42 protein-coding genes (1 of these 42 only partly in view) are annotated in these 57671 nt (G+C 71.0%); 19 read left to right on the plus strand and 23 right to left on the minus strand.

The genetic code is table 11. The features are described from left to right. Positions 1-30 precede the first annotated feature (30 nt). Entirely contained in the window at positions 31-660 is a 630-nt protein-coding gene (locus tag SSPS47_RS23855) for a TetR/AcrR family transcriptional regulator (protein WP_164252808.1), read from the minus strand. Between the two features lie 377 nt (positions 661-1037). Between SSPS47_RS23855 and SSPS47_RS23860 the strand changes: the two genes are divergently transcribed. From SSPS47_RS23860 to SSPS47_RS23875, 4 genes are all read left to right on the plus strand, one after another. Continuing rightward, entirely contained in the window at positions 1038-2012 is a 975-nt protein-coding gene (locus tag SSPS47_RS23860; RefSeq protein ID WP_203557912.1) for a tetratricopeptide repeat protein, read from the plus strand. 608 nt (positions 2013-2620) lie between these two features. After that, the gene (locus tag SSPS47_RS23865) at positions 2621-3250 is read left to right on the plus strand and encodes a DUF6230 family protein (RefSeq protein WP_147873795.1); all 630 of its coding nucleotides are present in this window, start codon (positions 2621-2623) and stop codon (positions 3248-3250) included. A gap of 120 nt (positions 3251-3370) precedes the next feature. Further along, positions 3371-3985: a DUF6114 domain-containing protein gene (locus SSPS47_RS23870; protein WP_164252809.1), complete on the plus strand. Its 615-nt coding sequence runs from the start codon at positions 3371-3373 to the stop codon at positions 3983-3985. After that, complete coding sequence (locus SSPS47_RS23875; RefSeq protein WP_239065028.1) at positions 3954-5249, plus strand: hypothetical protein; 1296 nt, start codon at positions 3954-3956, stop codon at positions 5247-5249. The genes SSPS47_RS23870 and SSPS47_RS23875 overlap by 32 nt, the downstream gene beginning before the upstream one ends. A gap of 86 nt (positions 5250-5335) precedes the next feature. On the opposite strand, the gene pyk is transcribed toward SSPS47_RS23875, so the two are convergent. The 3 genes from pyk to pta all read right to left on the minus strand — a co-directional run bounded on the left by pyk (position 5336) and on the right by pta (position 10241). Further along, positions 5336-6772, minus strand: a complete 1437-nt coding sequence (pyk, locus tag SSPS47_RS23880) for a pyruvate kinase (protein ID WP_147873792.1) — start codon at positions 6770-6772, stop codon at positions 5336-5338. 74 nt (positions 6773-6846) lie between these two features. Continuing rightward, on the minus strand, positions 6847-8058 hold the full coding sequence (locus SSPS47_RS23885) for an acetate kinase (RefSeq protein ID WP_164252810.1): 1212 nt from the start codon (positions 8056-8058) through the stop codon (positions 6847-6849). Between the two features lie 50 nt (positions 8059-8108). Further along, on the minus strand, positions 8109-10241 hold the full coding sequence (gene pta / locus SSPS47_RS23890; RefSeq protein WP_164252811.1) for a phosphate acetyltransferase: 2133 nt from the start codon (positions 10239-10241) through the stop codon (positions 8109-8111). A 229-nt stretch (positions 10242-10470) separates the two neighbouring features. Here pta and SSPS47_RS23895 point away from each other — a divergent pair, with 229 nt between their 5' ends. Next, positions 10471-11496: an ATP-dependent 6-phosphofructokinase gene (locus SSPS47_RS23895; RefSeq protein ID WP_164252812.1), complete on the plus strand. Its 1026-nt coding sequence runs from the start codon at positions 10471-10473 to the stop codon at positions 11494-11496. A gap of 84 nt (positions 11497-11580) precedes the next feature. Here the strand turns inward: SSPS47_RS23895 and SSPS47_RS23900 are convergent, their stop codons facing one another. The 6 genes from SSPS47_RS23900 to SSPS47_RS23925 all read right to left on the minus strand — a co-directional run bounded on the left by SSPS47_RS23900 (position 11581) and on the right by SSPS47_RS23925 (position 18304). Beyond that, on the minus strand, positions 11581-12405 hold the full coding sequence (locus SSPS47_RS23900) for a carbohydrate ABC transporter permease (protein ID WP_164252813.1): 825 nt from the start codon (positions 12403-12405) through the stop codon (positions 11581-11583). Then, positions 12405-13304, minus strand: a complete 900-nt coding sequence (locus SSPS47_RS23905; RefSeq protein ID WP_147874085.1) for a sugar ABC transporter permease — start codon at positions 13302-13304, stop codon at positions 12405-12407. The genes SSPS47_RS23900 and SSPS47_RS23905 overlap by 1 nt, the downstream gene beginning before the upstream one ends. Positions 13305-13398: 94 nt before the next feature. Beyond that, complete coding sequence (locus SSPS47_RS23910; RefSeq protein ID WP_164252814.1) at positions 13399-14751, minus strand: extracellular solute-binding protein; 1353 nt, start codon at positions 14749-14751, stop codon at positions 13399-13401. A gap of 85 nt (positions 14752-14836) precedes the next feature. Next, positions 14837-15715: an LLM class flavin-dependent oxidoreductase gene (locus SSPS47_RS23915; RefSeq protein ID WP_164252815.1), complete on the minus strand. Its 879-nt coding sequence runs from the start codon at positions 15713-15715 to the stop codon at positions 14837-14839. A 172-nt stretch (positions 15716-15887) separates the two neighbouring features. Continuing rightward, positions 15888-16592 carry a response regulator gene (locus SSPS47_RS23920; protein ID WP_164252816.1) on the minus strand — a complete coding sequence of 235 codons (705 nt, stop codon included), beginning with the start codon at positions 16590-16592 and terminating at the stop codon, positions 15888-15890. Then, on the minus strand, positions 16589-18304 hold the full coding sequence (locus SSPS47_RS23925) for a sensor histidine kinase (protein ID WP_164252817.1): 1716 nt from the start codon (positions 18302-18304) through the stop codon (positions 16589-16591). The genes SSPS47_RS23920 and SSPS47_RS23925 overlap by 4 nt, the downstream gene beginning before the upstream one ends. Before the next feature lie 136 nt (positions 18305-18440). Between SSPS47_RS23925 and SSPS47_RS23930 the strand changes: the two genes are divergently transcribed. Next, entirely contained in the window at positions 18441-19829 is a 1389-nt protein-coding gene (locus SSPS47_RS23930; protein WP_164252818.1) for a cation:dicarboxylase symporter family transporter, read from the plus strand. Positions 19830-19997: 168 nt separating this feature from the next. Here SSPS47_RS23930 and SSPS47_RS23935 read toward each other — a convergent pair whose 3' ends face one another. The 5 genes from SSPS47_RS23935 to SSPS47_RS23955 all read right to left on the minus strand — a co-directional run bounded on the left by SSPS47_RS23935 (position 19998) and on the right by SSPS47_RS23955 (position 25359). Beyond that, complete coding sequence (locus SSPS47_RS23935) at positions 19998-21401, minus strand: glycoside hydrolase family 16 protein (RefSeq protein WP_164254926.1); 1404 nt, start codon at positions 21399-21401, stop codon at positions 19998-20000. A 346-nt stretch (positions 21402-21747) separates the two neighbouring features. Further along, the gene (locus tag SSPS47_RS23940; protein ID WP_164252819.1) at positions 21748-21960 is read right to left on the minus strand and encodes a hypothetical protein; all 213 of its coding nucleotides are present in this window, start codon (positions 21958-21960) and stop codon (positions 21748-21750) included. Positions 21961-22061: 101 nt separating this feature from the next. Beyond that, complete coding sequence (locus tag SSPS47_RS23945; protein WP_164252820.1) at positions 22062-24389, minus strand: tetratricopeptide repeat protein; 2328 nt, start codon at positions 24387-24389, stop codon at positions 22062-22064. Positions 24390-24467: 78 nt separating this feature from the next. Then, positions 24468-25097, minus strand: a complete 630-nt coding sequence (locus SSPS47_RS23950; protein WP_164252821.1) for a DUF6879 family protein — start codon at positions 25095-25097, stop codon at positions 24468-24470. Then, positions 25090-25359, minus strand: a complete 270-nt coding sequence (locus SSPS47_RS23955; protein WP_164252822.1) for a hypothetical protein — start codon at positions 25357-25359, stop codon at positions 25090-25092. Before SSPS47_RS23955 ends, SSPS47_RS23950 begins: the two co-directional genes overlap by 8 nt. 193 nt (positions 25360-25552) lie before the next feature. On the opposite strand from SSPS47_RS23955, the gene SSPS47_RS23960 reads away from it, so the two are divergent. The 5 genes from SSPS47_RS23960 to SSPS47_RS23980 all read left to right on the plus strand — a co-directional run bounded on the left by SSPS47_RS23960 (position 25553) and on the right by SSPS47_RS23980 (position 30006). Beyond that, positions 25553-26311, plus strand: a complete 759-nt coding sequence (locus SSPS47_RS23960; RefSeq protein WP_164252823.1) for a hypothetical protein — start codon at positions 25553-25555, stop codon at positions 26309-26311. Next, complete coding sequence (locus SSPS47_RS23965; protein ID WP_164252824.1) at positions 26308-26706, plus strand: GntR family transcriptional regulator; 399 nt, start codon at positions 26308-26310, stop codon at positions 26704-26706. The genes SSPS47_RS23960 and SSPS47_RS23965 overlap by 4 nt, the downstream gene beginning before the upstream one ends. 47 nt (positions 26707-26753) lie before the next feature. Beyond that, positions 26754-27194: a MerR family transcriptional regulator gene (locus SSPS47_RS23970; protein ID WP_164254928.1), complete on the plus strand. Its 441-nt coding sequence runs from the start codon at positions 26754-26756 to the stop codon at positions 27192-27194. Beyond that, on the plus strand, positions 27191-27523 hold the full coding sequence (trxA, locus tag SSPS47_RS23975) for a thioredoxin (protein ID WP_164252825.1): 333 nt from the start codon (positions 27191-27193) through the stop codon (positions 27521-27523). Before SSPS47_RS23970 ends, trxA begins: the two co-directional genes overlap by 4 nt. 176 nt (positions 27524-27699) lie before the next feature. After that, positions 27700-30006 (plus strand): UvrD-helicase domain-containing protein, encoded by a 2307-nt coding sequence (locus SSPS47_RS23980; RefSeq protein WP_239065029.1) that lies wholly within the window; start codon positions 27700-27702, stop codon positions 30004-30006. Positions 30007-30266: 260 nt separating this feature from the next. Here SSPS47_RS23980 and glgB read toward each other — a convergent pair whose 3' ends face one another. From glgB to SSPS47_RS24005, 5 genes are all read right to left on the minus strand, one after another. Beyond that, on the minus strand, positions 30267-32495 hold the full coding sequence (glgB, locus tag SSPS47_RS23985) for a 1,4-alpha-glucan branching enzyme (protein ID WP_343234929.1): 2229 nt from the start codon (positions 32493-32495) through the stop codon (positions 30267-30269). A gap of 401 nt (positions 32496-32896) precedes the next feature. Continuing rightward, entirely contained in the window at positions 32897-34381 is a 1485-nt protein-coding gene (locus tag SSPS47_RS23990; protein ID WP_164252826.1) for a maltokinase, read from the minus strand. A gap of 271 nt (positions 34382-34652) precedes the next feature. Next, positions 34653-36377: a maltose alpha-D-glucosyltransferase gene (gene treS, locus SSPS47_RS23995; protein ID WP_164252827.1), complete on the minus strand. Its 1725-nt coding sequence runs from the start codon at positions 36375-36377 to the stop codon at positions 34653-34655. Beyond that, a complete protein-coding gene (locus SSPS47_RS24000; RefSeq protein WP_164252828.1) occupies positions 36374-38368 on the minus strand; it encodes an alpha-1,4-glucan--maltose-1-phosphate maltosyltransferase in 1995 nt (664 codons plus the stop codon). The genes treS and SSPS47_RS24000 overlap by 4 nt, the downstream gene beginning before the upstream one ends. 415 nt (positions 38369-38783) lie before the next feature. Beyond that, positions 38784-39701 (minus strand): NmrA family NAD(P)-binding protein, encoded by a 918-nt coding sequence (locus SSPS47_RS24005; RefSeq protein ID WP_203557913.1) that lies wholly within the window; start codon positions 39699-39701, stop codon positions 38784-38786. A 119-nt stretch (positions 39702-39820) separates the two neighbouring features. On the opposite strand from SSPS47_RS24005, the gene SSPS47_RS24010 reads away from it, so the two are divergent. The 7 genes from SSPS47_RS24010 to SSPS47_RS24040 all read left to right on the plus strand — a co-directional run bounded on the left by SSPS47_RS24010 (position 39821) and on the right by SSPS47_RS24040 (position 51406). After that, a complete protein-coding gene (locus SSPS47_RS24010; RefSeq protein WP_239065031.1) occupies positions 39821-40786 on the plus strand; it encodes an AraC family transcriptional regulator in 966 nt (321 codons plus the stop codon). 178 nt (positions 40787-40964) lie between these two features. Beyond that, complete coding sequence (locus SSPS47_RS24015) at positions 40965-42440, plus strand: 4-hydroxyphenylacetate 3-hydroxylase N-terminal domain-containing protein (RefSeq protein ID WP_147873773.1); 1476 nt, start codon at positions 40965-40967, stop codon at positions 42438-42440. A 362-nt stretch (positions 42441-42802) separates the two neighbouring features. Further along, positions 42803-44233: an MFS transporter gene (locus SSPS47_RS24020; protein ID WP_275405172.1), complete on the plus strand. Its 1431-nt coding sequence runs from the start codon at positions 42803-42805 to the stop codon at positions 44231-44233. 208 nt (positions 44234-44441) lie between these two features. Continuing rightward, entirely contained in the window at positions 44442-45743 is a 1302-nt protein-coding gene (locus SSPS47_RS24025; protein ID WP_203557914.1) for a monodechloroaminopyrrolnitrin synthase PrnB family protein, read from the plus strand. After that, entirely contained in the window at positions 45740-47038 is a 1299-nt protein-coding gene (locus tag SSPS47_RS24030) for a flavin-dependent oxidoreductase (protein WP_164252830.1), read from the plus strand. Before SSPS47_RS24025 ends, SSPS47_RS24030 begins: the two co-directional genes overlap by 4 nt. A 208-nt stretch (positions 47039-47246) precedes the next feature. Continuing rightward, positions 47247-49877: an alpha-glucan family phosphorylase gene (glgP, locus tag SSPS47_RS24035; protein ID WP_164252831.1), complete on the plus strand. Its 2631-nt coding sequence runs from the start codon at positions 47247-47249 to the stop codon at positions 49875-49877. Positions 49878-50164: 287 nt separating this feature from the next. Then, positions 50165-51406: an alginate lyase family protein gene (locus SSPS47_RS24040; RefSeq protein WP_164252832.1), complete on the plus strand. Its 1242-nt coding sequence runs from the start codon at positions 50165-50167 to the stop codon at positions 51404-51406. Positions 51407-51439: 33 nt separating this feature from the next. Here SSPS47_RS24040 and SSPS47_RS35585 read toward each other — a convergent pair whose 3' ends face one another. The 3 genes from SSPS47_RS35585 to SSPS47_RS24055 form a co-directional block, all read right to left on the minus strand. Further along, the gene (locus tag SSPS47_RS35585; RefSeq protein ID WP_239065032.1) at positions 51440-53005 is read right to left on the minus strand and encodes a helix-turn-helix transcriptional regulator; all 1566 of its coding nucleotides are present in this window, start codon (positions 53003-53005) and stop codon (positions 51440-51442) included. Positions 53006-53609: 604 nt separating this feature from the next. Next, positions 53610-55631 carry a M4 family metallopeptidase gene (locus tag SSPS47_RS24050; RefSeq protein ID WP_164252833.1) on the minus strand — a complete coding sequence of 674 codons (2022 nt, stop codon included), beginning with the start codon at positions 55629-55631 and terminating at the stop codon, positions 53610-53612. 286 nt (positions 55632-55917) lie between these two features. After that, a complete protein-coding gene (locus SSPS47_RS24055; RefSeq protein ID WP_164252834.1) occupies positions 55918-56676 on the minus strand; it encodes a class I SAM-dependent methyltransferase in 759 nt (252 codons plus the stop codon). 162 nt (positions 56677-56838) lie between these two features. Here SSPS47_RS24055 and SSPS47_RS24060 point away from each other — a divergent pair, with 162 nt between their 5' ends. Further along, on the plus strand, positions 56839-57671 hold the 5' portion of the coding sequence (locus SSPS47_RS24060; protein WP_164252835.1) for a cytochrome P450. 514 nt of this gene lie beyond the right edge of the window; 833 of the gene's 1347 nt are visible here — the first part of the coding sequence; its start codon is at positions 56839-56841; its stop codon lies off the right edge, out of view.

Here is a 57671-nt window from a genome sequence, read left to right on the forward strand (position 1 = left end):
GGGAACGCAAGTGCGCCTGAGGTCAAGCCCTCAGGGCTCCTGGATCGCGCCCAGCCCCGCCACCAGCAGCAGCGTGAAACCGCGTGCCCAGTCCTCGTCCACCCGCTCCGCGCTCACCAGCGTCCGGTGCACCACGGCCCCCGCGATCACGTCGAAGATCAGGTCGGCGTTGCGGGCCGCCGCCTCGGGGTCGCTCTCGTACGGCAACTCGCCCCGCGCCTGCGCCCGTTCGCGGCCCTTGAGCACCAGGCCCTTCTGCCGGTCGACGATCGCCGTACGGATCCGGTCGCGCAGCGCGTCGTCCCGCGTCGACTCGGCGACCACGGCCATCAACGCCGTCTTTGTCTCCGGCCGCTCCAGCAGCGCGGCGAACTGGAGCACGACGCCCTCGATGTCGGCGCTGAGGCTGCCCCGGTCAGGGATCTCGATCTCGTCGAAGAGGACGGCGACCGCGTCGACCACCAACTCGTTCTTGCTTGCCCAGCGCCGGTAGAGCGTGGTCTTGGCGACGCCCGCGCGCGCGGCGACGTCGCCCATCGACAGCTTGGACCAGCCGAGTTCCACCAGCGCGGCTCTGGTCGCCAGCAGGATCGCCGTGTCCGCCGCGGCGCTGCGGGGACGGCCGGCACGGTTGGGGCTGCGGTGGCTGCGGCTCAGCATGCCCGCGACCATACCCGCCGGTAGGGAATCCGTTGTGAGTCAGTTCACCGGATGAATCTCACACGGACGGGGGAGCTTGTCGGTTACGCTACGACCCGTAGCGAAAGGCCGTTTCTCCTTGAGCGGTTCTTGAGCGGCGACCACAGGGCGCGGGGTGGGGACTCCGTGCCGAACCCCGGTCCCCCACGGGGGACTTGCCCCGATCGTGTTCAGGCGCGAGCGGGGTGCGAGGACCGTGTCCGACCGTGTGCTCCGCATCCTGCGGGGCCCCCGCGGCGGGCGCGGTCGTGTGCGGGCGGTCCGTTCTCCCCCAGGCGGACGGGGCGGGATGTCCGATTGCTTTTCACATGCGCGCGCGGAGAGGGGAGGATGTACTCATGCAGCCTAGGAACATGTCCATGAGCGGCGTCGTCGATCTCGCCGCGGTGAAGGCGGCCGGTGAGGCCAAGGCCAAGGCCGAGCAGGCCCGCGCCGAGGCGGCCCGTCGGGGCGACACCGGTGCCGTACCCCCCTCCAGTCTTGTGATCGACGTCGACGAGGCGGGCTTCGAGCGCGACGTCCTCCAGCGCTCCGCCGAGGTCCCGGTCGTCATCGACTTCTGGGCCGAGTGGTGCGAGCCGTGCAAGCAGCTCAGTCCCGTACTGGAGCGGCTGGCCCGTGAGTACAACGGCCGGTTCGTTCTCGCCAAGGTCGACGTCGACGCCAACCAGATGCTGATGCAGCAGTTCCAGATCCAGGGCATCCCCGCGGTCTTCGCCGTGGTGGCGGGCCAGGCGCTGCCCCTCTTCCAGGGCGCGGCTCCCGAGGCCCAGATCCGCGAGACGCTGGACCAGTTGATCCAGGTCGGCGAGCAGCGCTTCGGCCTGACCGGCATCACGGTAGACGCCGGGGCCGCGGAGACCGACGCGGACGCCGAGCCGGAGGAGCCGGTGGGGCCGTACGACGCGCTGCTCGAAGCCGCCGTACGCGCGCTGGACGCCGACGACTTCGGCGGCGCGGCGCAGGCGTACCGGAACGTGCTCGCCGACGACCCCGGCAACACCGAGGCGAAGCTCGGTCTCGCCCAGGCCGAACTGCTCTCCCGGGTGAAGGGGATGGACCCGCAGCAGGTGCGCAAGGAGGCGGCGGAGCGGGCGGACGACGTCCCCGCGCAGATCGCCGCCGCCGACCTCGATCTGGTCGGCGGTCATGTCGAGGACGCCTTCGGCCGGTTGGTCGAGGCCGTGCGGCGCACGGCGGGCGAGGACCGGGACGCGGCGCGGCTGCGACTGCTCGAACTCTTCGAGGTGATCGGCTCGGACGACCCCCGGGTGACCGCGGCGCGACAGGCACTTGCCAGGGTCCTTTTCTGAGATCGTCCCGCCTCCGGCACGTGCTGCCGGGCGCCACATAACGATTTGCCGACTCGACCACACCGACGACCCCGTTTTACCAAAACTTGGTAAAGCGGGGTCGCTGTTACTCCGAGTAAAGCAACCGCCTTGGTCTGTCCGGTTATTGGCGGTATTCGCGAGTTCTGTCGGGGTGATTTGAGGCACCCTGTGTGCCCGCGCGGCGCCGCCCCGTGGCTCCTGTGTGAACCACTCATTACTTGCCAGTAACGAACCCCCTTGTGTCCCGAGCGTGAATACACCACGATCGTCCACGCTCGGTCCGACAGCGCACCGGTACGGCGACCCAGTCGTGCCCACCGCGGTCGGGACCCCACCGGGCGGGCCGGCGGAGCGGTGGCGCCGACCCGGGGACAGGGGGGTTCCCGCCGACCGGCGGGGCCTGTCCGGCGGCCACGCGAGGCGCGTGGCCCAGTGGTTGTCGCTCGGGGGTGATCGTCGGTGATTCTGACGCGGCTCGTTCCGCTGATACTTAACGGCGCTCTCCTTCCCGAGGACGTAGCACTTCTCCCATCCCAGGACGGGCCGACGCCCGATCCGGAGATGTACGTCCGAGAAGGAGGAAAGTGATGGAGTCCCAAGCACGTGGCGGGACCAGATGGAAGCGGTTCGCCGTCGTCATGGTGCCGAGCGTGGCCGCGACGGCCGCGATAGGTGTCGCTCTCGCACAGGGCGCGCTCGCCGCGTCGTTCAGTGTGTCGGGGCAGAGTTTCAAGGTCTCGGCCGACCAGTTGGTGGGCCAGGACTTCGTTCAGTACGGAAGCCTCGCCGACGGCACCGATCTCAAGGGCAACAAGACCGCCCACCCGGTGGCCGTTTCCGGATTCAGCTCGGCCACGATCAGCAACATGTGCCAGTCGGTGGTCACCCCGGACGTCCCGATCTTCGGCAGCGTCAGCCTTGAGCTGCGGGCCGGCCAGGACAGCGCGAAGCCGGTCAAGGCGACCAACCTGTATCTGGACGTCGCCAAGCTCGAAGCCGACGCCAAGTTCAAGAACATCGACATCGGTGTGGCGGCCGGCGACACGAGGATCCAGCCGGGGACCGAGAAGAAGGTCAACCCCTTCGGCTTCGCACAGCGCGCCGAAGAGGCGACGCTGACCGATGTGAAGCAGACGGCGTGGGCGACCACGGCCGGCACCTTCGAGCTCAGCGGTCTGAGCCTGAAGCTGCACAAGGGCACCAAGGAGTGCTACTAGACCCCCATCGGGTCCTGAGCACTTCGCCCCCTGGGGCGGGCGCGCCCCGCACGAAGCGGTCGCGTCCGCCCGACTCCCCCAATCTCTCACAGCAACACTGGTTCCAGGGAGCTGTTTTCCATGAGCGCCGAGCCTTCGGATCCCCGCGGCCGATTCACTTACTGGCGGCTGCGCTTCCGCGCCTGGCGGGGTACTCGGCCGTTCTGGGCGGGGTTGTTGGCGATCCTCAGCGGGGTGCCGATCGTCTACTTCCCCTACGCCGAGCTCAAGTTGGGCCATCTCACGCTGACGATGGCCACCACGGCGGGTGCGGGCTCGCTGATCATCGGTGTCCTGCTGGCCACCCTGGGACTGACGATGTGGTTCCAGAGCATCGTGCGGGTGTTCGCCGGCGTCGCCACCATCCTGCTGGGACTCGTCTCCATACCCGTGGCCAACATCGGCGGATTCGGAATCGGGTTCCTGCTCGCGCTCATAGGCGGAGCCCTGTCCATCTCCTGGGCGCCGGGCCGGCCCGCGGGGGCCGACGAGGAGCACGACGACCGGGCCGACGACCGGTCGGGCAAGCACACCGCCGTACGACAGCAGACGTTCGGACCCGACGGCGGAGCCGTCGACCAGGGCACCCCGGACGGAGGCGGGGACGGCCCTTTTCTCCCCGGCCCGTCTGACGGGGACCCGAATCTGACGGAGACGAGTGCCCATGCCAACGGCGGGAGGAACAGTGCGGGGTGACGACACGCGGCCGGAGACGGCCGGAGGCGGGCAGGCCCGCGAGAGAAGCGGCCCGCGCCACGCCGCTCCCAGGAAGTCGCTGCTGACCAAGCTCCAGATCCCGGCCGGCAAGGCGTTCGCGCTGGCCGCGATGCCGACGGCGGTGTTCGTCGGGATGGGGCTCACGCCCCGGCTCGCGCTCGCCGAGGACGCCAAGGACATTCCGTTCGCGCCGGGGCCGTGCGTCACGCGCTCCGACGAGCCGCCGGAGGAGTCGGCCTCGCCGTCGCCGTCCGAGAAGCCGTCGGACGACGCGTCCGGGGATCCGTCAGGGGATGCCACGGACAAGCCGAAGCCGCCCACCGGCGGTGACGGGGACGACGGTGACGCTCCCGAGCCCAAGCCCGGCGAGACACCGCCCGCGTCCGACGCGCAGAAGCCGGCCGCGCCCAAGGAGCCCGCGCCCGGGCCGAGCGCGTCGAAGTCCAAGGACCCGCTGGACCCGCTGGGGTTGGGCGACGCGCTGGGCGACCTCCTCGGCGTACCGGACAAGGACGAGCCGGCGCCGGACGAGCCGGCCGACCCGGAGCCCGAGAAGCCCGGGGCGGACAAGCCCGCGGACCCGGAGCCGGACACGGAGCCGGGGGTGGAGAAGCCCGGTGGCGACGACAGCACCGAGGACGCGATCAGGGACGCCGCGGACAAGGTCGGCGCGGAGGTCGAGGAACTCGACGACGCCGCGGAGGGACTTGAGGCGCGCAAGGACGACGACATCCCCGAGGGCGCCGACGGCAAGCCGCGCTTCCCCTGCCCCGAGGCCGACCCGGAGGCGCTCGCCGCCGCCGAACTGGAGCCGGGCATCCCGCTGTTGCCGGACGACCCGTGGAGGCTGGAGAGCACCAAGCTCACGCTGCGGGGGCTCGACTACCACGGCATCGTCGAGGTGAAGACGGGCAGCGGGAAGATCAAGAAGGCGCTGAAGTTCACCGCCTCCGAGGTGGACATCAAGGACCTGCACCAGAAGGTCGTCTACCCCGAGGGCCGTACGGCGCACGTGGCGAGCAGGCAGGACTCCACGTCGACCATCCGCGACGGTCAAGTCACCATGTACACCGAGGAGTTGAAGGGCAATCTGTTCGGGCTGATCCCGATCACGTTCAGCCCGGAAACCCCGCCGCCGCTCAACGTCCCCTTCGCGTTCTTCACGGACGTGGAGGTGCTCCAGGCGGGCCAGTTCGGCGGCACGCTGACGGTCCCCGGCCTCCACAACTACATCACCGACTAGCTCCTGTCGCCGGACAGGGCTCAGGGCGCTGCTTCGTCGTCGATCGCCGGACGGGCTCATTTCGAGCCCGTCCGGCGATCGCGCGTTCAGCTCTGCGGTGCGACCGTGCCGCCCAGGTGATGGACGCGGACCATGTTCGTCGTGCCGGGGACGCCCGGAGGGGAGCCGGCCGTGATGATCATCGTGTCCGACTCGCTGTAGCGCTGGAGCTTCAGCAGCTCCGCGTCCACCAGGTCGACCATCGCGTCCGTGGTGTCCACGTGCGGTACGACGAAGGACTCGACGCCCCAGCTCAGCGAGAGCTGGTTGCGCGTCGCCTCGTCCGTCGTGAAGGCGAGGATGGGCTGACAGGTGCGGTAGCGCGACAGACGGCGGGCCGTATCGCCGGACTGGGTGAAGGCGATCAGCGCCTTGCCGCCCAGGAAGTCCGCGATCTCGCACGCCGCGCGGGCGACCGAACCACCCTGCGTACGGGGCTTCTTGCCCGGCACGAGCGGCTGGAGCCCCTTCGACAGCAGCTCCGTCTCGGCCGCGACGACGATCTTCGACATCGTCTTGACCGTCTCGATCGGATACGCGCCGACGGACGACTCCGCCGACAGCATCACCGCGTCCGCACCGTCCAGGATCGCGTTCGCCACGTCCGACGCCTCGGCGCGCGTCGGACGGGAGTTGGTGATCATCGACTCCATCATCTGGGTCGCCACGATCACCGGCTTGGCGTTGCGGCGGCACAGCTCGATGAGCCGCTTCTGCACCATCGGGACCTTTTCGAGCGGGTACTCGACCGCCAGGTCGCCACGGGCCACCATGATGCTGTCGAACGCCGCGACGACGGCCTCCATGTTGGCGACGGCCTGCGGCTTCTCGACCTTCGCGATGACGGGGACCCGGCGGCCCTCCTCGTCCATGATCTTGTGGACGTCGTTGATGTCGTCCGCGTCGCGCACGAAGGACAGCGCGATCATGTCGCAGCCCATCCGCAGGGCGAAGCGCAGGTCCTCGACGTCCTTCTCGGAGAGCGCCGGCACATTGACCGCCGTACCCGGCAGGTTGATGCCCTTGTGGTCGGAGATGACCCCGCCCTCGACGACCAGCGTCTTGACCCGCGGGCCCTCGACCTCGGTCACGCGCAGCTCGACGTTGCCGTCGTTGATCAGGACCTGGTCGCCCTTCGCGACGTCCCCGGGCAGGCCCTTGTAGGTGGTGCCGCAGATGCCCTTGTCACCGGGGACATCCTCGGTGGTGATGACGAACTCGTCACCGCGCACCAGCTCGACGGGGCCCTCGGCGAAGGTCTCCAGCCGGATCTTGGGGCCCTGGAGGTCGACGAGCACGCCCACGGCCCGGCCGGTGGCCTCGGCCGCCTTCCGGACGCGGTGGTACCGCTCCTCGTGCTCGGGGTGGGACCCGTGGCTCATATTCAGTCGGGCCACGTTCATACCGGCCTCGATGAGCGATTTCAGCTGCTCGTACGAGTCGACGGCGGGGCCTAGTGTGCAGACGATTTTGGAACGGCGCATAAGGCGGATCCTATCGGTTTGTTTCGGCTCGGAATATTCCGTCTGGCGGAAAGTACAAATGGGCGGGGTGGCGCTCAGGCGTCGACCAATGCGAAGGTCTGGCGGGCGATCTCCATTTCCTCATCGGTCGGCACCACGGCGACGGCGACGCGCGCGTGTTCCGGCGACACCAGGCGCGGCTCGCCGGACCGTGCGGCGTTGAGTTCCGCGTCGACGACCAGCCCCAACTCCCCGAGCCCGGCGATCGCGGCCTCCCGCACCGGCGCCGCGTTCTCGCCGACGCCCGCGGTGAACACCACCGCGTCCACCCGGCCGAGCACCGCGTAATAGGCGCCGATGTACTTCTTCAGACGGTGGATGTAAATGTCGAAGGCCAGCGTCGCCGCGGCGTCACCCGCGTCGACCCGGCGGCGGATCTCCCGCATGTCGTTGTCACCGCAGAGCCCCGTCAACCCGCTCTTCTTGTTGAGCAGTTCGTCGATCTCGTCGGTGTCCATTCCGGCGACCCGCTCCAGATGGAAGACCACCGCCGGATCGATGTCCCCGGAGCGCGTACCCATCACCAGCCCCTCCAAGGGGGTCAGCCCCATCGAGGTGTCCACACAGCGCCCGCCCGCGACGGCCGACGCCGACGCCCCGTTGCCCAGGTGCAGCACGATCAGGTTCAGCTCCTCGGGCGCGCGCCCCAGCAGCTCGGCGGCCCGCCGTGAGACATACGCGTGCGACGTGCCGTGGAAGCCGTAGCGCCGGATGCGGTGCGCGTCGGCCGTCGCGGCGTCGATCGCGTACCGCGCGGCGTACTCCGGCATCGTCGTGTGGAACGCGGTGTCGAAGACCGCGACCTGCGGCAGATCGGGGCGCAGCGCCCGCGCGGTCCTGATGCCGGTGATGTTCGCCGGGTTGTGCAGTGGCGCCACCGGCACCAGCCGCTCGATCTCGGCCAGCACGGCGTCGTCGATCACCGTCGGCGCGCTGAACTCCAGCCCGCCGTGCACCACCCGGTGGCCGATCGCCGCCAGCTCGGGGGAGTCGATGCCCGCCCCGTCCAGGGCCAGTTCCTCGGCGACGGCCCGCAACGCCCGCTCGTGGTCGGCGATCCGCCGCGTACGCTCGCGCCGGACCGCGCCGTCGCCCGAGGGCGTGTGCACCAGCCGCGACGTGCTCTCGCCGATGCGCTCGACGAGGCCGACGGCGAGACGGGTGCCGTCGCGCATGTCCAGCAGCTGGTACTTCACCGAGGAGGAACCGGAGTTGAGCACGAGGACTCGGGTGGGCTGCGAGGTCACGGGCGGGATGCCTTTCGTGGAGGGGACGGTGGGGCCGGGACCGGACGGTGTCACGCGCCGTCGCCCTGCGCCTGGACGGCGGTGATGGCGACGGTGTTCACGATGTCCTGGACCAGGGCGCCGCGCGAGAGGTCGTTGACCGGCTTGCGCAGTCCCTGCATCACGGGACCCACCGCCACCGCGCCCGCCGAACGCTGCACGGCCTTGTAGGTGTTGTTGCCGGTGTTCAGATCGGGGAAGATCAGCACCGTCGCGCGCCCGGCCACCTCCGAATCGGGCAGCTTCGTCGCGGCGACGGACGGCTCCACCGCCGCGTCGTACTGGATCGGCCCCTCGATCTTCAGCTCGGGCCGCGCGGCGCGCACCAGCTTCGTCGCCTCGCGGACCTTGTCGACGTCCGCCCCCGAGCCCGAGGTCCCCGTCGAGTACGAGAGCATCGCGATCCGCGGCTCGACGCCGAACCGGGCGGCGGTCGCGGCGGCCTGTACCGCGATGTCCGCGAGCTGCCCGGCGTCCGGGTCCGGGATCACCGCGCAGTCGCCGTACACCAGCACCTTGTCGGCCAGGCACATGAAGAAGACCGAGGAGACGCTCGACGAGGGCGTCACCGCCCGCCCGTCGTCCGCCGCCACCCCGCCTGACGCGCTCCGCGCGGCCCCCTTCGTCTTGATGATCTCGAACGCCGGGCGGATCGTGGCCGCCGTGGAGTGCACGGAGCCCGAGACCATGCCGTCCGCGAGCCCCGCGTCGACCATCAGTGTCCCGAAGTAGTTCACGTCGGCCACCACGTCGTACGCCAGCTCCACGGTCACGCCCCGGTGCGCGCGCAGCTCGGCGTAACGCTCGGCGAACCGCTGCCGGAGCTCGTCCGTCGCCGGGTCGACAATCTGCGTGCCCGCCAGATCGATACCGAGATCGGCGGCCTTCTTGACGATGACGTCGACGTCCCCGAGGAGCGTCAGGTCGCAGACGTCGCGGCGCAGCAGCACATCGGCCGCGCGCAGCACCCGTTCCTCCGTGCCCTCCGGCAGGACGACGCGGCGGCGTACGGCGCGGGCCTGCTCCAGCAGATCGTGCTCGAACATCATCGGCGTCACCCGGCCGCTGCGCGCCACCGACATCCGTGCCAGCAGATCACCGGTGTCCGCGTACCGCTCGAAGAGACCCAGCGCCGTCTCCGCCTTTCGCGGCGTCTCGGCGCTCAACTTCCCCTCCAGCGCGAACAGTTCGCCCGCCGTGGGGAAGGATCCCGCGACCACCGAGACGACCGGTGTGCCCGGCGCGAGCTTGGAGGCGAGGGTGAGGACCGAATCGGCCGGCCGCTCGTCCAGCGTCAGCAGCACGCCCGCGATGGGCGGTGTGCCCGCCGAGTGCGCGGCGAGCGCGCCCACCACCAGATCGGCCCGGTCGCCCGGCGTGACCAGCAGACAGCCGGGAGTCAGGGCGCCGAGCAGATTCGGCAGCATCGCGCCGCCGAAGACGAAGTCGAGCGCGTCGCGCGCCAGACCGGCCTCGTCCCCGAGCAGCACCGTGCCGCCGAGGGCCCGGGTGATCTGCGAGACGGTCGGAGCGGCCAGCGCCGCCTCGTCGGGCAGCGTGTAGCAGGGCACCGGCAACTGCTGCCGCAGCTGCGCGTCGATCGCGTCGCGGTCCTCGGGGGCCACCCGGTTCACGACCATCGCGAGGATGTCGCAGCCGAGCACGGCGTACGCCCGGTGGGCATTGCGTGCCTCGGCCTGTACGGAGTCGGCGTGCTGGCCCTTGGCGCCGACCACCGGTATCACCGAGGCGCCGAACTCGTTGGCCAGCCGCGCGTTGAGCGACAGCTCGTCGGGGAGCTGGGTGTCGGCGAAGTCGGTGCCGAGCACGAGCACGACCTCGTACTCCCGCGAAACCTCGTGGAAGCGCCGTACGAGCTGCGACACCAACTCGTCCGTACCACCGTCGGCCTGGATCCCGGCGGCCTCCGCGTAGCCGAGGCCGTAGCCGGACGCCGGGTCCTGCGAGAGCCGGTAACGGGCGCGCAGCAGGTCGAACAGGCGGTCGGGGCCGTTGGCGTGGACCAGTGGACGGAACACGCCCACGCGGTCCACCTGGCGGGTCAGAAGCTCCATGACTCCCAGCTCGACGACCTGCCGGCCGTCTCCGCGTTCGATCCCGGTCACGTACACGCTGCGAGTCACGCGTGCTCTCCTGTTCGACGAAGATGAGGGAAGAGGGGGGAGGCGACGCGTCCCCGCGGTGGTGGGGCGGGGAGCGAAATTCCTGTTTCTGCCGTTAGGCCCGTTAGGGTGGCAAAGCCCTCTTGACAATACCTGTGGGGGTGGGTACGGCGCCTCCGAGACGGGTAGGCGGTACGGCCCGTGGCAGGTCCGCACCAGACCACCCCGAGTGAGCAGGAGACACAGCGCGATGCGTATCGGAGTTCTCACCGCAGGCGGCGACTGTCCCGGCCTGAACGCCGTGATCCGCTCGGTCGTCCACCGCGCCGTGACCGGACACGGCGACGAGGTCATCGGCTTCGAGGACGGCTTCAAGGGCCTCCTCGACGGCCACTACCGTCCGCTCGACCTCGACTCGGTCAGCGGCATCCTGGCGCGCGGCGGCACGATTCTCGGTTCCGCCCGGCTGGAGCGCGGCCGGCTGCGGGAGGCGGCCGAGAGCGCCGACGAGCTGGGCCGCAAGTACGGCATCGACGCCCTCATCCCGATCGGCGGCGAGGGCACCCTCACGGCGGCCCGGATGCTCTCCGACGCGGGCATGCCCGTGGTGGGCGTTCCGAAGACCATCGACAACGACATCTCCTCCACCGACCGCACCTTCGGCTTCGACACGGCCGTGATGGTCGCCACCGAGGCCATCGACCGGCTCAAGACCACGGCCGAGTCGCACCAGCGCGTCATGGTCGTCGAGGTCATGGGCCGGCACGCCGGATGGATCGCGCTGGAGTCGGGCATGGCGGGCGGTGCGCACGGCATCTGCCTGCCGGAGCGGCCCTTCGAGGTCGACAGCATCGTGAAGATGGTCGAGGAGCGGTTCGCGCGCGGCAAGAAGTTCGCGGTCATCTGCGTCGCCGAGGGCGCGCACCCGGCCGAGGGCTCGATGCACTACGTACGGGGCGAGATCGACCAGTTCGGCCACGAACGCTTCGAGGGCATCGGCAACCACCTCGCGAGTGAGCTGGAGCGGCGGTTGGGCAAGGAGGCCAGGCCGGTCATCCTCGGCCACGTACAGCGCGGGGGAACGCCGACGGCGTACGACCGGGTGCTGGCGACGCGCTTCGGCTGGCACGCGGTGGAGGCGGTCCACAACGGCGACTTCGGCAGGATGACCTCGCTGAACGGCACATCGGTGTCGATGGTGCCGCTCGCGGAGGCCGTCACCCGCCTCAAGACGGTGCCGGAGAACCGGATGTTCGAGGCGGAGTCGGTCTTCTAGAACGCCTCGTCGGGCGGTCGGTCCTTCGGGGCGCGGGGCGTGATGGGGGCCCGCCCCGCGCCCCGAGGCGTGATGGGGGCGAACTCAGCCCTTCACCGCGCCGCCCAGCGCGAAACCCCCGCCCAGCCGGCGCGAGATCAGGATGTAGAGCAGCAGCACCGGCGTCGAGTACAGGATCGAGAACGCCGCCAACTGGCCGTAGATCACCGAGCCGTAGTTGCCGAAGAAGGTGAAGATCGATACGGACGCGGGCAGTTGGTCGGGGGACAGGAGCAGCATGAAGGGGACGAAGAAGTTCCCCCAGAGCTGGATGAACGTGTAGATCATCACGACCGTCATCCCGGGCCCCATCAGCGGCAGCACGATCCGGGTCAGCGTCTGGAGCATCGAGGCCCCGTCCGTCCACGCCGCCTCCTCCAGGACGGTCGGCACCCCGTCCATGAAGTTCTTCATCAGCCAGATGGAGAAGGGAAGTTGGGACGTCGCGAGGAACAGCGCCGTGCCGTACATCGTGTCGACCAGGTTGACCTGGACGAACAGCCCGTACACCGGGACCATGATCGCCGTGATCGGCAGACACGTCGTGAACAGGATCGTCAGCAGATACGGGCGGCTGAACCGCGAGCGGTAGCGGGACAGCGGATACGCCGCCAGCGCCGCGCACGCCACCGTCAGCAGCGTCGCGCTTCCGCACAGCAGCAGGCTGTTGAGCATCGGCGTGAACGTGATCTCGTCGGTGAGGACCGCGCTGAAATTCTCCGTGGTCGGCGACGACGGCAGCCGTACCCGCAGGTCCGCCTCGGCGTCGATGGAGGACAGCACCAGCCACAGAAGCGGCAGCAGGAAGGCCCCGGCCACCACGAACAGCGCGGCGTCCGAGGCGAGCCGGACGCGAGTGGCGCGCTTCATCACACCTCCACCTTGAGCAGACGCACATAGACGATCGAGAACAGCGCGCCCACGAGAAGCAGCAGCAGCGCGACCGCCGTGCCGTAACCGATCAGGCTCTTGAGGAACGCCTGGTCGTACATGAACACCGGCAGGGTCTGGCTGCGGTTGCCCGGCCCGCCGCGCGTCATCGCCCAGATCAGCCCGAAGACGGAGAGGGTGGAGAGCGTGTTGAGCATCAGATTGGTGCCGATCGAACGCCGGATCATCGGCAGCGTGATGTGCCACAGTCGCCGCACACCGCTCGCGCCGTCGACCTCCGCCGCCTCCGTGATGTCCTTCGGGATCTCGGACAGCGCGGCGGAGTAGATCAGCATCGAGAACGCCGTCCCGCGCCATACGTTGGCGAACGACACCGCCAGGATCGGCAGGGTGAACAGCCAGTTCTGGGACGGCAGATGGAGCCAGTCCAGGATGACGTTCAGTGTCCCCTCGCGGCGGAAGAACGCGTACAGCAGGAACGCGGCGACGATCTCCGGCAGCACCCACGCCGCGATCACGACGGCGCCCGTGACGGTCCGCACCGGCCGGGACGCGGCCCGCATCAGCCCGGCGAGCGCGAGCCCGATCGTGTTCTGCCCGACGATCGACGACACGAAGGTGAAGACGAGCGTCAGCCACACGGCGTTGCGGAAGTTGTCGTCCGCGAACGCCCGCCGGAAGTTGTCCAGGCCGACGAAGTCCGAGGTGGAAGAACCCGTCAACTGCGTGTTGGTGAAGGCGATCCAGACGCAGTAGCCGATCGGCCCGGCGAGGAACAGGAGCAGCAGCACGGTCGCCGGGGCCAGCGGCAGCCAGCGCAGCGGGCGCGCCCCGCGACCGCCACGGCCCTGGTCGCGCTCACGGCCGCCCGCCGGCACCGCGGGCCCGCCCTTGCTCACCGGGCCGCCCGCGGTGCTCACCGCGCTCACGGTGCCGCCGCCGTCACCGCCGGGGCCGCGTCCGGGCTGGTGCTCACTTCTCGACCACCGCGCCGTCGGCGATCGTCTTCAGCTGCTCGTCGTACGCCTTCGCGGCGTCCGCCGCCGACGAGTCACCCGTCGTCACCGACTCCATCGCCTCACCGATCGCGGACGACACCTGGGGGTAGACAGGCAGCGCGGGGCGGTAGTTGGTCACCTCGACGAGCTTGGTGAAGAAGTCGATACCGGGCATCGACTTCAGATACCTCGGATCGGCCGCCACATCCTCACGGACGGCGATCTGCGCGCCGACGACGTCCCACTCGACGGCGTTCTCCTTCGTCTGCTGCGTCTTGATGAACTCGAAGGCCAGGTCGGGGTTCTGGGCCTTCTGCGGGATCGACCACGCCCAGCCTCCGGACATCGACACGCTGCCGGGCGCCTGCCCGTTCTGCGTCGGCATCGGTGCCTGGGCAAGCTCGGTGGACCACTCGGGCCACTCCTTGGGGCCCTTGTTGATCCAGTTCTGCCCCATCCAGGAGCCGTCGAGGGAGATCGCCAGCTTGCCCTCGGGGAAGAACTCGGTCGCGACGCGGGTACCGATGTTGGGGTCGAGCGCGTCGGAGACGTCGGGCCCCAACTTCTCGGCGTACACGGTGCGTACGAACTCAAGGGCGTCCTCGAAGCCCTTGTTGCCCGCCACCCACTTCTTCGCCGACGGGTCGTAGAGCGGGTCGGCGCCCGTGCCGTACAGCAGCATCTCGAAGCCCTGCATCACCGCCGCCTCGCCGGGGCCCTTGCCGGTGTAGACGTTGAGCGGGATCGCGTCCGGGACCTTCTGCTTGACGGTGCGCGCCGCGTCCAGGACCTCGGCCCAGTTCGCCGGCTGCCAGTCGGCGGGCAGCCCGGCGTCGGCGAAGATCTTCTTGTTGAACCAGAGGCCGCGGGTGTCGGTGCCGTCCGGGACGCCGTACGTCCTGCCGTCCTCGGCCTTCGCGGCCGACTTCGCCGTGTCGACGAACTGGCCCCAGTCGGCCCACTTGTCCAGATACTCGTCCAGCGGGCGCAGATAGCCGGCCTTGATGTCGGAGTTGATGCGGAAGGTGTCCTCGTAGACCAGATCGGGCGCGGTCTTCGGGGAGCGCATCATCTGCTGCGCCTTGGTGGCGTAGTCGTTGTCCGGGGCCTGGATCGGGATCAGTTCGACTTTCTTGCCCGGATTGTTCTTCTCGAAGTCCTTCTTCACGGACTCCAGATAGTTGTCCTTGAAACGGATCTTGTTGTCCGTCGATCTGTTGTAGGCGACCTTGATGGTGTCCGGATCACTGCCGGACCCGCCGCCGCACGCCGTGAGCGCACCGGCGGCGAGGACCGTGACGAGGAACAGTGGGGCGGTGGGGCGCACGGGCACGACCTCCTCATTTGGCCACGAAGGGCTGCCCGGCGACCGTAGGACCGCGTCAATCTCAAGGTCAATCCCCGTGCAGCGCTCACTCCGTCCGGGGCACGAGCGGGCTGACCTCGGCGGCCGTGAAACGGATGAAGCCCTCCGGGTCCGGTTCGTCGGGCGTCGGCTGGAGGACCACGGTGTCGGCTCCGGCCTCCACGAGCGCCCGCACGGCCTCGGCGACGGCGGCGGCCGGGCCCGCGACACCGTGCGGCAGACCGGTGACTTCCAGCTCGGCCCGCAGCCGCTCGGCGCCGCCCGGACCGGTCGCCGTGTGGAGGTAGACGACCACCGGATGATGGCCGCCGCGGCCGGCCGACTCCCGCCCCTCCGCGATGAGTCGGCGGGAGCGGCGAACCTCGTCGGGCGTCGTGCCGCCGGTCAGGATGGTGCCGTCGGCGGCCTCGCCCGTCAGCCGCATCGTGCGCGGTCCGGTGGCCCCGGCGAACACGGCGGGCGGCGCGGGCACGGTGGGCGGCGGCCAGTCGAGGGCGACGGCGTCCAGCTTCACGTACCGCCCGTCCGTGGTCACCCGCTCGCCCGCCAGCAGCGCGCGCAGCGCCACCAGATGCTCGCGGAGCAGCGTCACGGGGGACTCGACGCGCGAACCGGTCTGCGCCATCCAGTCCTGGACGCCGTGGCCGACCCCGAGGATCGCCCGCCCCGGGAACAGCCGGTGCAAGGTGGCGGCCTCCATGGCCGTCAGCGCGACATTGCGCAGCGGTACGGGGAGCAGACCGACCCCGACGCGCAGCCGATCGGTCCAGGCCAGGGCGGCGGAGGCGCTGGCGATACCGCTCTCCAGGAAGCAGTCCTCCCAGAGCCACAGCTCGTCCAGGCCCGCCTCGTCCGCGGTGCGGGCGATATCGCGGAGTCGCTCGGGGGGAAGTTGGGGGCGGAAGACCGCGCCGAGAACAGTCATGGAGGCATTGTTCACGGCGTGAGGGTGCCCTCACCAGTGGGTTGACCGGCGGCGGCGAGTGGCTCGGCGGCCGGGACTCCGCGCAGCGATCGGTGTCGCGAGTGGTCTCGCGATCGGTGTCGCGATCGGCGCGGTCGGTGTCGCGGCCGGTCGTGCCGCCGGTGCCGTGCCGCTACCGGGTGGAGACGATCCACCGGTACTGGAGCTCGGGGCGCCCGATCTGGCCGTACTGCGGGCTGCGGTCCGCCTGCCCGGCGCCCACCAGATGCTCCAGATAGCGGCGCGCGGTGATCCGCGAGATACCGAGGCGCGCCGCGGCCTCCGTGGCCGTCAGCCCCGCCCGCTCGTCCCGGAGCGCCCGCGTCACCGACTCCAGCGTCGGCCCGCTGAGCCCCTTCGGCAGCGACGCGGGCTGTGGCGCCCGCAGCGCCCCGAGGGCCCGGTCCACCTCGTCCTGGCCGCTGGCCTCACCGGCGGCGGCCCGGAACTCGGCGTAACGGCTGAGCCTGTCGCGGAGCGTGGCGAAGGCGAAGGGCTTGAGCACGTACTGCACGACGCCCAGCGACACCCCTTCGCGTACGACGGTGAGATCGCGCGCCGACGTGACGGCGATGACGTCCGCGTGGTGGCCGGCGGCCCGCAGGCTGCGCAGCAGCTGCAGCCCGTGCCCGTCCGGCAGATACAGGTCGAGGAGGATCAGATCGATCTCGGTGCGGTCCAGCAGCCGGCCCGCCTCGGCGCGGGAGTGCGCGACGCCGGCCACCGTGAAGCCCGGGACACGGCCCACATACAGCTGATGGGCGTCGGCGGCGACGGGGTCGTCCTCGACGACGAGTACGCGAATGGGGCGGGAGCCGCCGTCTGCCTTCCCGGTCATGATCCGCCGCGCTCCCCACCGTCGGTCGTGGCACCGGCCATCGACTCTGCCGCATCCGGGGCCGCGCCGACACCTGAGGCCGCGCCGACAGCCGGGTGCGCGGGTGTACGCGCGCCCGCGCCCGGCTCGGCGCGCGTGCCGAGCGGCAGCCGTACGGTGAACTCCGCCCCGCCGTCCCGCCCCGGTGTCAGCTCCACCGTGCCGCGCGCCCGGTGCACCGCCTGCCGTACGAGGGCCAGCCCGAGCCCGCGCTCCGCGCCCCTCGTCGACCAGCCGCGCCGGAACACCTCCTCGATGTCGCCGGGGGCGACGCCCGGCCCCGTGTCGCGCACCCGCAGCAGCAGCAGCTCGCCGTCCTCGACCAGTGCCGTGACGGTGACCCGCGCGTCGTCCGTGCCCTGGGCGGCGTCCATCGCGTTGTCGATCAGATTGCCCAGCACCGTCACCAGATCGCGGGCGGCCAGCGACGGTGGCAGCACCCCGTCGTCGATACGGCTGTCCTCCGCGAGCACCAGCTCCACCCCGCGCTCGTTCGCCTGCGCCGCCTTCCCCAGCAGCAGCGCCGCCAGCACCGGTTCGCCCACCGCGCCGACGACCCGGTCCGTGAGCACCTGTGCCAGCTCCAGCTCCGCCGTGGCGAACTCCACCGCCTCGTCCACCCGCCCCATCTCGATCAGCGACACGACCGTGTGCAGCCGGTTCGCCGCCTCGTGCGCCTGGGAGCGAAGCGCATGGGTGAATCCGCGCTCCGAGTCCAACTCGCCCGACAGTGCTTGCAGTTCGGTGTGGTCCCGGAGCGTCGCGACCGTACCGCGCCGCTCGCCGCCGATCACCGGACGGGTGCTGACGACCACGATCCGGTCGGCCGTCATATGCACCTCGTCCACGCGCGGCTCCGACGCCAGGAGCGCGCCGACGAGCGGGGCGGGCAGCCCCAGCTCGTCGATGTTCCGGCCCACGGCGCTGTCGTCGAGACCGAGGAGCTCCTGGCCGCCGTCGTTGATCAGCGCGATCCTGCGCCGTCCGTCCAGCATGAGCAGTCCTTCACGCACCGCGTGCAGCGCCGCCTCGTGGTAGTCGTGCATCCGGCTCAGCTCGCCGGCGTTCATCCCGTGCGTGTGCCGGCGCAGCCGCGCGTTGATGACGTAGGTGCCCACCCCGCCCAGCACGAGGGCGCCGCCGGCCGCCAGCGCGAGGATCTTGACCTGCCCCTCCAGCTGGCTGGATATCCGGTCGACGGTGATGCCGACGCTGATCAGCCCGGTGATCCGCCCGTCGTCCTTGATCGGGGTCACGGCGCGGGTGGAGGGGCCGAGCGTCCCCGTGTAGGTCTCGGTGAAGGTCTTGCCGAGCAGCGCGGGCTCGGTGGTGCCGATGAAGGGCAGCCCGATCAGCTCGGGATTGGGGTGCGTCCAGCGCGTCCCGTCCGGCTTCATGATCGTGACGAAGTCCACGCCGGTGTCGACCCGTACGTGCTCCGCGTAGGGCTGGAGCGCGGCGGACGGGTCGTCCGACCTGATGGCCTCCCGTACGGACGGGGAGTCGGCCATCGCGCGCGCCGTGGCCGTCACCTGCCGCTCGGCGGTCTCCTCGGCCTGGGCCCGGTCCGTGAAGTACGCGAACAGCGCGCATCCAGCCACGACGGCAGCGACCAGCACGACCTGCATCGCGAAGAGCTGGCCTGCGAGGCTGCGAGGGCGGGGTAGCTGCATGGCACAAGTCTGCCTGGCCGAAATCGTATGAACGAAATGCACGTAAGGGTGACCGGTGTCACAGGCTGATGGATAGTCGCCGGGACCCCCTCGGGACGGGAGGGTCACGTAGGGACAAACGAGTCAAGGAGGACCCGTGGCCGCTACTCGGGACCGTACCCATTATCTGTATCTGGCCGTGATCGCCGCTGTGATTCTCGGAATCACGGTCGGATTCGCTGCCCCGGGGGTGGCCGTCGAGCTGAAGCCCATCGGGACCGGCTTCGTCAACCTCATCAAGATGATGATTTCCCCGATCATCTTCTGCACCATCGTTCTCGGTGTCGGATCCGTCCGCAAGGCCGCCAAGGTCGGCGCGGTCGGCGGTCTGGCCCTCGGCTACTTCATGGTCATGTCGACCGTCGCCCTGGCCATCGGCCTCGTCGTCGGCAACATCCTGGAGCCCGGCGCCGGCCTGCAGATCACGGACGCGACGGCCGACGTCGGCGCGGCACAGGTGTCCGGCGACGCCGAGAGCACCGCCGAATTCCTGGTCGGCATCATCCCCACGACGCTGGTCTCCGCCTTCACCGAGGGTGAGGTGCTCCAGACGCTGCTCGTGGCGCTGCTGGCGGGCTTCGCCCTCCAGGCCATGGGCCGCACCGGCGAGCCGATCCTGCGCGGCATCGGGCACATCCAGCGCCTCGTCTTCCGCATCCTCGCGATGATCATGTGGGCGGCGCCCGTCGGTGCCTTCGGCGCGATCGCGGCGGTGGTCGGCGAGACCGGCATGGACGCGCTGAAGTCGCTCGCGGTCATCATGATCGGCTTCTACGTGACCTGCGGGCTGTTCGTCTTCGTCGTACTCGGCGTGCTGCTCAAGCTCATCACCGGCATCAACATCTTCTCGCTGCTGAAGTACCTGGCGCGTGAGTTCCTGCTGATCGTGTCCACCTCCTCGTCCGAGTCGGCGCTGCCGCGGCTCATCGCGAAGATGGAGCACCTGGGTGTGAGCAAGCCCGTCGTCGGTATCACCGTGCCGACCGGCTATTCCTTCAACCTCGACGGGACGGCCATCTACCTCACGATGGCGTCGCTGTTCATCGCCGAGGCGATGGGGGACCCGCTGGCCATCGGTGAGCAGATCGGTCTCCTCCTCTTCATGATCATCGCGTCGAAGGGTGCGGCGGGTGTCACCGGCGCCGGCCTCGCGACCCTGGCGGGCGGCCTTCAGTCGCACCGGCCCGAACTGGTCGACGGTGTCGGCCTGATCGTCGGCATCGACCGCTTCATGAGCGAGGCGCGCGCCCTGACGAACTTCGCGGGCAACGCGGTCGCCACGGTCCTCGTCGGCACGTGGACCAAGGAGATCGACCGGGCCAGGGTGGACGAGGTGCTGGCGGGCCGGCTGCCGTTCGACGAGAAGACGCTGGTCGACGACCACGCGCCGGCCGGTGACGACGGTCCGAGCCTCACGAAGGACTCCGACGGTCCCTCGGACCTGCCGGAGCAGCGCGACACGGACGGGACGCCGGCGAAGGTCTGACCGGGGTTCCGCGGCCGGTCGACCGCGTGACCGATTGGCCGCATCACCGCATCACCGCATGACCGTTTGGCCCGGGCCGGGGGTTGATCCCCCAACTCTCCGGCCCTTCGAATGACCGGCCCGTACGGAGACGTCCGTACGGGCCGGTCATTTCCCTGTCCCGCGGGCTCAGCCGTACGGGATCCGGACGACCGACTGATTGCCGACGCCGAGTGTGCTGGCGCCGTTGCCGATGGCGTTCCAGACCTCGATCCGCACCTTGCCGTTGACGAGGTCGCCGTGCGAACCGGTCGACGACTTCAGCCCTCTGGCCTGCGTGTAGTGCTCGAAACCGGGTGCCGGATCCGTGGCGAAGTAGTTGTACGTCTCCGTACGGTCCCAGGTGCCGTCGCCCGTACGGTCGTAACTCACCCTCACCTGCTGGCCGTTGGCCACCGTCGTACCCGCGTCGACGAAGAGGTCGAACTGTGTCGACCCGCCGTTGTGGGCGCGGGTGATCCCGCCCGAGGTGAAGACCTGCGGGTTGTACGGCGTCCCGTCGCGGTTGCCGCCGCCCGCCGACACGAGTGTGGCGTTCGCGCCCGAGGTGGCGGCGTCACCGAGGCCGCCGCCGGTGCGGGCGTACAACTGCGAGGACCCCGACGGCGGTGGATCGGTCGGCGGGTCGGTCGGGCCGGAGCCGCCACGGGTCCAGACGCCGACGTAGTCGACGAGCATCGGCCGCCCCGGCACGGTGGCCGGTGTCGGTGTGGGCCCGCCGAGCGCGTCCGGGAAAGCGCCGCCGATCGCGACGTTGAGCAGGATGAAGTATCCCGCGTGCTCCGTCATATTGGCCCACGTCGTCGCGTCCAACTGGCTCTGGGTGACGGTGTGGTAGAGCTGGTCGTCCACGTACCAGCGCAGCGCGTTGGGTGAGCTGGAGCGGTCCCACTCGAAGCGGTAGGTGTGGAACGCCGACTGGCAACTCGCCCCGGGGCAGGGGCGGCTGGCGCCGAGACCGGTGGTCTCGTTGCAGGGGCCGCCGGGGTTCACACCGCAGTGCAGCACCGCCCAGACGGAGTTGATCCCGTTGACGTTCTCCATGATGTCGAACTCGCCGATGGCGGGCCAGTTCCAGTAGTTGCCCCGGTAGGGCGCGCCGAGTGCCCAGAAGGCGGGCCAGTAGCCGGCCGCGGCGGCGCCGGTCACGTTCGGCATCTGAATCCGGCCCTCGATGCGCAGGGTGCCGCCGGCCGGTGCCTTGAAGTCGGCGCGTTTCGTCTCGACGCGCGCCGAGGTCCAGTTGCCCGCGCCGTCCCGGAGCGGGGTGATCTTCAGGTTCCCGTTGCCGTCGAGGCTCAGGTTCTGGGCGTTCGCGGTGTAGTTCTGGATCTCGCCGGTGCCCCAGTTGCCCGGACCGCCGGGGTAGCCGTGCCCCGTGTCGATCTGCCAGTTGGCGGCGGACGGCGGGGCGCCGTTCCCGCCGTTGAAGTCGTCGCTCCACTGGAGGTTCCAGCCGGGCGTGGGCGGTACGTCGCCACGGGCGGTGCCGGCGCTTGTCAGACCGACGAATCCGGCGACGGCGACGGACATCGCGAGGAAGACGGCGAGGAGGGGGGTGCGGACTGTGGGTCTCTTTCCGGTGCGGCTCGTTCTCAAGGAACACCTCCGGTGTGGATGGTGCCGAGATGGGTCGTACGGGGAGCTGAGAGCGCTCTCAACTCTGTTGTTTAGATGAACCCCGAGTGCCCGTCAATGACCTGAGCGCGTCGACTTCCCGAAGCCCCGGCCCACTGCCGCGCGGCTACCTCTCGCCGTCGAGTCCGCGCGCGTAGAGCGCGGCGACGGACCGCGTGACGGCGGCGAGCGTCCGCATGTACTCGTACGCGTGCAGGGGCTAAGTACCGGCGTCCGGCCGCTCGCGCCGGTCGAGCAGCCGTTAGGCGATCCGGTGGAGCTCCCGTACGGGCGCGATGTCCGTGTCGCCGAGATCCTCCAGCAGCAACAGACCGAGATGCCCTTGCAGTTGGCGCGTGGTCGTGTCCGTCCAGGACCGCTCGGGAAGGGCGATCCTGCGGGCGAGCGCCTGCTCGACGGTCCGGGAGATGGTCAACAGGTCGACGGGCGGCGCGACGTCTCCGGTCTCACTCATCGCGCCTCCCGCCCACACGGAGTTGTACGGCTCCGGGGCCGGTCCCACTCAACCCCCCGAAAGAATTCTTCCCGGCCGCGCGGTGCGGCGGCCGGTGTCGCTCAGCCGAGCGCGGCCTGGAGGCGCTCGCGCGTGGCGACCGCGCGCGGGTCGTCGTAACCGCGGAGCAACTCCAGGGCCGCGGCCAGGTGCCCGGCCGCAGCCCGCGGATCGGATTCCGCGACCGCCCCGGCGAGCCCATCGAGCGCGACGGCCTCGTGCCACCCGTCGCCCAGCTCCCGGTGCGCCTGGGCTGCCCGGCGATGGAACTGCGCGGCCTCCACGAGCCGTTCCAGCGCGTGATAGGTCTGCCCGGCCCCGTACCAGGCGAGAGCTTCGCGGCTGCGGTTGCCGAGGCGGCGGTGGAGTGTGGCCGAGCGCTGGTAGGAGGTGAGGGCGTCGTCGTACTTGCCGAGAGAGCGCTGGGCGTCGCCGAGGGTGATGAGCCAGTAGCCCTCCAGACGGTCGTCGCGCAGGGGCAGCGCGATGTCCAGCGCCTGCTGGGCGGAGAGCAGGGCCTCTTCCGGCCTGCCCTCCTCCAGCTGGAGACAGCTCACGACCCGCAGGATGTTGCCCTCACCCCGCGGATTGTCCAGGCCGCGGTGCGCCGCCAGCGCCTCTTGGGCGACGGCCGACGCCTCGGCCGGCCGGCCCGCGTTGTAGTGGGCGGATGCCAGGTTGGACAGGGCGATCGCCGCCCATGGCGCCGAGTCCGCCTCTTGGAAGAGCGGAATGGCCTGCGCGAAGTGTTCGGCGGCGTCGGTGAATTGACGCCTGCGAAGATGCACGAGGCCGATCAGATTCAGTGAGGTCGCCTCGCCGACGGGATCGCCGGTCTCACGGCGGATCTCCAGTGCGCGCCGGTGGCACTTCAGCGCCTCGAAGAGCAGGTCCACGCGGACGTTGTCCCTGCCGAGGTCTGTGAGGAGCCGGGCCTCGGCCGCAAGGTCGCCCGATCGCCGGGCCGCCTCCAGCGCGATGTCGCCGATCGCCAGCCAGTCGCCGACCGGCGCCGAGGAGGGACGGGCGGTCCAGGCGGCGACCGCCAACTGCCAGGCCCGCCGGTCGTGTGACCCGGCCGCGACGCGGATCGCCCGGAGGAGGTTGGTGTGCTCGCGTTCAGCCCAGTCCAGGGCGGAGTCGTAGTCGGCGAACGCCGAGGGAGGCACGTCGTCACCGGGAGGCGCGAGCGTCACCTGCCGCTCGTCGGGGCTGATCCAGCTCCGGGCCGCGTCCGCACCGTGCAGATACCAGTCCAGTACGCGGTGGAGTGCGGCTTCCCGCTCCCCGGAAGGCTCCTCGTGGTGGGCCTGATCGGTGGCGTAGGCACGAAGCAGGTCGTGGAACTGGTAGCGGTCGGGGCCCATCTGTTCCAGCAGATGGGCGTTGACCAGGGAGTCGAGCAGTTGCCGGGTCCTGCTGACGGGCGCCCCCGCGAGCGCGGCGGCGGCCTGCAGCCCGAATTCGGGACCCGGATGCATACCGAGCAGCCGGAACAGCCGCGCCGCCTGCTCCGACAGGGCGCGATAGGACCAGGCGAACACGGTGCGGACCGCCTCCGCCTCCTCGTCGTCCCCCGTGCTCAGCGCGTCCCACAGAGCCGACTCGTCCCGCAGATCGGCGATCAGGTCATCGAGCCGCAGATGGGGACGGCTCGCCGCGCGCTCGGCGGCGATACGCAGCGCGAGCGGCAACCGCGCGCAGAGTTCGGCGAGTTCGGTCAGTTTCTCCAGGTCGTCCGCCGGGCGGTAGCCGGCGGTGACGGTCCGGAGCAGAGACACCGCCTCGGCCTGCGGCAGTGTGCCGAGCGTGAGCCGGCGGGCGCCGTCGCGGACGGCCAGCCCGGAGAGCCGGCTCCTGCTGGTGACGAGGACCAGGCACCCCGGTCCGCCAGGCAGCAGCGGCCGGACCTGTCCGGCGGTGGAGGCGTTGTCCAGCAGGACGAGCATCCGGCGATTCGCCAGGAGCGAGCGGTACAGGGCCGCCGCGGCGTCGATGTTCTGGGGCACGGACTGTGCCGGGACGCCGAGGGCGGAGAGGAACCGGTGCAGGGCCTCCTGCGCGGTGACCGGTTCTCCCGGGTCGTACCCGCGCAGATTGACGTAGAGCTGTCCGTCGGGGAATCTGGCGCGCGCGTGGTGCGCCCAGCGCAGCGCGAGCGAGGTCTTGCCCGCGCCGGCCGTGCCGGCGATGACACAGACGGAGATGACCAGCGGGTCGCCGTTCTCCCCGGCCACGATGGCGTTCAACTCGTCCAGTTCATGGACGCGGTTGACGAAGCCTTTCACATCGGCGGGGAGTTGGCGAGGCTGCTGGCCTTCCGGTGGCCCGCCCTCCCTGCTGTCCCTGCCGTGGAAGTGAATGCCGCCGCTGACACTTCCGGCCTGCACGACATCGTGCGACGACCCCGACAGGTCGTTCGCGGACCTGCCGGGGCGCTGCTCGTCGTTACCGTTCTCGCTGATCGTCTACTCCGGCAGGCTCGTCGGTGCGGGAAGGTGGGCCACGGCCCGTTCGAAGTACGACGCGATGTCTTCGCCCGACTCGTAGAGCGACTTGATGTAGTGCTCCCATTCGGCCACCACGCCGGGCTCCGTGAAGCGGACCGCTCCCTGTGGCTCGCCCGCGTCGGAGTAAAGGATGCTGAAGAGTGTCCGGCCGCCGAGCACCACGAGTTCCGGCAGTGGCCTCGATCTCTCGACAGCAAAGACTGATTCGGCGCTCACGACGCGCACACGCGCGCCGAATTGCGCCTGCTGCCGCAGTGAGTGCAATTCCCACTGGAGATAAGGGGTCAGTGGCTCCTCGACCACGCGAACGCGGTGAAATACATGACCCTGGCGTTCGTCCTTCCGCGCTGCCGCCGCCAGGTCGTCGCGGCGTTCCGCCATGAGCCGCAGCGATTCCTCCCATTGGCCACGGCGAAGGGCGTCACGGCTCGGGCTGCCCTGCTCCTCGAAATGCTGCCGCCTCTCCAGCTTCCAGGAGTCCGCGTCGCGGAGTGCGGCGCTGCGCTCGCGGAAGTCCTTGCGGTACGCCTCGCGGACGAGCCGCTCGCCCCGCTCCTCCAGGAGTGCGGGCGCGTACGTCTCAGACATCGGGGATGTCCGCCTTCGCCGCACTCAAGGTGCTTCCGGGAATGACCACCAGGCGCTCGTCGGGAGCGAGTGTCACTCCTCGTGGGAGACGCGGAGCGTAATGGTTTGTCAGATCCCGGCCGATGACCGCGATGTCGCCGTTGTCGAGCTGCCAGATGTCGGGGCACTCGTCGTTTCCGTCCGAATTCCCCAGCGCTACCGGCGACTTGCCGAGGCGCCGCTCGAATAAGGCGGACGGATCTGCTTCCCAGGCACGGGCCATGCCTACCTCCACGCGATGTGGTCGAGAATGCTGACGCACCACATTTTATGGTCAATCGATTACGGAGAGCAATCAATGGCGTCGGTTTTGCGCCAGCCCTCAGGCGTATCAGTCGCTTGACACAGTTACGTCGAGTCGGCAGATTGTATCAGAGGGCTGACACGCTTTACGCTGTTTCGGGGAGGGAGCCCGTATGTCCGATTCCGGTGTTCCGGTGCGGAGTTGGCGGGACTGGGCCGACGCTCCCCTCCGCTGGGCCGGCCCCCTGGCCGGTCTCGGGATCAATCAGGCCGTCGCCTTCAGTTCCGAGCCCGACGTCAACCTCCTCTACGCCATCCCTGTCTTCGGGCTCTGCTCCGTCGCCGGAGTGCTGCTCGCCGATCTCGTCGTGCGGCCCCGGCAGCGCGGTGTGCGGGAGGCGGGGGTGGTGCGGCGGCGGGTGCGGGACCAGATACCGCGGGCGCTCGCCGCGTCCCTCGGCGCGCAGGCCGTGTTCCTGGTGGTCCCGCTGGCCGTCTCCGTCGCCACCGCGTCCGCCGACGAGGCGGGGCGGGTAGGGAGGGCGCTGGCCGGGAGCTGTCAGGGGGACGCGTACGTGGTCGGTCCCTGGCCGGGGCCGTACTACGCATGGCCCGTCCTCGGCGGCCTCGGCGCCGGAAGCGTCGTCTGCGCGCTGACCCTGCGGCGCGTCACCGCGCGGGCGGGCGACGACGGGCGGCGGCGGGTCAGGGCGTGGGCGACCATCGGGGCGTGGGGCGTGTTGGTGGCCGCACCGCTGTTCGCCGTATCGTCGACCATGGCCGTGGCCCTGTACACCCTCCCCTGCGGCGGGTGGGCCATCGGCCTCGGCGCGGTGAGCCTGACGATCGTCGCGTTCGTCTCCGCCGTCACGGCCGGCTGGTGCCTCGTCGCCATGCTCGTACCGCGCGCCCACATCGAGGAGAGGCCATGACCGCCGGCGGGCTCAGCATCCGGGTGGATTCAGGCGCCCCCGTCCCGCCGTTCGAGCAGATCAGGAGACAGCTCGCGGATCTGATCTCGGTGGGGCGCCTGCGCGAGGGCGACCGGCTGCCCCCCGTACGGCAACTCGCCTCCGACCTCGGACTCGCCAACAACACCGTCGTCCGGGCCTACCGCGAGCTGGAGTCGGCGGGGCTCGTGCACAGCAGACGCGGTTCCGGTACGCGCGTGGCCGCCGCCGCTGCGGGCGCGGTCGACGACCACGCCAGGGCCAAGCTCGCCGAGCGCGCCCGCGACTTCGTGACCGCCGCGCGGCTGCTCGGCACCAGCGACGAGGACGCGCTGGCCGCGGTCCGGCACGCGCTCGCGTCCGGCGAGGGAACGTAGGATCCGTCGTTGCCTTGACGTCGGCGTCAAGGATTACCGTCGTGGACATGCGTATCGGTGAGCTGGCGGAGCGGGCGGGGACCAGTACCCGCACTCTGCGTTACTACGAGTCCCGCGGGCTGCTGCCCGCCCGGCGTGCGGGCAACGGCTATCGCACGTACGACGAGGACGATCTGCGGCTGATCCAGCAGATCCGGACCCTGCAGGATTTCGGGTTCGACCTGGAGGAGACGCGGCCGTTCGTCGAGTGCCTGCGGGCCGGGTATCCGGCCGGGGACTCCTGTCCTGCCTCGCTCGACGTGTACCGCGGCAAGCTCGCCGAACTGGACGAGCTGATCGGCCGGCTCGGGTCGATACGGGCCCAGGTCGGCGAGCAGCTCGCGCAGGCGCAAGCGGCCCAGGCCGAGGCCGAGGCCGCTCGGGGCATCGGGCCGGCGCCGTTGTGCGAGCTCACCATCCACCAGCTCCGCGAGGGAGAAGACACATGATCCAGGCAGAGGGCGTCGCCGCGGTGACGGACGCGACCTTCGACGACGAGGTACTGAAGGCCGGGCTCCCGGTGCTGGTGGAGTTCACCGCCGACTGGTGCCCGCCGTGCCGCCAGCTCGCGCCGGTGCTCAGCGCCGTGGCCGAGGAGGAGGCGGCGCGGCTCAAGGTCGTCCAGCTCGACGTGGACACGAACCCGGAGACCATGAACCGCTACGGCGTCCTCGCGATGCCGACGCTGCTGGTCTTCCGCGCGGGCGAACCGGTGAAGTCGATGGTCGGCGCCCGCCCCAAGCGCCGGCTGCTCCAGGAGCTGGAGGACGTCCTCTAGACATCCGGCCCGGCCCACGCGCCCCGCGACCCGGCGACCCACACCCCGCGCACAAAAATACCCCGCACCGAATTGACGGTCGGGGTATTGCTCTGCGTATATTTGGTGTTTCGGCTTTCTCGTTCTTGGCAGCCGAAATCAACTCACAAGGCAAAGAGTATCGGACAGGGGCTGAATTGTCAACCGAGGAATTGCGGAGCGAACAGCAATTCGTCTCGCTCCTCCATGAGCGTCTCGACGCGCTCCGGGAGCAGGCCGAAGACGCCGTGCGGACGTCGATCGGGCAGGTCAGCACGGGCCGACAGGCCATGGTGGAGCGGGACATCAGGGTCGCCGAGCACTCCGGCACCGTCACCACGCTGAATGCCGTGGAATCCGGGCTCTGTTTCGGCCGTATCGATCTCGACGACGGCGTCACCCATCGCATCGGCCGCATCGGAATGCGCCAGGACGACGCGGAACACACTCCGCTGCTCATCGACTGGCGCGCTCCCGTCGCCCGCCCTTTCTATCTCGCCACCGGCTATTCGACGATGGGTCTGCGCCGCCGCCGGCACATCACCACCGAGGGGCGGCGGGTCACCGCGCTCCACGACGAGATCATGGATCTCAGCGACACCACCCGCACCGGCCACGAGGACCCGGACGGCGACGCCGTGCTGCTCGCCGCGCTCGACTCGGCCCGCACCGGGCGGATGAGCGACATCGTGCGGACCATCCAGGCCGAGCAGGACCGCATCATCCGCGCGCCCTACCGCGGGGTCCTCGTCGTGGAGGGCGGGCCCGGGACCGGCAAGACCGCCGTCGCGCTGCACCGGGCCGCGTATCTGCTGTACGCGCACCGCGAAAGGCTGGCGCGCCGTGCCGTGCTGATCGTCGGGCCCAACCCCGCTTTCCTCGGGTACATCGGCGAGGTGCTGCCCTCCCTCGGCGAGACCGGCGTGCTGCTGGCGACGACCGGCGAACTCTTCCCCGGCGTACGGGCCACCGCCACCGACACGCCGGCCGCCGCGGCCGTCAAGGGCCGCGCGGAGATGGCGGACGTGCTGGCCGCCGCGCTGCGCGACCGGCAGTCGGTGCCCGATCCGCACATCGAGATCGAGCACGACGACGGAACGCTGTATCTGGACCGCGCGATGGCCGAGGACGCGCGAGCCCGCGCCCGTGACACCGGCCTCCCGCACAATCTCGCCCGGCCGCACTTCGCCTTCTCCGTCATCGACTCCCTCACCGAGCAGCTGGCCGAGCGGCTCGGGGCCGACCCGTACGGCGGCCCGAACCTCCTCGACCCCACGGACGTCGCACAACTCGGCAAGGCGATCGCCACCAGCCCGGCCGTGCAGTCGGCGATCGACGAGCTGTGGCCCACCCTCACCCCGCAGGACCTCGTCGCGGACTATCTGACCGAGCCGACCCATCTCCCCGACGGGGACGGCGAGTTGATCAGGCGGCCGGTGAGCGGTGAAGGACACTGGACGGACTCGGACGTCCCTCTCCTCGACGAGGCGGCCGAGCTGCTCGGCGAGGACGACGCCGCCGCGCGCGCCGCGGCCGAGGCCGAACGGCGCGAGCGGATCGAGTACGCCCAGGGCGTGCTGGAGCTGAGCTACGGCTCCCGTACCTATGAGTTCGAGGACAAGGACGAGGAGGACGCGGAGGTCCTGCTCGCACACGACCTCATCGACGCCGAACGCCTCGCCGACCGCCAGGAGGAGACCGACACCCGCAGCGCCGCCGAACGCGCCGCCGCCGACCGCACCTGGGCCTTCGGCCACATCGTGGTGGACGAGGCGCAGGAACTGTCCGCGATGGCCTGGCGGTTGCTGATGCGCCGCTGCCCGGCCCGTTCCATGACGCTCGTCGGCGACCCGGCGCAGACCGGGGACGTGGCCGGCTGCGACTCCTGGCAGCAGATCCTGCGGCCGTACGTGGGTGAGCGCTGGGAGCACGTACGGCTCGGCGTCAACTACCGTACGCCCGCCGAGATCATGGCCGTCGCCGCCGAGGTGCGGCGACTTGTGGACCCGGAGTTCGAGCCCCCGAGTTCGGTCCGCTCGACGGGGGCCGGACCGTGGGTACGGGAGGTGAAGCCGGCCGACCTCGTCCGTACGGCCGCCGCGAGCGCCCTCGAACACGCCGCCTCGCACGCGGCGCGGCACGGCGCGGACGGACGGCTCGCGGTGATCGCCCCCGCCGCGCTGCTGCCCGCGCTCGCCGCCGAACTGCCCGAGGCCTCCTGGGGAGTCGCCCCCGATCTCACCCGGCCGGTCGTCCTGCTCGATCCCCGGCAGGCCAAGGGTCTGGAGTTCGACACGGTGGTCGTCGTGGACCCGGAGGCCGTTCTGGACGGCTCACCGCGCGGCACCAACGACCTGTACGTCGCGCTGACCCGGGCGACCCAGCGACTCGGCATCGTACGGAATGTCACTGTCCCGCCCCGACTCGCCTACGAGAGCGCCACCACCGGGTCCACGGGGTCGTGAACCCCGCCCCCGGACGGGCACGGTCGTCATGTCCACAACGGGGGAGACCTGGGCCGCAGGCAAAGCCGCGGGAAGCGCGGACGCGCCGGCGCCGGCACGGTGGCGGGAGCGCTCGCCGTGGCGGCGACGGTCGTCGCGCTCCTGCTGTCCGTGCGGAACGTCCCGGCGTGCGTCCCGGCGCCCGCCGGGACGCACGCCGGGAAGCGGCACACCGGCTCATCCTGCTGAGCGCCGCCGGGCCGGGACGCGCGGGCGCCGGGTCACACCGGCTTCAGCCACAGCGTCGCCAGCGGCGGCAGCGTCAGCTGGATGCTCGCCGGACGTCCGTGCGTGGGGACCGCCTCCGGCTTGAGGGTGTCCATGTTGAACACGTCCCCGCCGCCGTAGCGCCCCGCGTCGGTGTTGATGACCTCCGTCCAGCCCGAGACGCCCTCCGGGACACCGATGCGGTACTGGTGCCGCACCACCGGCGCGAAGTGGGAGACGGCGAGCAGCGGCGCGCCCTGCGCGTCGAAGCGCAGGAACGCGAACACGTTGTCCTCCCCGGCGTCCCCCTCCACCCAGGCGAAGCCCTCGGGGACGGTGTCGCGCTGCCAGAGCGCCGGCGTCCGGCCGTAGACCGTGTTCAGATCGCGCACCAGATCCCGTACACCGCGGTGGTCGGCCTCCGCCGCGTACGACGGGTCCAGCAGCCACCAGTCCGGGCCATGGCTCTCCGACCACTCCGCGCCCTGCGCGAACTCCTGCCCCATGAAGAGGAGTTGCTTGCCCGGATGCGCCCACATGTAGCCGAGGTACGCCCGGTGGTTGGCCCGCTGCTGCCACCAGTCGCCGGGCATCTTGGAGACCAGCGACCGTTTGCCGTGGACGACTTCGTCGTGCGAGATCGGCAGCACGTAGTTCTCGCTGTACGCGTACACCATCGAGAAGGTCATCTCGCCGTGGTGGTACTTGCGGTGCACCGGCTCCTTGGAGACGTAGTCCAGGGAGTCGTGCATCCAGCCCATGTTCCACTTCAGGCCGAAGCCGAGACCGCCGAAGCCGCCGGCGCCGGTGAGGTGCGTGGGGCGGGTGACGCCGTCCCAGGCCGTGGACTCCTCGGCGATCGTGACGACACCGGGGCAGCGGCGGTAGACGGTCGCGTTCATCTCCTGGAGGAAGGCGACGGCGTCCAGGTTCTCCCGTCCGCCGCGCTCGTTCGGTGTCCATTCCCCGGCCTCGCGGGAGTAGTCGAGATAGAGCATCGAGGCGACGGCGTCCACCCGCAGGCCGTCGATGTGGAACTCCTCGCACCAGTACACCGCGTTGGCGACGAGGAAGTTGCGCACCTCGGTGCGGCCGAAGTCGAACTCCAGCGTGCCCCAGTCGGGATGCTCGGCGCGGGAGGGGTCCGCGTGCTCGTACAGCGGCCTGCCGTCGAACTGCGCCAGTGCCCACTCGTCCTTCGGGAAGTGCGCGGGCACCCAGTCCACGATGACGCCGATGCCCGCGCGGTGCAGCGCGTCCACCAGGAAACGGAAGTCGTCCGGCGTGCCCATCCGGGAGGTGGGGGCGTAGAAGCCGGTGACCTGGTAGCCCCAGGAACCGCCGAAGGGATGCTCCGCGACCGGCATCAGCTCGACATGGGTGAAGCCCAGGTCCTTGATGTACGAGGGGAGTTGGAGGGCGAGCTGACGATACGTCAGCCCCGGTCGCCAGGAGTTGAGATGGAGCTCGTACACGGAGAACGGCGCCTCGTGCACCGGCAGGTCGCCGCGGTGCGCCAGCCACTCCTCGTCGTGCCACACATGGTGCGACTCGGTGACGATCGACGCCGTCGACGGCGGCACCTCGGTGCGGCGGGCCATCGGGTCGGCGCGCAGCGTGTGCGTGCCGTCGGGGCGGGCGATGTCGAACTTGTAGAGCGCGCCCTCGCCGACACCGGGTACGAACAGCTCCCACACGCCGGTCGAGCCGAGCGAGCGCATCGGGTAGGCCGTGCCGTCCCAGTAGTTGAAGTCACCGGAGATCCGCACGCCCTGCGCGTTCGGCGCCCAGACGGTGAAGCGGGTGCCCGTGACGCCCTGGTGGACCATCGGGCGGGCGCCGAGCGCGTTCCACAGCTCCTCGTGCCTGCCCTCGCCGATGAGGTGCAGATCGAGGTCGCCGAGGGTGGGCAGGAAGCGGTACGGGTCCTGCACCTCCAGCTCGTCGACCTCGTCGGCGGTGCCCGCGCCCTCCTCGGCCGTGAGCCCGTAGCGCACCAGGAGGGAGTACTCGGGGACCTTGCGCCACGGCAGGACGCCGGAGAAGAACCCGTCGCCGTCGTCGTGCAGTTGGGCCCGCAGGTCCTTCGCGACGACGGTCACGCCCTTCGCGTACGGGCGCAGCGTCCGCAGGACGACGCCGCCCTTGCCGGTGTGGGCGCCGAGCACGGAGTGCGGGTCGTGGTGCGCGCCGCTCAGCAGCCGGTGCCGGTCGGAGTCCGCCAGCGGCGGGGCGGGGTGCACGATATGGCCGCCGGCCTCCTTGCGCGGCTTCGGTGCCTTGGACGGCTTCGACGCGTTCGCGGACCTGTCGCCGGACCTGTCGTCGGACTTGCCGGTGGATTTACCGGCGGCCCTGCCCGCCTTCTCGGCCCGCGCGGCCTTCTCCGGCTTCGCGGCCTTCGCCTCCTTGGCTTCCTTCCCCTCCCTCGCCGGGGGCTCGTCGCGCTTGCCGCGCGCACCGGCGGGGGCCGGGACGCCGTTCGCGGGGCGCTGGGGCTGCGGCTCTGACGGATTCTCGGACGGCGGGCGGGCGGTCACGGGGGCTGCCTCCTCGGCGGGGACGACGGGGGTCTCGGGGCCGATGGGCCGACGGGTCGGCCCTCCGGTCTTCGGTGTCGGCGTTCGGTGTCGCACGATGGATGTCAGGGGCGGTGGCCGGCCAGCCGGTGGATCGCCGCCATCGGGACGGGCAGCCAGTCGGGGCGGTTCCGGGCCTCGTACAGCACCTCGTACACCGCCTTGTCCGTCTCGTATGCCCGCAGCAGCGCGGCGTCCTCACGCGGGTCGGTGCCCGTCGCGTCCGCGTAGCCGTCGCAGAAAGCGGACCGGGCGCGCTCCGCCCAACCGGGGTCCCAGGGCTGGTGGGTGCGGGCGGCGTAGTCGAACGAGCGGAGCATGCCCGCCACATCGCGCACCGCGGGCTGCGGACGGCGGCGTTCGGTGAGGGGCCGGGCCGGCTCGCCCTCGAAGTCGATCAGCGACCACTCGCCGTCCGGTGTCCGCAGCGTCTGACCGAGATGCAGATCGCCGTGCACACGCTGCGCCCGCGTCACGGGACCGCCCCCGGCCTCCGCCCCTTCGTTCGAAGGGCTCCCGGACCGGGCCAGCGCGTCGAATGCGGTACGCAGCCCGCCGACGTGCGGCAGCAGCGCGGGCACGGCCTGCGCGGTCGTGTCCAGCCGCCCGGACATGGCCTCGGCCAGGTTCGCCGTCTGCTGCGGCCCGAGGGAGACGGTCGGCAGCGCGGCGGCCAGCGCCAGGTGCACCTCGCCGGTGGCCCGCCCCAGCGCCCGCGCCTCGTCGGTGAATTCACGCCCGTCGGCCAGCGCGCGCAGCGCGAGCTGCCAGCCGTCCTCGGAGTCGCGGAGGAACGGCTGGAGCACCCCGAGCGTCAGCGACTGCGGCCCCGCCCCGCCGCCCACGTCCGCGCCCACGGCCTCGAACCAGGCGACCGGCGACGGCACCCGCCGGCTGCCCTGACGGGCGAGGGCGAGCGGCAGTTCCAGATCGGGGTGTGCGCCCGGGAAGACCCTGCGGAGGATCTTGAGGATGTACTTCTCGCCGTAGACGAGCGACGAGTTCGACTGCTCCGCGCCGAGCAGTCGCGGCACGAGTCCGGCCGGGATCCCGACGGCGCGGTCGAAGCGCAGCGGGCCCAGGGAGCCGGGGGAGCGCAGCTGCTCCAGCAGCAGATCGGCGAGGCTTGGATCGTGCAGCGCCTCGTAGACGACCCGGCCGGCCAGCGGCCCCTCGTCGACGCGGCCGATACGGGCGGCGGCGAGCTCCGGCGGCAGGGCGGACCGTACGCCGATCAGCAACTGGTAGCAGTCGTCGGTGGGGGCGACCGGGACCGGCGGCGCGTCCGGGGCGGGGGTGGAGCGCTGCTCGACACGGACCAGCAGATGGAGGAGGCCGGGCCCCGCGCCCGAGGTGTCGGGAGGCATCAGTTCGGTGGCGGCCACCGTCGAGAAGCCGGTGATCGGCCGGCCCTTGCCCGCGAACCAGCGCTGCCGCGGCAGCCACTCGTGCAGCAGGGGAGCGAGCGAATCGACCAGTCTCGCGGCTCCGGCGGGTGGTAGCGCCGCGCCGGGGCGTGGTGAGCTCCGGGTGGATGCAGCCTTGGACATGGCATCGCGTCCTTTCCCCGGGCACACCACAGGATGCGCAGAGTGTCCCGGATTGCGGCAACGGAGTCCGGCCTGTGCGGGACGTGTCGGGTGAGGATGGCCCGTACGGACCGAAAGCCCGCCCGGCGCGGGAAGTCCGTCCGGACCGTGAGTCGGTTCGTACCTACGGACTCGATGTCGGTGATGGTGCCCCGTGCGGGGCGGACGTAACCGACCGCCCCGCACCCACGTTCGGGCCGGTCGGCTCCCGCCGGCCCGAAGTGCTCCGCCGTCAGCCCTGCGCGGGGTCCTGCCTGAGCCGGAACCAGTAGAAACCGTGGCCCGCCAGCGTCAGCAGATAGGGCCAGTCGCCGATCGCCGGGAAGCGCACCCCGCCGATAAGTTCGACCGGATGGCGTCCGCTGAACGCGCGCAGGTCCAGCTCGGTGGGCTGTGCGAACCGCGAGAAGTTGTGCACGCAGAGCACCAGGTCGTCGCCGTTGCCGTCCTGCGACGGCGCCTCGCGCAGGAACGCGAGCACCGCCGGGTTCGTCGACGGCAGTTCGGTGTACGAGCCGAGCCCGAAGGCCGGGTTCTGCTTCCGGATCTCGATCATGCGGCGTGTCCAGTGCAGCAGCGACGACGGCGACGCCATCGCCGCCTCGACGTTCGTCACCTGGTAGCCGTAGACCGGGTCCATGATCGTCGGGAGGAAGAGCCGGCCGGGATCGCAGGACGAGAAGCCCGCGTTCCGGTCCGGGGTCCACTGCATCGGGGTCCGTACGGCGTCGCGGTCACCGAGCCAGATGTTGTCGCCCATCCCGATCTCGTCCCCGTAGTACAGGATCGGGGAGCCGGGCAGCGACAGCAGCAGAGCGGTGAACAGCTCGATCTGGTTGCGATCGTTGTCCAGTAGCGAGGCCAGCCGGCGCCGGATGCCGATGTTGGCGCGCATCCGCGGGTCCTTGGCGTACTCCGCGTACATGTAGTCGCGTTCTTCGTCCGTGACCATTTCGAGCGTCAGCTCGTCGTGGTTGCGCAGGAAGATGCCCCACTGGCAACCGGTGGGGATCGCCGGGGTCTTGGACAGGATCTCCGAGACCGGATAGCGGGACTCGCGCCGCACGGCCATGAAGATCCGCGGCATCACGGGGAAGTGGAACGCCATGTGGCACTCGTCGCCGCCCTTGGCGTAGTCGCCGAAGTAGTCGACGACGTCCTCCGGCCACTGGTTGGCCTCGGCGAGCAGCACCGTGTCCGGGTAGTGCGTGTCGCAGATCTCGCGGACCTCGCGCAGCAGCGCGTGGGTGGCGGGGAGGTTCTCGCAGTCGGTGCCCTCCTCCTGGTAGAGGTAGGGCACGGCGTCGAGGCGGAAACCGTCGATGCCCAGGTCCAGCCAGAAGCGCAGCGCCGAGATGATCTCCTCGCGCACGGCCGGGTTCTCGTAGTTGAGGTCCGGCTGGTGCGAGAAGAAGCGGTGCCAGTAGTACTGCTTGCGGACCGGGTCGAACGTCCAGTTGGACGTCTCGGTGTCGACGAAGATGATCCGCGCGTCCGGGAACTGCTTGTCGTCGTCGGCCCAGACGTAGTAGTCGCCGTAAGGCCCGTCGGGGTCCTTCCGCGATTCCTGGAACCAGTTGTGCTGGTCGCTGGTGTGATTCATGACGAAGTCGATGATCACGCGCATGCCGCGCTGGTGGGCGGCGTCGACGAATTCCACGAAGTCGGCGAGGTCGCCGAACTCGGGGAGTACGGCGGTGTAGTCGGAGACGTCGTAACCGCCGTCGCGCAGCGGGGACTTGAAGAACGGCGGCAGCCAGAGACAGTCGACACCGAGCCATTGGAGATAGTCCAGTTTGGCGGTGATGCCCTTGAGGTCGCCGACACCGTCGCCGTTGCTGTCCTGGAACGAGCGCACCAGGACTTCGTAGAAGACGGCTCGTTTGAACCAGTCGGGGTCACGGTCCTTCGCGGGAGTGTCCTCGAACAGGTCGTGGACGGGCTCATTGATGATCATGTTGTGGGTGACCCTCCGATCGGCGGGGACGGTCGCAGAACGACGATGTGCGCGGGTGTCACACCCGGCTCCAGGCGCACGTAGTTGGCCCTGCCCCAGTGGTAGATCTCTCCGGTGAGCTCGTCGCGCACCGGGGCGGTCTCGTGCCAGTCGAGGCCGAGCCGCGGCATGTCCAACGAGACCGTCGCCTCCTGGGTGTGGTGAGGATCGAGGTTCACGACGACCACCACGACATCCGAGCCCGAGCCCGACCGCTTGCTGTACGCGATGACCGTGTCGTTGTCGACGTGGTGGAAGTGGATGTCGCGCAACTGGCGCAGCGCGGGGTGCCGGCGTCTGATCCGGTTGAGCGCGGTGATGAGCGGGGCGATGGTGCGTCCCTCCCGCTCCGCCGATTCCCAGTTGCGGGGGCGCAGCTCGTACTTCTCCGAATGCAGGTACTCCTCGCTCCCGGGTTTCGCCGGGGCGTTCTCCATGAGTTCATACCCCGCGTAGACGCCCCAGGACGGCACCATCGTCGCGGCGAGTACCGCGCGTACCTCGAATGCCGGACGGCCACCCTCCTGAAGATAGGCGTGCAGGATGTCGGGCGTGTTGACGAAGAAGTTCGGGCGCATGTACGACGCGGCCTCGCCCGAGAGCTCGGTGAGGTAGTCGGTCAGCTCCTGCTTGGTGTTGCGCCAGGTGAAGTAGGTGTACGACTGCTGGAAGCCGATCGCGCCCAGGGTGTGCATCATGGCCGGCCGGGTGAACGCCTCGGCCAGGAAGATCACATCGGGGTCGGACTCGTTGATGTCCGCGATCACCCGCTCCCAGAAGACCACCGGCTTGGTGTGCGGATTGTCGACACGGAAGATCCGGACACCGTGGTCCATCCAGTACCGCAGCACCCGGAGGGTCTCCGCGACCAGACCGTCCATGTCGCGGTCGAAGGCGATCGGATAGATGTCCTGGTACTTCTTGGGCGGATTCTCGGCGTACGCGATCGTGCCGTCCGGGCGGTGGTGGAACCACTCGGGGTGCTCCTTCACCCAGGGGTGGTCGGGGGAGCACTGGAGGGCGAAGTCCAGCGCGATCTCCATGCGCAGCGAGGCGGCCTTCGCCACGAAGGCGTCGAAGTCCTCGATCGTGCCGAGGTCGGGGTGGATCGCGTCGTGGCCGCCGTCCGCGGAGCCGATGGCCCACGGGACGCCGACATCGTGCGGACCGGCGGAGAGCGTGTTGTTCGGGCCCTTGCGGTGCGCGGTGCCGATGGGGTGGATCGGCGGCAGATAGACGACGTCGAAGCCCATCGCGGCGACGGCGGGCAGTCGCTCGGCGGCGGTCCTGAACGTGCCGCTGACCGGCGGCTCGCCCGGGGTGACGACCGCGCCCTCGGAGCGCGGGAACAGCTCGTACCAGGCGCCGTACAGTGCCCTTTCGCGTTCCACCAGCAGTTTCACCGGCTTCGAGGACGAGACCAGCTCGCGCAGCGGGTGGCGTGAGAGGGCGTCGTCGGCCTCCGGGGTGAGGGCCGCCGCGAGCCGGGCCGGGCCGGGGCGGCGCTCGTCGCGCAGGGCGTCCACGGCGGCGAGGACGGCCTCGCGGCCGTCCCGCTTGGGGACGCCTGCCGCCGCCCGTTCGTAGAGCGCGGCGCCCTCGGCCAGGACCAGTTCCGTGTCGATACCGGCCGGGATCTTGATCTGGGCCGCGTGGCGCCAGGTGGCGAGCGGATCGCTCCACGCCTCCACCTTGTACGTCCACCGGCCTTCGGATGTCGGCGTGACGTCGGCGCACCAGCGGTCGGTGCCGGGGGCCAGCTCGCGCATCGGGGTCCAGGGGCCGGCCCGGCCGTCCGGGCCCCGCAGGACGACATTGGCGCCGACGGCGTCGTGGCCCTCGCGGAAGACGGTCGCGGTGACCTGGAACGTCTCTCCGCTCACCGCCTTGGCTGGGCGTTTGCCGCAGTTGACGAGAGGGCGTACGTCCAGGACGGGAATGCGACCGATCATGAAATCACCTGAGGGCTGAGCGGGCGTGGCAGGCATGGCGGGTGGAGCTGAATAGGGGCTTTCGCCAGCGTTTGGTGTTATTTGTAGCTGCTCTGTTGGTGACTGGCGGGCTGCGGGCATGGCCGCTCCTGTCCGCGTTCACTCCAATAGCGGTGGTAATCGGGTGAAACGAGCGTGCTTGCCGTGTCTACCGCATGAGCCTTCCCCCGATGCTCCGGTCCACAATCCGCCGCTCCGTTAAGACCTGGGCAACTCTGGGGGCGTTGCCGGAATCGGACAGAAAAAGAGAACGCCCCGTCCCCGCGGGCCGCACGGGAGGCTCCGCGAGAACGGGACGGGATCGGGGGGAGGGGAAGCGGGTGAACCAGGAACAGGGGGCAGGGGCAGGGGGCGAGTGGGGGGTGCCCGGTGGGCGTCAGCTCGCCTCCGTCGACCAGACCTGCCAGGGCTGGCGCGTCACCCACTCGTCCACCGGCGCCGGCTTCAGGGCGAGCGCGTCCGCCGCCCGGCCGCCGTCGCCCGCCATCAGCAGCGGATCGGTGCCCGTCGCCATGTAGTGGTAGATGCCGGCGACCCCGGCCGCCGCCTCGACCCCGGCGACCTGGGACAGCGCCTGCTCGAACACCGTCGGGGGCAGCGGCAGGTACCGCACCTCGCGGCCGAGTCCGGTCGCGAACGCCGAAGCCAGCTCGTCACCGGTCAGCGACTCGCTCCCGCCGATGTCGAAGGTCTCGCCCTCCACGCCGTCCACGGTGAGCGCCGCGAAGACCGCCTCCGCGAGGTCCCGGTGCGAGATCCAGGCCGCGGTGGTGCCGGCGGGCAGCGGATACGCCAGTACGCCTTCGGTGACCAGCGCCGGACCGTTCCACGGGCTGAACAGGTTGTCCAGATAGACCGGCGGCCTCAGCACCACCAACGGCACACCGCTCGCCCGCAGTTCCTCCTCGGCGATCCGGCGCGTCTCGAAGGCGGCCACGTTCGTCGACTGCGCGGGGATACGCGTGTTGGCGTTGTAGACGATGCGCTGGATCCCGGTCTCGCGCGCGGCGGTGGCGATGTTACGGGCGTACCGCCGCACCTGCTCCGTCCCGTACACCAGCGGCATCGTCACGGAGGCGTGCGTCGCGCCCTGCATCAGCCGCCCCACATCGGCGGGATCGGCCAGGTCACCGCCGACGAACGAGGCGCCGCGCAGCGGCGGGCGGTCCGCCTCGGCGGCGCGGGTGAGCGTACGGACCCGCTGTCCGCGTTCGGCCAGCAGACGGGCCACGGCACCGCCCTGGAACCCGGTCGCCCCCACGACGGCGACGCGCATCGGAATCTGATCGGACATGTGTCTGAAGGCCCTTCGGTAGGGTGTGTCTGCTGTCGATGACGGCTCTCTCACAAGGCTGGCGGCGGCAGCTTCGGCCGATCAATTAACAAACCGGGGCGGGGGTTGAAGGATCGTCCATGGAACCGATGGAGCCCATCCAGACCGAAAGTGACGATCTCCTGAGCGAGCTGCTGAAGCCGCTCCGGCTCACGGGGGTCTTCGACAGCCGTTGGCACGTCAGCGCGCCGTGGGCCATCGAGGGCGATGCCGAGCAGAGCTGCGCGATCCTCCACTACATCGTCCAGGGTGGCTGCTGGGTCAGCGGCGAGGGCCAGAAACCGCTGGAACTTCGCGAAGGCGATCTCGCTGTCTTCCCCACCGGCACCGCGCACCGCATCGCCGACCGGGCGGACCGGGGCGGCGGACTGCGCCTCGGCGCCGTACTGCCCGAGCGGCTGCCCGGAACCTCCGGCGAGCTGAAGATCGAGGGCGGCGGGCCGGAGAGCCGGCTGCTCTGCGCCGGACTCCACTACGACGCGAGCGCCGCCACCGGCCTCTACTCGGCGCTGCCGTGGGCGCTGGTCCTGGACCGCACCCAGGTGGACAACGAGCCGCTGCTGCGCGACACGCTGCGGCTGCTGGCCTCGACGCAGCGCCCCGTCGGCCCCGGCGACCGCCTCATCACGCTGCGCGCCTTCGAGATGGCGCTGGTCCTGGCGCTGCGGCCGCTGCTGCGCGAGATCGCGGACAATCCGGCGTCGCTGCCCGTCCTGAACCATCCGGGGATCAGCAGGGCGATGGTGATCATCGCGACGCGGTTCGCCGAGCCGTGGACGATCGAGTCGCTGGCGCGCGAGGTCGGCATGTCCAGGTCGGCCTTCACCGCGGCTTTCCGCGAACTGGTGGGGGAGGCCCCGGCCCGGCACCTGACGGGCCGTCGGATGCAGGAGGCGGCGCGGCTGCTGGGGGAGACGTCGCTGCCGCAGTCGGCGGTGCCGCAGCGGGTGGGCTACCGGAGCGCGGTCGGTTTTCATCTTGCGTTTCGCAAGTGGTTCGACAGGACGCCCGGCGAGTACAGGAGCGGTGCGGTGCCCGCCGCGTAGGGCGCGCCGAGGTCGCGGTCTGGCCGGTTATTAATCACCGCTGGACGGTCGTTCATTGCTGACCTTGCTTGCGCCAGGAAAGGCTCTCAACGTTGGGGGTGCCGTTCCGTTTGTGCCCGGTGTGCCTCGTGTGTCTCGTCCGTCGCACGATTCGTTTTGATCCGTATGAGGAGAAGTGTTGACCAGGTCGGGTCAGGAGTATCTGGAGTCGTTGCGCGACGGCCGTTCGATATGGCTGGACGGCGAGCGGGTCGATGACATCACGCGGCATCCGGCGTTCCGCAACACCGCGGGATCCATCGCCCGGCTCTACGACCTCTCGCACGACTCCGCGCACACGCCGGTGCTCACACGCGACGGCGCGCACCGCGCGTTCGCCGTGCCGCGCGGTTACGAGGACCTGGTCGCGCGGCGGCAGGCGTACAAGGTGTGGGCCGAGGCCGGTTTCGGCTTCCTGGGGCGTACGCCGGACTACATGGCGGGCGGCGCGGCCGGATTCGCCGCGGCGCCGGAAGTCTTCACCACCGACGGCTTCGACGGCGCGGCGAACGCGCTCGCGTACCACCGGCGGCTCGCCGACGGCGACCTGTACCCGACCTTCACGATCACCAACCCGCAGGGGGCGCGGACCCCGTTCGACGCGGCGGGCGGCACGGCGGAGGACGACCCGGTGGTGCGGGTGGTCGCCGAGAAGGACGGCGGGATCGTCGTACGCGGCGCGAAGATGATCGGCACGGCGGCGGTCTTCGGCAACGAGGTGATCGTCGGGACGATCGAGCCGCTCGCGCCGCGGGACGTGGACCGGGCGGTCTGCTTCTCGATTCCCGTCGACACGCCGGGGCTCAGCTTCATCTCGCGCGTCTCGTACGAGGGCCGGGCGCGGAGCGTCTTCGACAACCCGCTGTCGTCGCGGTTCGACGAGAACGACGCGCTGCTCGTCTGCGACGACGTCTTCGTCCCGTGGGAGAACGTGCTCACGTACCGGAACGTCGACGCGAGCTTCGGGATGTGGTGGCGGACACCGGCGTACGTGAACTTCGTGCACCAGGCCGCGACGCGTTTTTGGACCAAGCTCGAATTCCTCGCCGGGCTGGCGATCCTGCTGACGAAGTCCAACGGGACGTACGAACTGCCGCCCGTCACCCAGGCCATCGGCCGGCTGCTGGGCAAGGTCGCCCAGGCGAAGGCGTTCGTGCTGGCCGCCGAGGCGAGCCACGTGGAGGTCGACGGCGGGCGCGGGGGAGTGATGCCGGGCAAGGACATCTCCTTCGCGCAGCGCATCATGGCCGGCGAGCTGTATCCGCAGGCGGTGCAGGAGATCAAGCTCCTGGCGGGCGGCGGTGTGATCCAACTGCCCGCTTCGGGCGAGGACCTGCTCCACCCGGAGCTGGGCCCGCTGGTACGGCGCTACATGCGGGCGCCGGGGCATTCGTCCGAGGACCGGATCAAACTGCTCAAACTCGCCTGGGACGCGCTGGGTTCGGAGTTCGCCTCCCGCCACGAACAGTACGAACGCTTCTACCACGGCGCGCCGCACGTCTACTTGATGCAGCAGGTGTGGGAGGGCGACACGGCGTCCTGCGAACAACTGGCCCAGTCCTGCCTCGACGGCTACACGCTCGGCGGTGAGCCCAAGGCCCCGGACTCCCGATGACCGCGACATGGGGCGAGGACGGCGGGCCCGGGCCCGGCCGGGTCGAGCCCGGTGCGGCCGGTTCGCCAAGTCCGTTCGTCGGGAGCGGTTCTGACGGTCCGTCCCGTTCTCCTGGCTTGGCGGATCCGGCCGCACCGACGGACGGCCGTCAGGGTCCGGCCGATGTGACCGGCGCCTTCGGCCCGGTCGGTCCGGCCGGTTCCGTGGAGTTGGCGTCCGGCGTTCCGGCCGGGCCCGGTGGGTCCCCCGGCTCGGCCGGGGCCCTGTGGCCCGCCGGGTCGGTGCCCGGCGGCGGGGCCGACCTGGCGCGGCGGGGTGGGGCACAGTCTCCCGGCGTCCCGGGGTTTCGCGCCCCCGGCCCCGTGGCGCCGGGATCTCGGCGGAAGGGGGCGCTCGCGCTGGTCGCGGGCGCCCAGTTGCTGCTCATCATGGACACCGCCATCGTCAACGTCGCCCTGCCGTCCATCGGGGCGGATCTCGGGTCCGGGTCCGCCGGGCTGTCCTGGGTCGCCAACGCGTTTCTGATCACCTTCGGCGGGCTGCTGCTCCTCGGCGGGCGCGCCGCCGATCTGCTCGGGTACCGGCGGGTGTTCCTCGGCGGGCTCGGGGTGCTGGGTGCCGCCTCCGCCGCCGGCGGGGTCGCCGGGTCGGTGGAGGTGCTCGTCGCGGCCCGCGCCGCGCAGGGCACCGGGGCCGCGCTCGCCGCCGCGGCCGCCTTCGCCCTGCTGCTCAACCTGTTCCCCGACGGCCCCGACCGCCACAGGGCCCTCGGCGCCTTCGCCGCGATGGGCGGGCTCGGCGGCGTCCTGGGCACCGTCCTCGGCGGCGTACTCACCGACCTGCTCGGCTGGCGCTCCACCTTCTGGCTGAACGTCCTCGGCGCGCTCGTCCTCGCCGTCCTCGCGCTACGGCTCCTCGACGCCAACACCCGCAGCGCCGCACGCGGCTTCGACATCGGCGGCGCGCTCACCGCGACGGCCGGGCTCGGGCTCGTCGCCTACGGTCTCGTCGGCGCGGGCGAGGCCGGCTGGACCAGCGCGCGGACCCTCGGCGCGTTCGCCGCCGGGCTCTTACTCCTCGCGACGTTCGCCGCCCTGGAGAAACGAATCGCCCACCCGCTCGTGCCGCCCGCCGTCCTGCGCCGCCCCGCCCTCCGGCTCGCCAACTGCCTCAGTGCACTCGCCCAGATGGCGCTCTTCCCGATGTTCTTCCTCGTCAGCCTCTACCTCCAGAGCGTCCTCGACCAGACCCCCCTCCACGGCGGACTCGGTCTGCTGCCGCTCTCCCTCGTCGTCGTCGCCACCGCCCCGCAGACCGGCCGCCTCATCCACCGGCTCGGCCTGCGCGCCACGATGACGCTCGGCTTCACGCTCCTGTTCGCCGGCATGCTCTGGCTGGCGCTCGCGCTCGCCGCCGAGGGCACCTTCCTCTCCACCGTCCTCGCGCCCAGCCTCCTGCTGGGCGTCGCGCTGCCGCTCGTCATGGTCACCACCAACGTCGCCGCGACCGCCGGCGCGGCGCCGGGCGAGACCGGGCTGGCCTCCGGACTCATCAACACCAGCCAGCAGTTCGGCTCCGTGCTCGGCCTCGCCGTGCTCGTCGCGGTCGCCACCGCCCGTACCGACGCGCTCGGCGCGGTCGGCGCGGCCGACGAGACCGCGGGCTTCAAGGCCGCCCTCCTCGTCGGCGCCGTCTTCGCCGCCTGCGCCGCGCTGCTCACCCTCCGGCTGCGGCTCCCCGCGCCTGTGTCCGCGCCCCCGCACCAGGACCGGGTCGGCGGCGCCCAGGGGTAGACGCAGGAGGAGGAGCGAGTGCGCAGGCGGGGCAGGGCCCGGTCGACGGTCCAGGTCCGGACAGGGCCAGGGGGGATCGCCGCGAGCGGGCAAGGGGCCGCCGGCCGGTCGGGACGCGCGATCGAGCGCGACAGTGGCCGCGACGGCGGGACGCCGCCCGTCCCGTGTCCCACCACCCACCCGACCCACGCCCGAGGGGGGCACTTCCATGACGCTGTACGACCTAGTCGCGCCCGCGATCGAGGCGCGCTGCGAACCGCGCTACCGAATAGCCGGCATACGCGCGGCCGACCCGCTGGGCGCCGACGCGATAGTCGCCGCCGTACCCGCGATGAACCGGGACGCCGACGTTCCCGCACTCACCCTCGCACTGCGCGCGCTCGTCCCCGATCCCGACCGCACCGCCTCGCTGGGCGTGGTCGACGCGCTCGCCGCCGTACGCGACCTCGGTCTGTTCCTCGGCTCGCTCAAACGGCACGGCGTGGAGCCGCTCGCCGCCGTCCCCGAGGCCCTGCCCGTACTCCAGGAGCTGGGCCGCCGCACCGGCATGGTGCCGCGCGACACCGTGCACCACTACACGACGTGGAATCCGCTCGGCGGACGCCAGCGCATGTACACCGGCGAGAAGATGGAGGGATACCTCCAGGACGCCGTACGGATGGTCTTCCCCGCGCTCGTCGCCTCGCTCGACACCTGCTCGGAGCTGGCCGGGCTGGAGCCGTACGACCCCCGCTTCGCCGACACGCTCGACCGCACGGGTCAGCACGTCCAGGCCATGGTCGACTCCATCGACTTCACGGTCGCGCAGGTCACACCGGACTTCTTCGCGCGCGGACTCCGCCCGTACTTCGAGGAGATCGACGTCGCAGGCCGCGCCTATCTCGGCCCGGCGGCGGCGCAGGTGCCGCTCTGGCTGGTCGATCTGACGCTGTGGCAGAGCGACCGGAGCAGTCCCGAGTACGACGCGTTCCTCGACGACTCGGTCCGCTACAGCCTGCCGTCGTGGCGGGTCTTCCACGCGGCGCACCGGGGTTCTACGTCCGCGGTGAGCAAGCTCTCCGCCGCGATCAGCTGGGAGTCGACGCCGCGGCTGCCGCCGGTGCTCGCCGCCTCGGCGGTGTCGCTGGCACGGGTGCTGCGGATACTGAAGACGTTCCGTGCCCGGCACATCGGCATCGCACGCAAGGCGTACAGCGACGAACTGCGGCTGTACGAGGCGGGCAGCGGGGGCGCTCCGATCGCACTGCTGCGCTCGGTGCTGGATCTGACGCGGGACAACGAGACGCTGGTGCGGCACGCCAATGTGCGTATGCACCCGCCGATGACACCCCCCGCGTCCGCGCGCAAGCCCGCGTCGAGACCCGGCGCGAAGGCGGCGACCACGTCCGCGACCGCCTCGGCCGCGGCATCCGCAGCCGCGTCCACGTCCGCGGCCACCCCGCGCCCCGCGCCCACGCCCATGCCCGCGTCCGCCGCCGCACCGCTTCGCGAAAAGAGATTCACCCCATGACCCACATCATGATCGCGGGCGGTGGCATCGCCGGCCTCACCGCGGCCCTCTCCCTGCACGCCGCCGGTTTCGACCGGATCGCCGTCGTGGAGGCGGCCCGCGAGATCCAGCCGCTCGGCGCCGGGCTGAACATCATGCCCAACGCGGTACGCGAACTCGACGCGCTCGGGCTCCTCGGCAGTCTCGACGAGTGCTCCGTACGCACCCGTGAACTGCGCTACTACCACCGCGGCGGCGGCCTGATCTCCCGTGAACCGCGCGGTCTGGCCGCCGGCTACCGGTGGCCGCAACTGTCCGTCCACCGCGGGGATCTGCAACGGGTGCTCGCCGACGCCGTACGGGAGCGGCTCGGCAGCGACGCGGTGGTCGCCGGGGTCCGGGTCGGCGGTCTGGAGACCTCGCCGGACGGCCGCGCGCGCGTCCTGCTCGCGCACCGCGACGGGCGGGGACGGGGCGGCGGTGCCTCCCTGGAGCCCGACGTGCTGATCGGCGCCGACGGCATCCGCTCGGCGGTACGGGCCGCCCTGAACCCCGGCGAGGGCGAGCCACCGTGGAACGGCATGCTCGTCTGGCGAGGCGTCTCCCGCATGCCCGCCGACCGCGTGGGCACGTTCATGTTCATCGCGGGCGACGACCGGCAGAAGGCCGTGGTCTACCCGATGACGCACCCGACCGGCCCCACCGAGGGGGACCGGTACGTCCTCGTCAACTGGGCGCTGGCGATGCCCGCGACGGAGATAGCCGACGCCCGGCGCGGCGACTGGAACCGGCCGGTGCCGGTCGCGAAGTTCGCCCACCACTACGCCGGCTGGGAGTTCGACGGCGTCGGCGTCCCCGAGATCCTGGCCGCCGCCGACCGCGCCTTCGAGTACCCGATGGTGGACCGCGAGCCCCTGGCGCGCTGGACCCACGGCCGTACGACCCTGATCGGCGACGCGGCCCACGCGATGTACCCGATCGGTTCGAACGGCGCCACGCAGTCGATCGTCGACGCGCGTGCGCTGGCACACGCGATGGCGACGCATCCGGACCGGGCCGAGGCGCTGACGGCGTACGAGACGCGGCGCCGCCCCGCCATGACCGCGTTGCAGCAGGCCAACCGGCGGCAGGGTCCGGAGGTTGTCATCAACCTGGCCCACGAGCGGGCCCCGGGCGGCTTCACCGACATCGCGGACGTGATCCCGGCGTCCGAACTGGCGGAGATAGCGGCGCGGTACGCGGCGACCGGCGCGTTCGACCCGGAGACGGTGAACGCGGGCTCCCCTTACGAGGTCCCCCAACCCGCGCGCGGTTGACGACACGCGCCCCCGCCCCGCGCCGTCCCGCCCCGCCCGGCCCCACCGGGTGCCGTTCCCGCGTCCGACCCCGCGCAGTCGGCCCCCGGCGTGTGCGCTCGTGCGCCGTGGTTGTCGCGCGGGCCGGGGGACTACCGTCAGGGTGATGGCGGGGCGCACAGCGTGGTGCGGTCGGCCGGTCCGGACGTCCCCTGCGAAGGTGGAACACGTGAAGGCAATCCGTCGATTCACCGTGCGCCCCGTCCTGCCCGAACCTCTGCGACCACTCAGCGGCCTCGCGCGCAATCTGCGCTGGTCCTGGCATCCCGAGACCTGTGAACTCTTCGAGTCCGTCGACCCCGACGGCTGGCGCGCCGCCGGGCGTGATCCGGTGCGGCTGCTCGGAGCCGTATCCGCCACGCGACTGGCCGAGCTGGCCGGCGACGCGCCGTTCCTCGAACGGCTGGCCGGCGTCGCCGCCGGGCTCGACGACTATCTGCGCGGCGACCGCTGGTACCAGGAACAGAGCGGCCAAGGTGCCGAGCTGCCCGACGCCGTCGCCTACTTCTCGCCCGAATTCGGCGTCACCGCCGCCCTGCCCCAGTACTCCGGCGGTCTCGGCATCCTCGCCGGTGACCATCTCAAGGCCGCCAGCGACCTCGGCGTACCGCTCATCGGTGTCGGGCTGCTCTACCGCCACGGCTACTTCCGCCAGTCCCTGTCGCGCGACGGCTGGCAGCAGGAGCACTATCCCGTCCTCGATCCGAACGAGCTGCCGCTCAGCCTCCTCAGGGAGGACGACGGCAGGCCCAGCCGTGTCGCGCTCTCACTGCCCGGCGGCCGGTCGCTGCACGCGTGCGTCTGGCAGGCGCGCGTCGGCCGGGTCCCGCTCCTGCTGCTCGACTCGGACATAGAGGACAACGGGCCGACGGAGCGGGAGGTGACCGACCGTCTCTACGGCGGCGGCAGCGAGCACCGGCTGCTCCAGGAGATGCTGCTCGGCATCGGCGGCGTCCGCGCCGTCCGCGCGTACTGCCGGATCTCCGGCCATCCCGAGCCCGAGGTCTTCCACACGAACGAGGGCCACGCCGGCTTCCAGGGCCTGGAGCGGATCCGTGAACTCAAGCACACGGGGCTCGGGTTCGACACCGCGCTGGAGGCCGTCCGGGGCGGCACCGTGTTCACCACACACACGCCCGTGCCCGCCGGCATCGACCGCTTCGACCGCGAACTGGTGGCGCGCCACTTCGGTGACGACGGCGAACTGCCCGGGGTCGCCACCGATCAGGTGCTGCGCCTCGGCGGGGAGACCTTCCCCGGCGGCGACCCGAACCTGTTCAACATGGCCGCCATGGGCCTGCGGCTCGCCCAGCGCGCCAACGGCGTCTCCACGCTGCACGGCGCCGTCAGCCGGCAGATGTTCGCCGGCCTCTGGCCGGGCTTCGACCCCCAGGACGTACCGATCACCTCGGTGACCAACGGCGTGCACGCGCCGACGTGGGTCGCGCCGGAGATCGCCCGGCTCGGCCGGGGGACGGCCGGTGTGGCCGACACTCCGGAAGCCGACATCTGGGCCGTGCGGCGCACCCTGCGTGAGCGGCTGGTGTACGAGGTGCGCGACAGGCTGCGCGCCTCCTGGCACCAGCGGGGCGCGGCGGACGCCGAACTGGGCTGGATCGACGGGGTCCTCGACCCCGACATCCTGACCATCGGCTTCGCCCGCCGGGTCCCCTCGTACAAGCGCCTCACCCTGATGCTGCGCGACCGCGACCGGCTGACGGAGCTGCTGCTCCATCCCGAGCGGCCGATCCAGATCGTCGTCGCGGGCAAGGCGCACCCGGCGGACGACGGCGGCAAGCGGCTCGTGCAGGAGCTGGTGAAGTTCGCCGACGACCCGCGCGTGCGCCACCGCATCGTCTTCCTGCCCGACTACGGGATGGCGATGGCGCGCAATCTCTACCCGGGCTGCGACGTCTGGCTGAACAATCCCCTCCGTCCGCTGGAGGCGTGCGGCACGAGCGGGATGAAGGCCGCGCTCAACGGCTGTCTCAACCTGTCGGTGCTGGACGGCTGGTGGGACGAATGGTTCGAGCCGGACTTCGGCTGGGCCATCCCGACGGCCGACGGTTCGTCCGACGAGGACCGGCGCGACGCGCTGGAGGCGAACGCCCTCTACGCACTGATCGAGGACCAGGTCGCGCCCCGCTTCTACGACCGTACGGAGACGGGAGCGGGCGCGGGGGCCGGGGCCGTGGCGGGTAAGGGCGCGGACAACGGCGACGCGCTCCCAGGACGCTGGATCGAGATGGTCCGGCGCACCATGACCACACTCGGCCCGAAGGTGCTGGCCGACCGCATGGTGCGCGAGTACGTGGAGCGGCTGTACGCGCCCGCCGCCCATGCCCACCGCGCGCTGGACCCCGCCGCGGCGGGGGAGCTGGCCGACTGGAAGAGCCAGGTCAGGGCCGCCTGGCCGGGCGTTGCCGTCGACCATGTGGAGGCCGTCTCGGCCACCACGGCGGGCGGCAGCGCGGAGCTGGGCTCTACCCTCGCGCTGAAGGTGCGGGTCGCCCTCGGTCAACTCCGCCCCGACGACGTGGAGGTGCAGGCCGTGGCGGGCCGGGTGGGCGCCGACGACACGATCGCCGACGCGCAGGTCTTCCCGCTGAAACCGGCGGGCGGGCCCGATCAGGCGGGCCGCTGGGTGTACGAGGGCCCGCTGGCCCTGGACCGTACGGGGCCCTTCGGCTACACCGTCCGTGTCCTGCCCACGCATCCGATGCTCGCCGCCGCCGATCTGGGTCTGGTCGCGCTGCCGACCGAGGCGACGGGGGAGGGCGCGGGCTTACTGATGCGCTGAGAACGGCGGTTGCGGGGCCCGGTGGACACTGTCCGCCGGGCCCTTCCGGCTCTCTGCCCCGGTCCGGGGCCGCCGAGTCCCGCCCCGGACTCGCATCCCGCCGCGTCGGATCCGCCCCGTCGAAGTCCATTGGTCCAGACCTTGACGTGTTCATGTGATGGCCTTAAATTCCTCACTCACATACGGATTCACAACTCCGCTCATCGTTCATGTGAGTGAACTAAAACTTGATGAACGGCTCGCATGCGCAACGGAGTTGAGGAGCACCCCCCAACCGGAAGGCACCCATGCGTCCCGGAGTCATCCCCAGAGTCCTCGGTCTGTCCGCCGCACTGGCCGGCCTGCTCGGCGCGGTCTTCATGGCCCCCGCCTCGGCCGGCGACCGGGCGGCGGACCGGCCGACCGAGGTCCGTCGGACCCTCCCGGCGGAGGCCGTCGCGGCCCCGGCCAACTTCACCCACCCCGGTGTCGGCGTCAGCCGCCCCCAACTCGACTTCGTACGCGGCAAGGTGCAGGCCGGCGCCCAGCCGTGGAAGGCCGCGTACGACCAGATGGTGGGGAGCAAGTACGCCTCCCTGTCACGCGTGCCCAAGCCCCGCGCGGTCGTGGAGTGCGGCTCGTACTCCAACCCCAACAACGGCTGCACCGACGAGCGCGAGGACGCGATCGCCGCGTACACCACCGCGCTCGCCTGGTACATCAACCGCGACGACCGTTACGCCAGGAAGTCCATCGAGCTGATGGACGCCTGGTCCAACACGATCCGCGACCACACCGACAGCAACGCGCCGCTCCAGACCGCGTGGGCCGGATCGTCGTGGCCCAAGGCCGCCGAGATCATCAAGCACACCTACACGAGCTGGCCCAACTCCGGCCGCTTCGCCACGATGCTGCGCGATGTGTACCTGCCGGAGATCATCAACGGCTCGGGCTCCAACGGCAACTGGGAGCTGAGCATGAACGAGGCCGCGATCGGCATCGCGGTCCATCTGGAGGACCGCGGCGCCTACGACAAGACGGTCGGCATCTTCCGCAACCGTGTCCCCGCGTTCATCTACCTGCCCTCCGACGGGGCCCTGCCCCGGACGGTGCCCGGCAGCGGTCTCGACACCCGCGACGAGATCGTCCGCTACTGGCACAACCAGTCCACCTTCATGCAGGGACTCGCGCAGGAGACCTGCCGCGATCTGACCCACACCGGCTACGGCCTCTCCGCCATCTCGCACGTCGCGGAGACCAGCCGCATCCAGGGCCAGGACCTCTACCCGGAGGTGGGGGACCGGCTGCGGCACGCGTTCGGGCTGCACACCAAGTACCAGAACGGCGAACCCGTCCCCGGCAACCTCTGCGGCGGCAGCCTGAAGGACAACCTCGGGCCGATCAGCGAGGTCGCCTTCAACGCGCTGGGCAACCGGCTGGGCAACGCCATGTCGAACACGCAGCAGTACACCGAGCGGATGCGCCCGCAGGGCACGAACAACCTGTTCGTCGCCTGGGAGACGCTGACGCACGCGAACAACCCCGCGTGAACCCGTGACGCCCGGTGGGACCCTGACGGACCGTCAGGGTCCCATCACCCATTTCCCGCTCTCGTAGTCGTGCCCGTACAGGCCGTCCGAGGCCGACGCGCTCGTACGGAACGGCTTGCCGCCCTCGTCGATGCGCGCGATGCCCGTACGGTCCCCGGCCGACCAGCGCAGCTCGACGAACCAGTCGCAGTCGCAGCCGCTGGTGCTCGCCTCGATCCTCAGGACGAGCGGTTCGCTCGCCGTCACCTGGTACGGAAGTTTGGGCGCCGGCAGCGGCCCCTGTTCGCTCCCGCCGTCCACGGGACGCACGACGGGCCGTGACTTGTCCAGGTCGACGGCGAACACGGCGGGGGTGATCGAGCCGCCGCAGCCGCTGCTCATGTCGTACGCGTTCCAGTCCAGCGGCGCCCGCCGCCCGACCACCCGGACGAACACCTCCTGGATGACGACGGGTCCCGCGCCCGCCGCGGCGCGCACCGTGGACTGGGTGATCGACGAGTTGCCGTGCACCGCGCCGAGGGCGGTCGCCCACTGGCGCGCGTCCTGGGAGTTGGGCGGCGGCGGTACGGCGGAGGGGGCCCGGTCGATCAGATACGTATGGCCGCAGTCCAGCTGCCACTTGTGGCTGTCCGCGCTCCACACCAGCGGCTTCGTGCCGCCCTTCCCGGCGTCCGGCTTCCTGCCCTCCGCCGAGGTGCCACCGTCGCCTTCGTTGCGGCCCCCGGCCTCGCCGACGTCCGAGGACCCGGACGGCGACGCCTTCGGACCGCCGCCGGACTTCGACGGGCTCGCCCCGGCCGACGGGGCGCTCGACCGGGCGGACGGTGCCAGCGGATCCACCGGCCCGTCCGGCCCGGGATCGGAGAGACGCGGGGCGCTCTCGTCCCGCCGGGAGTCGGCGCCGCCGAGGTCGGCCGCGACGACGACGGTGCCGGCGAGGACGGCGACGACCGCGAGCGCGGCGCCGACGACCTGACGGCGCCGCAGCCGTGAGGCGCGGAAGCGCGACATGGGCGGGGTCGTGGCGGCGGGCGGCGGCGGATCGATCTCGTCGACGGAGTCGGAGTCGGGGTCGGAGCCGGAGTCGGGTGCGGTGCCGGGTGCGGGGGTCGCTTCGGTGCCGGTGCCGGTGCCGGTGCCGGGAGCAGGTCCGGGATCGACGGCGCCGGCTACCGGCTCCGGTCGAGTCTCGGGCTTCGGCTCCGGTTCGCGTACGGGCTCCGGCTCGCCCGCCGGCGGCTGTTCGGCGACCGCGGGCGCGACCACGACCGTGGCCCCGGTCTCGTCCTCCCGGTCCTCCCCGGTGCCGCCGTCGCTCTCGTTCTCCCCGTCCTCCGTACGCGCCGAGTGCGCCCGCAGCCAGAGACGGTGCAGCTCCACACGCTCGGCCGACGTCGCGCCGACCACCCTGGCCAGCCGCTCGACGGGTGCGTAGTCCACGGGCAGCGCGTGTCCGTGGCAGTAGCGGTGCAGGGTCGAGGCACCCAGGTGCAGTTGGGTGGCGAGCGATCCGTAACTGCGGTCGGTTCTCTCCTTCAGCGCGCGCAGACGCCGCGCGAATTCGGCGGTCTCCGCCGGGATCTTCTCCGACCTGCCCATTAAGCGTCCCCGTCCCGCCCGTCACGCAATTCCGCGCTCGTTCCAGGCACTTGTCATTCCCCCAGGCCAGGGTACGCGCAGGCGTTCCACGCGTTCCGCACTTCCCTCGGGTTGTTGCGGTCGGATCGATCACCGGCCAGTCTGAGATCACCGGCCGGGACGACACGCCCCGGCCGCGGTTCACCAGAAGACCACCACCACGGCGGTGGGCGGCTCCGCGAGGAGCGCACGCCGGGTGGAGGGCGCGGGCGACGGGGGAAACGGCCCGACGGGCCCGGCGGATCGGTGGCAGTGAGGGAGCGGGGGGAGCCGTCGCGGCTTGGTCGGCGGCGGTCGGTCTCCTCACTGTCCGCGACGACCACGATCCGCCGGCCCGCGAGCCGGTCGTCTGTGACACGCAGCCGGCGGACGGACAACGTGACGCGCTCCTTGACCGGGAGCGCACGGGGGGAAGTCCGCGCCGGCCGGTTCCCGGCCCACCCCTTCGGGCGCGCCTTCGAAGGGGTGGCCGGGAATTCGCCCACCGACACCGAACACCGAGAACGGAACCGCCCGGGTCCCCAGGACCCGGGCGGCTCTCGTCTCAACTCACGGCCTCAGCCGCTCAGGGGAACGTGAGCTTCACGCTGTTGATGCGTCCGGTGTCCTGCGCCGCGACGTCCCGGACCTGTAGCTTCCAGGCGCCGTTGGCAAGCTCCGACGAGGCGTTCACGAAGTACGTCTCCACGACGTTGTCCGCCGAGTCGCCGCTGCTGGAGTTCTTCAGCCGGTAGGCCGTCCCGTCCGGGGCGAGCAGATCGACGACCAGGTCACCGCGCCAGGTGTGCGTGATGTCCACGTCGACCTGGAGGGCGGTGGGCGCGTTGCCCGTGCGGTTGGTGACGTTCACGGTCGAGGTGACGGCCGCGCCGTTGTCCGGGATGGCGACGACCGTGTTGTTCTCGTAGACCGTGCCGGGGTTGCCGGGGTCTCCGGGGCGGGCGCCGACGTTGATGCCGGCCCACGCGTCGGCGACCGACTTGTACTCGGCGCTCGTCGTGCCGTACAGCTCACCGGCGACCGCGAGCGTGCCGGTACGGGCCCCCGCGTAGTTCGTCGTCGAGCCGAACTTCGTGGTGAGCGCCTTGAACCAGATCTGCTCGGCCTTGGCCCGGCCGATGCCGGTCACCGGCAGCCCGTCGGACGTGGGCGAGTTGTAGTTGACGCCGTTGATCGTCTTGGCGCCGCTGCCCTCGGAGAGCAGGTAGAAGAAGTGGTTCGCCGGACCCGAGGAGTAGTGGACGTCCACGCCGCCGATGCCGGAGTACCAGTAGTCCTTGGAGGCGCCGTCCTTGCTCGGCTGGTCCATGTACCGCAGCGGGGTGCCGTTGCCGTTGATGTCGATCTTCTCGCCGACCAGGTAGTCACCCGGGTCCTGGGCGTTGCCTGCGCTGAACTCGACGGCCGCGGCGAAGATGTCCGAGGTCGCCTCGTTGAGACCACCGGACTCGCCGCTGTAGACGAGACCCGCGGTGTTGGAGGTGACGCCGTGCGACATCTCGTGCGCGGCCACGTCGATGGACGTCAGCGGCTTGGCGTTGCCCGCGCCGTCGCCGTACGTCATGCAGAAGCAGCTGTCCTGCCAGAAGGCGTTGACGTAGTTGTTGCCGTAGTGCACCCGCGAGTACGCGCCGACGCCGTCGCCCCTGATGCCCGAGCGGCCGTGCACGTTCTTGAAGTAGTCCCAGGTGAGCGCGGCACCGAAGTGCGCGTCGGCGCCGGCCGTCTCCGCGTTGGAGGGGGCGCCGTTGCCCCAGATGTCGTCGGGACCCGAGAAGAGGGTGCCGGTGCCCGAGGTGCCCCGGTTCAGGTTGTACGTCTTGTGGTTGCCGCGACCCGTGTCGGTCAGCGTGAACGACGGAGCCGTACCGAGGGTGACCTGCCCGCTGTACTGGGTGTTGCCCGTGCCCTCGTGGACCGCCTGCCACTCGTAGAGCTTCTCGCCGGTGGCCGCGTCGGTGACGACGTGCAGCTCGTTCGGGGTGCCGCCCTTCTGGACACCGCCGACGACCGTCTCGTACGCGAGGGTCGGCCTGTCGTCCGCCAGCCAGACGACCTTGCGCGGCGCGCGGTCGGCCGCGGCCTTCGTCGAGCCCTCGGCCTTCGCGGCGGACAGCGCCTGCTTCTCGGCGGTGGCGGCCGGTACGTCGGCGTTGGTGTCGACGGACTTGAGGGCCGCCTTCGACGCCTTGGTGACTCCCTCGGTGGCGCCCGCCTTCGTGGTGGCGACGACGAGGTCACCGCCGAGGACGGGGAGGCCGGCGTAGGTGCGCTCGTAGCGGGTGTGCGTGGTGCCGTCCCGGTCCTGGACGAGGTCGCGTACGACGAGCTTCTCCTGGGCGCCGAGGCCGAGTTCGTCGGCCGTCGCCGCCTTCGTGGCGTTGGCCTCGCGTATCAGCTCGGCGCGCTGGGCGGGCGAGAGGGCCTTGGGGAGTGCGCCGGGGTCGGCCTTGCCGGCGACCGGTGCCGCGGGTGCCGAGTCGGGAGCGGCGGCGGCACTGCCGGCCTGGACTCCGACGGCGAGAAGAGCTGTGACAGCGATCAGAGCGCCGGTCGCGGTGATGCGGCGGCTGGGCGTGGGTCTCACGCGAACTCCTTCTGCGAGGGGGGTACCGGGCCGCTCTCGGGTGGGCGGCCCGGACAGTGCAGGGCAAGCGCAGGAGCAGGTGCAGGAGCAGGCTGAAGCACGAGATGTGGTGCACGGATACGGAGCTGCGGTGCACGAGATGCGGAGCAGTGGTGCTCAGAACGGAGAGAGAGTCCCAGGAATCCGGTCACTCTGTCAGGGGCGCGTCAACAAGTTGGCCGGAAATCGTCCGCTGCGCGAACTGCCGTGTTCGTTAAGCGAAATCAGCGCCGCTGTTGCGGCGGTGTTACGCGGGCGTACGCCGGGCGACCGTGATGATCTCCGGACTCACGTCGGTCAGCGGGCCGCGCTCCCAGTCGCCGTACCGCTCCTCGACCACCAGCCCCGCTTCGGCGAGGAAGGCGTCGAGCCGGTCGGCGCCGAGGAAGCGCAGAGTGCTGTCGCTGTGCCGCGGGGCGTGCTCTCCGGGGAGGGTGAGACCGGTCCTGAAGAAGACGATGTCCCCATCCACAGAACGGACTTGACGGGTCATCCGCAGCGGGGCGGATCCCTCTCCGCCCGGCGCGGGCACATCCACGGGCGCGACCGTCGTCCACGACTCCCACGCGCGCGCGAGAGGATTGCGCGTCTCGAAGCCGAACCGTCCGTCGTCGGTCAGTGCCGCGCGCACGGCGGCCAGCGCGGCGCGCAGTTCGTCGTCCCCGAGGAGCGCCTGGAACGCGTGTCCGGTCATCACCACGAAGTCGAACTCGCGCTCCCAGGAGGTGGATTCGAGGTCACCGGCGATCCACTCGATGTCCGGTTCCGGACGTCGGCGGGCCTGTTCCAGCATTCCGGCACCGGGGTCGAGACCCAGGAGCCGCCCCCGGTGTCCGGCCTCCCTCGCGAGGCCCAGCAGACTCCCCGTACCGCAGCCGACGTCGAGCACGGACCGCGCGGACATGACACGGGGCAGATAGAAACCGAAGTCGCCCCGCTCGTCGGTGGGGGAGAGCGCGTCGTACCAGGAGGCGAGCGCCGGATCCGCGAAAAGAGGGTCGACCATCGGGCGACTGTAGGACGGCCGTCGCCGGGGACGCACCCGATATTCCGGGCCGCTCACGGGTGGCTGACACCGGCCGCGTCTCCCTCCGGCGGCCACGCACGCTCCCGTACAGTCCGTGGCGTCACTGCTCCGTCAGCACGGCGGTTGACCAGGAGAGGAACCATGGAGCCCGAAGCCACTCCCGACACCCTCACCCACGCACCCGGAACGGAACGGGCCGTCACGGCACGGCCGTTACCGGAGGCGGACCCCGAACTCGTGCGGCGTTGGCGGTCCGGGGGCGGTGACCTGGTCGAGCTGCTGTCCGAGGTGCGCGAGCGGCTCGGCGGCGTCGCCGCATTCCGTCTCGGGCCCGCCCCCACCGTCCTCGTCACCGACCCGGACGCCGTACAGCACGTACTCGCCCGGCACCCGGACCGGTACGTCAAGCGCTCCCACCGCGCCCGTCTGCTGATCGGCGACGGGGTCCTCGCCGCCACCGGCGACGCGTGGAAGTCCCAACGCCGCCTGCTGCAGTCCCAGTTCACCGGCACCGGCATGCGCCGCTACGAACAGCGGATCACCGGGGCCGCCCGGACCACCGCCGGGCGCTGGGACGGCTACGCCCGGACCGGAGAGGCCTTCGACGTCGGGCGGGAGATGCGCCGCTTCGCGCTGGACGCCATCTGGCGCGCCCTCACCGGATTCCCCCTCGACGACGGGACCGAGCGCGAACTGGACGCCGTGGCCGCCGTGGCGACCGCCCTGCCGACCCTGCCCGCCGATGTCACCGACGCCCACGACGCCGTCGCCGCCGATCTCGCGCGGATCGACGCGGTCGCCAGGCACGCCGTCGAGGCCGCGCGGGACGGGGTGGCCGGTCCCGACGGCCCCGGCCTCCTGCAGGTGCTGACCGACGCCGCCGCCGAGCGCCCGGAGTACACCGACCGGCTGATCCGCGACGAGATGGTGACGCTGCTCGTGGCCGGGCACGAGACCACCGCCACGACCCTGAC

Origin of the sequence: Streptomyces sp. S4.7, assembly GCF_010384365.1 — a bacterium.
Taxonomy (GTDB): Bacteria; Actinomycetota; Actinomycetes; order Streptomycetales; family Streptomycetaceae; genus Streptomyces.

What these genes read in the sequence shown, in the direction of transcription:
- SSPS47_RS23855 (WP_164252808.1), bottom strand. Translation starts at nt 660, where the DNA reads ATGCTGAGCCGCAGCCACCGCAGCCCCAACCGTGCCGGCCGTCCCCGC.
- SSPS47_RS23860 (WP_203557912.1), top strand. Translation starts at nt 1,038, where the DNA reads ATGCAGCCTAGGAACATGTCCATGAGCGGCGTCGTCGATCTCGCCGCG.
- SSPS47_RS23865 (WP_147873795.1), top strand. Translation starts at nt 2,621, where the DNA reads ATGGAGTCCCAAGCACGTGGCGGGACCAGATGGAAGCGGTTCGCCGTC.
- SSPS47_RS23870 (WP_164252809.1), top strand. Translation starts at nt 3,371, where the DNA reads ATGAGCGCCGAGCCTTCGGATCCCCGCGGCCGATTCACTTACTGGCGG.
- SSPS47_RS23875 (WP_239065028.1), top strand. Translation starts at nt 3,954, where the DNA reads ATGCCAACGGCGGGAGGAACAGTGCGGGGTGACGACACGCGGCCGGAG.
- pyk (WP_147873792.1), bottom strand. Translation starts at nt 6,772, where the DNA reads ATGCGCCGTTCCAAAATCGTCTGCACACTAGGCCCCGCCGTCGACTCG.
- SSPS47_RS23895 (WP_164252812.1), top strand. Translation starts at nt 10,471, where the DNA reads ATGCGTATCGGAGTTCTCACCGCAGGCGGCGACTGTCCCGGCCTGAAC.
- SSPS47_RS23900 (WP_164252813.1), bottom strand. Translation starts at nt 12,405, where the DNA reads ATGAAGCGCGCCACTCGCGTCCGGCTCGCCTCGGACGCCGCGCTGTTC.
- SSPS47_RS23915 (WP_164252815.1), bottom strand. Translation starts at nt 15,715, where the DNA reads ATGACTGTTCTCGGCGCGGTCTTCCGCCCCCAACTTCCCCCCGAGCGA.
- SSPS47_RS23920 (WP_164252816.1), bottom strand. Translation starts at nt 16,592, where the DNA reads ATGACCGGGAAGGCAGACGGCGGCTCCCGCCCCATTCGCGTACTCGTC.
- SSPS47_RS23925 (WP_164252817.1), bottom strand. Translation starts at nt 18,304, where the DNA reads ATGCAGCTACCCCGCCCTCGCAGCCTCGCAGGCCAGCTCTTCGCGATG.
- SSPS47_RS23935 (WP_164254926.1), bottom strand. Translation starts at nt 21,401, where the DNA reads ATGTCCGTCGCCGTCGCCGGATTCGTCGGTCTGACAAGCGCCGGCACC.
- SSPS47_RS23940 (WP_164252819.1), bottom strand. Translation starts at nt 21,960, where the DNA reads ATGAGTGAGACCGGAGACGTCGCGCCGCCCGTCGACCTGTTGACCATC.
- SSPS47_RS23950 (WP_164252821.1), bottom strand. Translation starts at nt 25,097, where the DNA reads ATGTCTGAGACGTACGCGCCCGCACTCCTGGAGGAGCGGGGCGAGCGG.
- SSPS47_RS23955 (WP_164252822.1), bottom strand. Translation starts at nt 25,359, where the DNA reads ATGGCCCGTGCCTGGGAAGCAGATCCGTCCGCCTTATTCGAGCGGCGC.
- SSPS47_RS23960 (WP_164252823.1), top strand. Translation starts at nt 25,553, where the DNA reads ATGTCCGATTCCGGTGTTCCGGTGCGGAGTTGGCGGGACTGGGCCGAC.
- SSPS47_RS23965 (WP_164252824.1), top strand. Translation starts at nt 26,308, where the DNA reads ATGACCGCCGGCGGGCTCAGCATCCGGGTGGATTCAGGCGCCCCCGTC.
- SSPS47_RS23970 (WP_164254928.1), top strand. Translation starts at nt 26,754, where the DNA reads ATGCGTATCGGTGAGCTGGCGGAGCGGGCGGGGACCAGTACCCGCACT.
- trxA (WP_164252825.1), top strand. Translation starts at nt 27,191, where the DNA reads ATGATCCAGGCAGAGGGCGTCGCCGCGGTGACGGACGCGACCTTCGAC.
- SSPS47_RS23990 (WP_164252826.1), bottom strand. Translation starts at nt 34,381, where the DNA reads ATGTCCAAGGCTGCATCCACCCGGAGCTCACCACGCCCCGGCGCGGCG.
- treS (WP_164252827.1), bottom strand. Translation starts at nt 36,377, where the DNA reads ATGATCATCAATGAGCCCGTCCACGACCTGTTCGAGGACACTCCCGCG.
- SSPS47_RS24000 (WP_164252828.1), bottom strand. Translation starts at nt 38,368, where the DNA reads ATGATCGGTCGCATTCCCGTCCTGGACGTACGCCCTCTCGTCAACTGC.
- SSPS47_RS24005 (WP_203557913.1), bottom strand. Translation starts at nt 39,701, where the DNA reads ATGTCCGATCAGATTCCGATGCGCGTCGCCGTCGTGGGGGCGACCGGG.
- SSPS47_RS24010 (WP_239065031.1), top strand. Translation starts at nt 39,821, where the DNA reads ATGGAACCGATGGAGCCCATCCAGACCGAAAGTGACGATCTCCTGAGC.
- SSPS47_RS24025 (WP_203557914.1), top strand. Translation starts at nt 44,442, where the DNA reads ATGACGCTGTACGACCTAGTCGCGCCCGCGATCGAGGCGCGCTGCGAA.
- SSPS47_RS24030 (WP_164252830.1), top strand. Translation starts at nt 45,740, where the DNA reads ATGACCCACATCATGATCGCGGGCGGTGGCATCGCCGGCCTCACCGCG.
- SSPS47_RS24040 (WP_164252832.1), top strand. Translation starts at nt 50,165, where the DNA reads ATGCGTCCCGGAGTCATCCCCAGAGTCCTCGGTCTGTCCGCCGCACTG.
- SSPS47_RS35585 (WP_239065032.1), bottom strand. Translation starts at nt 53,005, where the DNA reads ATGGGCAGGTCGGAGAAGATCCCGGCGGAGACCGCCGAATTCGCGCGG.
- SSPS47_RS24055 (WP_164252834.1), bottom strand. Translation starts at nt 56,676, where the DNA reads ATGGTCGACCCTCTTTTCGCGGATCCGGCGCTCGCCTCCTGGTACGAC.